Here is a 50,975-nt window from a genome sequence, read left to right on the forward strand (position 1 = left end):
CTGTCGGCATCTTGCTGATCATGGTTTCCCTTCCATCCAGCGCTCAATGGCCGCGCGGTTGTAGACGATCACGTTCGCTGGGTCGTAGCGCCAGTGCTTGCCCTCAAGCCACAGACCTCGAGTGCGATATTTGCGAACTGCTTCGGTACTTAGGCCGAAGACTGGGTACAGCAGATCCTGGCGAAACCAGGCGCCTGGTGTGATGTGGAAGTCGAGCTTCTCTGCTGCGCTCATGCTGCCTCCGTCGCGCGGGACGCTGATGTGTGTTCCGGTAGTGACAATGGATCGTCACCCCCCCGGGCGATGCCTGCATTCAAATCAGCCTTTCTGCCTGCCAACATGCCGGCGATCTGGGCATCAAGGTCGAGTTCGATTTCCTGGGGTTTGCGTGCTTTCCCGATGGTGATGTTTGATAGGTATTCCGCTATTAACGCCTTGTCTTGGCTCTGCACTGCTATCAGTCCGAGCCCATCACTTATCGCGCGGGTTTCGTCATCGCCCTGTGGGACTAGTGCCAGAAGCTTTCCGTAGACCTCGGCAACCCATGCCAGGGCGAAATGATCACCTGCAGTTTCTGCGGAATACGAACTGCGGTACTTGCCTGATCGGACGCCGGCGGCGTATTGCTTGCGCGCTAATTTTAGCTTGGTGAGCAAGGCTTCATAGGCGTAGAGGGCGATGTGTTGAGAGGGTGTGACCCCGATGAAGGATGCCCGCTCCACGACTCGGTTTTTGGCCTTACACCACCCCTGAACGCGCAGTGAAGAGCAATTGAACGCTGCGGCGACGGACGCGCTGAGTTGTTGGTCCCAGGCTGGTCTGCGTTCGTTGCGAGAGAACTGCGACTCTACTTCGCCAACGTCGCTGAGCTTCACGTCCATTTCAGTCAGGCGGTATTCGCGCATCAGAGCCTGAGCTTGCCGCAAGGCGGTCGCAGCTTCATTCTCATTAGCGCTTTGCGATAGGGCCAGGCAGTGCTTTATTTTGCGGATCGCACGCTCAAGTTTCTTTTCATCAATGTGATCGCTGGTCATGCCGCGTGCCTCCGTCGATGGTTGCTCTGCATCAGGTCCATCAGTCGCGAGAAGAAAGCCGCTGACGCGTATTCCGCTGGCAGTGGGACGATGGCATCCGCCATTGGCTCTATGCCGCGCAGGCAATCCCACTCTCCAGGGTGCTCTGGCATTAAGTCGCGGCGCTCGGTCGCCAGTGCGACCATGTCGGCCTGTTTCACGCAGGTGGGCAGGTCAGGCTGGATGTCGAAGCGCTCGCAGACCGCAAGCCAGATCTGATGCTCAACGTAGTGATACTCAGGCAGCACAGCCTTGAGCGGGCGCGTCATGTCGCCGATGTAGGCTTCGGTCGCGTCGTGCAGCAGCGCCACCAGCTGGTACTCGACGGGTACCAGACTTGCAACGATCAGGCTGTGCTGCGCCACGCTGTAGTGCGCTCGGGTGTGCCCGTTGAATCGGCACAGACGCGACAGGGCGTGGGCGATATCCACCGGCTTGATCATGGCGGCGGTCGGGCGCAGCAGTTCGAACTGCTGGCCGCTTTGGGTGAGGATCCAAGTCATGCTGCATCCTCCGTCACTGATTGAGTTGGATAGCCTGAGACCCATATCTTCGCGGCGAAAGCGACGAGGTCTCGCTGCTGGTGGGTTACCTTGGCGACTAATGTTTCGGTCCCAGGGAATGCTTGCCATGTTTCCACTGCGAGACGCAGCGTCGCGCTGACGTTGGTCAGCAGCGCATGGTCTGCGAGAGTGCAGGGCGGTTCGGATCGAGCTTGCTCCGCATTTCGGAGTTCGATCTGGTGTTGGAGGTCTTGCCTCAAGCCCTCGACCTCTTGGCTGTGGAGTTCATTCAGGCCGTTCAGACCCTTCGAAAGCCCGCGGGCGTATGCTTTCTGAGTGGCCTTGATCAGGTAGAACGCAGTTGCGATCCAGCCGATTAACAAGCCAATAACGATGATGGTGGTTTCGGTTTGCATGTGCTGTATGCCTCGTTAGAGCCCGCCGCCGGACAGTTTTGGTGAGAGGACGGCGACGGGGTGTTGCAGGGAGTTAGTTAGAACGTGGCTTCATAGAGCGGCACGTCGGTGATGTCGCCTTCGATCTTGGCGCGCACGGCGTTGTAGGCTTCTTCGAGCACCTTGTCGGCTCGGACCAGTTCGTACCACATGACCAGGCGGCCTTCCTGAATGCGGTAGCGGAAGCGGGCGGGCACGCAGAAGGTGTCGCCGCCGAGGAACGGCTTGAGCGCAATGAAGAACTCTTCGGGGATACGCAGCTGACCAGCTTCGCCTGCGCGCCCGTCGATCTCTTCGTTGTAGGTCAGTTGCACCTGGCCGTTGTCGAGGCGGGTGCCCTGGCGGAACGTGATGTTCTTCTTCGCTTCTAGAGTGCGGCTGATTTCGAGCATATCCGCAGCGCTTGGGGTGTTCTCATGCTCGGGGTGGTGGGTGATGTCCTTCACGTTGTCTTCGATGAATTCGGCGAAGGTGGCCTGGTCCATCCGCTTGCGGTCCTTTTCCTTCCAGTTGCCCCATTCGACTGTGGTCGGGCAGCGGTACGTTGCGACATGATCGCGCCAGGCGGGTGCGGCCGGATCGTGGTAGTCGATGACTGCCGTGAAAGTGCGGCCTTCGGGGCCGTTGCAAAACACTGCCGTAGCCTGGGTGGAAAAGCGATTCACGTAGCTGATGAACGACTCGGCATCGAGCACGGTGAGCTTCTGCTTGATGCGTGAAGGTGCGGGCAGCAGGTGTTCCAGGCTTTCGATGCTCACCCCGTTCGGTACGAGTGCCAGCGGCGCAGGGATGCCCTCGACCGCGATGGGCTTGCCGAGGGATTGGGCGAGGGTGACCAGGTGCTGTAGGGCTTGTTGCATTGGATGTGCTCCAGTGTGTGACGATTTGGTGAGAGGTTGGTGGGGCGGTTGTTACTGGCTGACCTGGCGCAAAGCTCCAGGCCCGGGTTCATCCTCGACACTGCGCAGCGGGATTTCCTGCTGGCGTGGGTCGCGGCGGGTGATGTTGCCTTCGGGCGTGAGGAAGAACAGCGACGTTCCGCGCGCCAGTACAGGCTCTTTGGTCTTTACGTCGGCCTTCACTGTCATCTGGCCGCCGCCATCAGGCTTGTAGGTAAGCTTGATGGTCAGATCGCCGCCCTTGCCGGTCATGCGGATGGCGTCGATCAGGCTGTGCTGGGCCTCGGTGAGTTCGTCCAGCAGGCCACCGGCCTCGATGTCGCGCAGGGTGTCCATAAAGGGACGTGCTTTGGTGTTCATGTGCTGTGCCTCATTGGCTGTGTCACCCCTGGTCGGCAGGGGCTACCGTTTGAATCAGGCCGCTTGCTTCGTCGCTTGGGCGTCGAGATAGTTGGCCAGGTCGTGGAGGTAAACGACGGGCTTGGCACGGGCCGAGCAGTGCAGCCGCTTGACCACCAGCGCGATACGACCTGCCTTGATTTCGCTCAGCAGGTAGCGGTCGGTGCGTATGTGCGTGAAGTACTGTTCACGCACTGCGGTTAGCGTTGGGCACGGCGTGGCGAACTGGCGCCGGAGTTGTTCCAGGGTGGTGGTCACGCGGATTCCTCCCCATACCCCTCCTTTCGGGGCACCAGCTTGAGGCGGATAAGTTCGGCTAGACCTTCTTTGCTCTTGCCCTTGGCAGCGGCTAGGACGTTGCCCTTGGCATCCGCGACAACGGCGCCATATGGGTATTCCGGGCACTTGACCGGGGTTACGTAGGCGATTTGGCCCTCGGAGATCACGGCGTCAACGCACCGGAACACTTCGGCCAGCTCGACCGACACGCAAGGCAGCGCTTCCAGCAGCTCGACGGCTTCCGCCGAAGCGCCAATCAGAGTGGCGCGGCTGATCACTGTCGGGTGATTAAGGAACATAGGCACCAGTTTTAAGGCGCCTACAGCGGAGTTGATGGCGTTCGGCTTCATGCTGCGGCGTCCTTTTTGGTGATGGCGATGTCTAGCTTTTTTGCGATCCACTCAACGCCCGACTCTTTCACCATCACCACTGCGTAGTGGGTGTAGTTGCCAAGCGTTGGATTCCAGCGGCTGCGGGCGTCTGAAAAGAGGTGGCCACGGTCGCGATGCGCGCTGGCCAAGTCGCCGGATGAGTTGAGTACGCCGAGTTCCCGCAACCTGGTGCGGAAGGCGCGGGGCTTGAGTCCGAGCAAAGCTGCTGTTTGATCCAGGGTGCGGTTCATGACGGCGGCCTCAGGCAGAGATATGTTCGGACTGTTGCTGCAGGCGACGAATCGTCAGGAACACCTCGTCCAGCGAGCGTAGGAATGCCTCGACCGTGCCGTAGTTGGGCAGCGTCAAATCGGCGGGATTAGCCGCGATACCGGCCTCGCTGATATGTGGGTTCACCGTGAGGGCATTGGGCCGGATGATATGGATGACCGTCCCGCCCCTGCGGCGGATCAGTTCTGCTTCGTTTTCGAAGCGTACGTCGCTGACAACAAATCCGAGAACGGCCCCCAATGCATTACTCATATAGTCGAGGTTCTGCTCAGCGAGCTTCACCCACACATCCGGGTGCACAGTGTTGCGTGCCCACTCGGTGCCCATCGACTGCATAAGTTGGCGGGGCGAGCGGTCCAGCCAGCCGAGCGGCAGCTCTTTGCGGTCGCCTTCAAAGTCGGTCGGATCGAGGTTGAAGATCGCCATCAGGCCATCACGGAGCGGGTCGGCGAAGGCGTATTGCTCCAGTAGGTAAGTACGCGCCAAGTGTTCGGCGGCAGTGGTCTTGCCAGAGCGAGCGCGGCCGGTGAGGCCAATCAGGATCGGTCTCATGCTGCATCACCTCCCCATGGACTCCGGTCATCGGTAGCGATTGCTACCGGGGCGGGCGCCATGGTGGCGCGTCCCAGATTGACGATGACCAATAGGCCGGTGCTGCGCTGAATACGCTCTACCGCGCCCGGGCTGGTCGCCGCAGCCGGGTGGAGGTAGACAGGGCAGCGGGTGGTGCTGTGCTGTGTTGTTTGCATGGCTCGTACTCTTTGGTGAGAGGTTGATACGAGTGCAAAATTAGTATTACTGATTTAATAAGTCAACAGTAACACTTATAAAATGGCGCAAATAAAATTAGTAGGCGAAAAAAAAGACCTCTAAGGGCCTTTTCGATTTGCGGGAGCGTCAGAGCATTACGGAGTACCAGAACACTTTGCCAATCACGCGAATGTGCTGCTCCACGTAGTCGCCATCGTAACGCTCGTCAGGATGCTCATCAGTGTTATAGCTGCGAAGGCGTAGGCCGGAGCCTGGCAGGCGGTAGAGCAGTTTCACGCGCAGTTGGCCGTCATGGTCGATTGCATACATCTTGCCGTCCTGGATGGTCGTATTCGCGGTATCGACCCCGACTGTACTGCCATCCGGTAGCACGGGCTCCATGCTGTTCCCGGTTACAGGCACGCAGCCAGCAGCGGCCGGATCAATACTCTTTCGTTTCAGGGTTCGTTTGCCGAATCGCAGCTTGCGCCCGTTTGTTTCAAGCATCACCTCAGATCCCTTGCCGGCAGACAATTCCACTTCTTTAAAAAATGGCAGCTCGACCTCGTCTGGGCCGAGGGGCGTGTCGTCATCCCATACTTCAATCGGGTGCATTTCCCAGTCAGTGCTTGCTGATGTTTTTTGGTGTTCTTGCGAATTCCGCAGGCGGGGCATCTCCGCTATAGCAGCCAATCGCGGGCTTACTTCGTCGAGCGAAAAGCCCAAAACGCTCGCGAATTTTATGAGGGCGCTGATGTTGAGGGGGATGCGCCCATTCAAGTACTGGCTAACGACACTTTGTCCAGACCATTCGCAGAGATCGGCGATTTTGTCTTGGGTGAGGGTCGGGTCGTTCCGCTTGCGATCCTGAAAAATAGCTTTAAGGCGCATAGCCTCGGCTTTTCGGGTCTCGTCATCGGCGGCTAAAGGTATTGAGATAGTCATGTCACCCAATTTATAAGGAAGACTTATATTATCAAAACAGTGTTGCGACTTTTTCTCTTGCTGTTTAAAAGAAGTAACACTAATATCCATGCCGAAACGCCCATTCGAGGAAACGTGGATGGCTAATGAAATAGGTATTCCCTTGGAAGATTTCGCTGAGGGGAAGACTCAACCAGAGCTGGCTTTACTCATCGGGGTTTCGCAAAGCGCGGTGTCTCAAATGCTGAACTCGGCACGGGATATCCGAGTGCGAGTTGATGAGAAAGGGGCGTGTTTTGCGGTGGAGATTCGACCAATCGGATCGCGCCGCAAGCCCAGAGCTGCATAAAAAAGGGTGCCGGACTGGGGCCTCTCACCAAAGATCCCCCAGTCCGGCTACGACGACATACAGCACATGCACATCGGTCGTGGTCGTAGGATAGGGCGTGCCCCTTTCTATGGCTAGACCGTAAAAGGGGTATTTACGGTTATGAGTCGAACAGATAAATCGCCGGCCGCTGGGCCGGTTCTTTCGCTCCGCAAAGCGATCTATCGCGCGGCACATGATTACCGGGGCGGCGTGACTGCCTTGGCACTTGATATGGTGCTCGATTACGACAGCCTGCAGAAGAAGGTCAAGCACGACGAAGAGCGTCGCTGGCTGGACCCTGATGAGCTGGAAGAGGTGATCAGGTTGACCGGCGATCCTTGCCTGCTGGATGCCTTGGTCAGGCCAGCGGGTGCCGTTTGGTACAAGCCAATTCCGGTACCGGCAACTGCGGATGCGTTGAAGGCCGTCGGCAAGATGCTCGAGGAGTCGGGCCAGTTCGTGGCCTGTATGCACGACGGTGCTGCAGACAATATCTGGGAGCCCCACGAAGTACTACGACTGGAGCAGCGCGGCATGGATGTTATTCGTGAGGTGCTTGGCATCATGGCAGGTGCCCGCAAGGCGATGGAGGGCGCTGACAATGTCTGATGATGTCGATATCGCCAACGAGGCCGCCGAACAGTTTCGCCTGCGTGCACTCGCAAATCGCCCACGCCCGACATGCTCCGTCAGCGCGCAATTCTGCGAGGATTGCGACGAACCTATCCCGTTACTTCGTCAACAGGCCGTGCTGGGTTGTGCTACCTGCGCCAGTTGCCAGGGGTTGCGGGAGCGGCGGCGATGAGTGAGCAATCCACCAGCACCGCGATATCGTCCTGGGCTCGCCGCTACATCGAAACCTTCAATCTCGCCCTGGTCCCAATTGACCCGGGCGAAAAGGGTCCGAAGGGCAAGGGTTGGAACAAGCCGGGCGGCTACATAACCGACCCGGTCGCCGCCGAAGCATTTTGGCAACGCAATCCCAATCACAACCTGGGCGTAGTGCTCGGGCCAAGCCGTGTTTGCTCGTTGGACGTTGACGATGTGCAGTGGACGCGGTTTGTATTGTTTGATCAGATGGGCCTTGATCTGGATGCCATGGCAGTGGTCTATCCGACCATCGTTGGCAACCCGCTGCGGTTCCGTGTGCTGTTCAAGATGCCCGACGACATTGAGCTGACGCGCCACTCGCTTTCGTGGCCCAATGAAAAAGACCCCGATGGCTCGATTCACAAGGCGTTGATGGCTCGGGCCAAGGCGGCGAAAGAGCTGGGTGATGCTGTTGATGAGGCCGCAGCGCAAACCGAGGCCGAGGAATACAAGCGCTTCACGGTGTTTGAATTGCGAGCAGGCCTGGTGCAGGACGTTTTCCCGCCATCGATCCATCCAGGCACTGGAAAGCCCTACGCCTGGCGCACGCCGCCGAACGCAGCGGAAGGCCTGCCGGTTCTCACCAATGAGCTGCTGAACATTTGGCAGAATTGGGACGTCTTCAAGCGCAACGCCGAGGCCGCGTGCCCATGGGCGCCAAAGCCCAAGAAGCCTGCCGCGAAGCCCGTCAAGCGTGCGGCGCCAGCTGGTGACAAGCCGTCGGTGATCGACGAGTTCAATCGTTGCCACGATGTTGAGGAACTGTTGCGCGCCCACGGCTACATCAAGCGGGGTAACAAGTGGTTGTATCCCCAGAGCAGCACCGGGCTACCAGGTGTGACGGTCACCGAAGGCAAGGTCTACTCCCATCACGGCGCCGATCCGTTGGCCAACGGTCACCAGAATGATGCTTTTGAAGTCTTCTGCCTGCTGGATCACGATGGCGATCAGTCGAAAGCCGTGAAGGATGCCGCCCGTATGCTGGGCATGCAGCATTCCTCACGCCCGAACCCTCAGGAACTTCCCCCGACCCCATCGGCGGATGCCAGCGAGCAGGACTCCAGCGCCCCAGTTAGTGAGGCCGCTCCTACTGCTGACGGGGGGGCGGGGGAGGCGTTGACCTATGAGCAGGTGCTGCGCAGGTACGTGCTAGTCGAGGGCACCACGCAAGTGTGGGATCTCGACAAGGCACGGACGATGAAGAAAACCGCGTTTGAGGCCCGTGTCGGGAAGCCCCTGGCGAAACAGTGGATGGATGACACCCAGAAAAAGCTGATCTCGGACGATAAGGTCAAAGAGATCGAGCAGGCCCGCAAGATGGCGGGCAAGAAGGGTGGGGCGCTGAACCTTGAGCCGATTGAGCGCTATGTCTATATCGACGGTACCAAGGATGTTTGGGACCGAGAGAAGAAGCGCCGTGTGCCGGAGGGCGCCGTCAAGATGGCCCTCGGCGATATGTATGGCATGTGGTTGAACAGCCCGGATCGCCGCGTGGTTGACGTGGAGAACATCGTCTTCGACCCGACGATGACCAAAGACCCGAACGTCTATATCAACACCTTCGACGGACTGCCCATGGAACCGAACCGCGATGACGCGGCGTGCGAGAACCTACGCTGGTTGATCTCTTTCCTGTGCAACCACGACAAGTCGTCGAGCGATTGGTTGGTACGGTGGTTGGCGTACCCGTTGCAGCACCTGGGCGCGAAAATGGACACCGCAGTGTTAGCTCACTCGACCATGGAGGGCTCGGGGAAAAGTCTGCTGTTCGCTGACGCATTCGGGCTGCTATACGGGCAATACGCGGCTACGGTCGGGCAGACACAGCTGGAAAGCAACTTCAACGCCTGGCAAAGCCGCAAGTTGTGGGCCGTGTTCGAAGAGGTGGTGAGCCGTGATCAGCGTTACAACCAGGTGGGCAAGATCAAGCACCTGGTGACCGGCAAGACGGTGCGTATGGAGTCGAAGTTCATCAACGGTTGGGAGGAAGCCAACCACATGAACGCCGCGTTCCTCAGCAACGAGATTATGCCCTGGCCGATCTCGCCCAGTGATCGGAGAATGTTGGTACTGTGGCCGATGGAGACGCTACCGGTGGAGCGCCAAAAGGCCGTGGGCAGGGAACTGGAGAATGGTGGTGTCGCGGCGCTGTATGCGTGGTTGTTGTCTGTTGACCTGGGCGGCTTTGACCAGCGCACCAGGCCGCCCAGTACTGATGCGCGGGAGCGGTTGGTGGCACTGAGTCGGGCCAGTTGGCAAACTTTTCTGTTCCTCTGGCAATACGGCGAGCTGGGGCGCGATATGTGGGGAGCCTGTTTGTCGAGCGATCTGTACGCGATGTTCCTGGAGTGGTGCCACCGAAACAAAGAGCATGTGATGAGCCAGACGAAGTTCTCTTTGTTCATTAGCTCTGAGGTGGACAAGACCCGCGCCATCCCCTGGACCGACGGCAGCAATCGCAAGTTCGGGGCGTTCTTTTTCCCTCGGGGTGAAGGCGCTTCCCAGCCCCCATCAGTCAGTTCGGCCGATCTGGGCAAGGCGGTGGTTGCCTGGCGGGCGGCGGCGCGCCTGGCGGGCTGGAACGTCGACAACTGGGACCATATCAAGGCGGCTGCAGCATGAGTCCGACTAAATGTGTGTTGGGTGTGTTGGGTGTGTGTTGGGTTGGTTTTCGATACCCCACACAATATCGAGCCTTCTATTTCGAGGCTTTGCGCCTGCTGTGTTGGGTGTGTTGGGTTTGTCGTCGCGCACGCGCATGGGCGACGTTATTTGAATCCCTGGAAGCTAGATTTTTTTCTTATGCGAGAACCGTTAAACCCAACACACCCAACACACTCAACACATTTGATTTAAAGCTATTGAATTTAAAGGGTTTTAGTTGTGTTGGGTTTGTGTTGGGTATGGCGTTTTTTGTGTCGGGTGTGATTTTGGATGGGGGAGCAGGGCGATGATCGAGGAAGTCGAAGAACTCATGCAGCATTGGGGTAACCAGTTCAACCAGGTTGGTGATGGTGGTGGGTTGGGTAGCCCGATGGCGACGATTATGGAGTGGGGCGGCTCTGCCCCTCGCAGCACACCGGGATCTCGAGATCTTATGATGGCCTCCGGCGGTGGTATGGATCACGCTGCAATGGAAGTCGCCGCAGCCCTTGCGCAGTTGGAGCGGCAGTCTGATAAAGGTGCGTTGCTGGCGAAGCTCGCACGGAATCGGTATCTGCCGAGGCCTGCGTGGTCGGTTCGATCTCAGTTGCCATTTCTCGGCCTGGGTGATGACGCCGACCGCACCTATCGGAATTGGGTCCATACGTTGCATCAACAGGTGCTGGTGATCCTGACCGTGCGCAGCGCGCCAGGTCGCGCGCGGAACATGCGCGTAAAGTCACCAGCGACCAATCTAACGCGGGCGTCCAGCGTGCCGCGCGTCAGAACTTTCTGACTGCCGTTCGTCTGGAGGAATTGCCTCAAAGCTGCGTCAAAGTGCGTCAAAAGTGCGCCGAGAGGATCAACCGAAAAACACCCCTTTTCGGTTTTTCCGGAGAGGGGTAAAAAGTCCCCACGATATGGAATTTGCGCCTCGGCGCTGACCTCGCACGTGCTGTGCAGCTTCACCCGGCTTCCCTAGGCCGGTCACCTGACCCCGCTTCGGCGGGGTTTTTAATTTCTGCCCAATGGGTGTCTGCAATGGAGTATCAGCATGGGCGAGCCAGCAAGCACGGCTGCAACAGTTGTCGTGGCCGGTGGAGCCGGTGCTGCTGTAACGGGGTTGCTCACTGGCATTGATGGGCTTGCCGTGATCGGCGCTCTCGCTGGTGCCCTGGTGTTCTTTACCACCACCGAGGAGTTGCCAGTGTGGAAGCGGGTTGTCTTCCTGCTGGTCTCCTTTGTGATGGGTTACCTGTTTGCCCCGGGTATGGCTGAGTTAGAACTGTGGGGCATTCGCCCGTTCAAGTACTCCGGCCCGGCGGCGTTCGGTGCCTCGGTGCTGGTGGTGACGGTTGCGCTCGCCATTATCAAACGTCGTGGTCTCGATGCTGAACAGCAGGGGAGGCAGGATGGATAGTCACCTGATGCAGGAAGTGCTCACCCAGATCACGTTCTGGTTGTGTGTAGCGCTCTTCGTTCGCCTGTTTACCTTCCGCCGCCGTGGTGCGCGGTTCCGCCGTGATATGAGTTGCCTTGCCTGGTTGGTGATGGTGGCGTCCGGTGCGGTGATCGTCTACATCGGCAAGGGCCAGTTGATTATGCCGCGCAACTCTTGGCCGCTGGTGCTGCTGCTGGCGGTGTTCGTCGGGTCGGTGTGCCAGAGTTCGGGCAACCTGGCCAGGGTGTGGAAAGTTGGTTGATGTCTTGGGTCCAGGTGAATGAGTTTTCAGCTGATGCACAGGGGCTTTCCCCTTCAGACTTCAGAAAGTGGATCTGTAGCGTCATGCATCAAAATGGTGCGCCCAAAAGTTGCCGGGGACCCTGGCGGCATTTGAGGGGTACGGGGCATGAAACCCGCGGGAAAGCGTTAGCGGGTGGGCTGCCAGCTTACTGAAATTCAATCCATTGAAATTGAAAGGTTTCCATTGAAAAGCCGTTGAAAAGGAGGGCTTATGACGGATTCACTCTTCCTGTCTAAAAGCGCTTTCGCGGCTCGCATCGGCAGGACGCCGAGCTACATCACTTGGCTCAAAGGCAACAACCGCCTGGTGCTGTCGCCTGACGGCAAGATGGTGGACGTGCTGGCAACCGAAGCGCTGATCCTCGAAACCGCCGACCCCAGCAAGGCCGCCGTCGCTGCTCGACACCAGCAGGACCGGATCCAGCGTGACGTTTACAGTCAACTGTCCCCCCAGGTCGAGCCGACTAACACGGCTGCGCCGCAGCAGCCTATTGCTGTCGGCGCCAGAGGCCACGACTTCCAGAAAGCTCGCGCCATGCGCGAATACAACTTGGCACAGCTGGCCGAGATCGAGCTGCACAAGGCGCAGGGCTCCCTGGTCGCCAGGGATGCCGTCGAGCTGGGCGCCTACAACGCCGGGCGCCATCTGCGGGATCAGTTGTTCGGCCTACTGCCCCAGCTGTCCCACAAGTTGGCAGTGATGACCGACCCTTGGGACATCGAAAAACACCTGACGGCGACACTCCGTAAATCACTGGAAGAGGCTGAGCGCATGTCCTCCTCCGACCTCGAACGAGCAATGACGACGAGCTGACTTATGACCACGGAATTTCCTGACGGTGACCGTGCGTACCGTGAGGCGTATTTCCGTGGTTTGCGTCCTGATCCAGATCTCTGGATCGACGAGTGGGCCGACGAGTACATGCGCATCCCGCGAGACACGGGCGCGCCTGAGCCCGGCCAGTACCGCACCGAGCGCACGCCGTACGCTCGCGAGCCCATGCGCTGCCTGTCGCCGGCTCACCCGTGCCGGCGAGTGATCACGATGGTGGCCTCGCAGCTGATGAAAACGCAGATCGCCTTGAACTGGATGGGCGGCCTGATTCACATGGCGCCGTCTAACATCCTGGCGCTGCTGCCTAGCCTTAGCCTGTCCAAGCGAGTGTCCGGACGGATAAGCAAGACGATCAAGGCAACCCCGGAGCTGGCAAAGCGGGTAGCGGCCAGCCGCTCGCGGGATGCCCGCAATACCATGGACACCAAGGAGTTCGAGGGCGGGGCCTTGTACGTCACGACGGCGGGCTCTGCGGCCAACCTGTCCGAACTGTCGGCGCGCTACATCTACGGCGACGAGGTTGACCGCTGGGAAAACGACGTCGGCCAGGAAGGTGACCCCATCGTGCTGGCGGAAACGCGTGCTACCAACTTTGGCCGCAACGCCAAGATCTACTTCTCCAGCTCGCCGACGATCAAGGGCGCCTCGCGGATCTCGGACTTGTTCGAGTCCAGCGACCAGCGTTACTACTACGTGCCATGCCCCACCTGTGGGCATATGCAGGTGCTGGAGTGGGAGCGGTTGCTCTACAGCAAGGACTACAGCACGGTTCACTACCAGTGCGCCGCGCCTGAATGTGATGTGCTGATCGAGGAGCATCACAAGACCGACATGCTCGCTCGTGGTGAGTGGCGTGCCCACGGCAGCGGCGATGGCAAGACGGTGGGGTTCCACCTGAACGCGCTCTATTCGCCGATTGGTTGGAAGGACTGGCCGTCGCTTGCCGAGGAGTTCGAAGACGCCAAGAAGGCCCAGGCCAAGGGTGACATGGGCTTGATGCAGGTGTTCTACAACACCCGTCTCGCCAAGGTATGGGACAGCGCGCAAGAGCAGACTAAGGCTGAGGTGTTGGTCGCTCGCGCACGGCTGGAGACCTACACCCTCGGCAGCATGCCGGTGGGCGTGCTGATGCTGACCGGCGCCGTCGACGTTCAGGCCAACCGCCTGGAACTGATGGTAATGGGCTTCGGCGTCGGCATGGAACGTTGGGTGGTCGACCACCAGGTAATCTGGGGCGACCCTGCCGATGAGCGCACCTGGGCGGTGTTGGACGAAAAGCTCAAGGTTCGATACCGGCATCCATGCGGTGTCGGCTTGGCGATCCTAGCGACGGGCGTCGACTCCGGCGGTCACCACACCGACGAGGTGTACCAGTTCTGCCGTGTGCGGCGCTGGCGCAACATCTTCGCCATTAAGGGCGCGAGCAAGCCCGGCAAGCCGGTGATTGCTCAACGACCGTCTATGGTCGACGTGACCTGGAAGGGCCAGACCGAGCGCGGTGGCGCCGAGCTGTGGTTCGTCGGTACCGACACCGCGAAGGACTGGATCTACAACCGCTACGCCTTCGAGGACGGCCCCGGTTCGTTGCACTTTGCCAACGACCTGCCGGATGATTTTTTCGCCCAGTGCGTTGCCGAGCGCAAGGTCGCCCGATACGTCAAAGGCTACAAGCGTATCGAGTGGGTCAAGGGCAAGGCTGAGCGCAACGAGGCGCTCGACCTGATGGTGTATTGCCTGGCGATGGCGCATTACCTCGGCATCAACCGGTACCAGGAACACGACTGGGAGCGGGTGCGACAGGCGCTGGCTCAGTCCGGTTTGTTCGACGATGTGTTGGGCGTCAAGCCCGTGCAGGGCGAGCGCGTCGACGCTGACGAAACACCGGCACCGGCACCAGTTGCGGCGCGTCAGTCGCTACCCGCACCTCCACCTGCTGCACCTGTCGCCCAACCGCGACCCGCTGCACCCCCACAACGCCGCAGCTCCACCAGCGGTTACCTGAAGAGACGCTGATATGTCGTTTACCCCGAAGCACCTCGAAGCCATCGAGCGCGCCATTGCACGCGGTGAAAAGACCGTGCGCTACAGCGACCGCACGGTGGAGTACCGCTCCATCGACGAACTGCTCAAGGCTCGTGACGAGATCCGCACTTCGCTGAGTCAAGCCGCCGGGCCGCGCTCTCGCGTGATCCGGCTTACCCACGGAGGCAAGGGAATCTAATGGCCCGACATTATCCGACGCTGACCCGTAACGGATTCTTGCTGCCGTCGAACATCAAGGCCAGTTACGAAGGCGCCGGTGAGGGCCGACGTTCGGCCAGTTGGGAAGCCACCGACAACGGGATCAACAGCATCAACACCCCGGCCCTGCGCAATCTGCGGGCACGTTCGCGGGCGGCGGTGCGCAATGATCCGTACGCGTTCAACGTCATCGACAAGCGTGTTAGCAACCTGATCGGCACCGGCATCACGCCCAGGCCGACTACTGAAGATGCAGAGTTGCGCAAACTCCAGCAGCAGCTGTGGGATGACTGGGTCGATGAAGCGGATGCCGATCAACTGACCGACTTCTACGGTATGCAGGCCCTGGTAGCGCGCACGGTGGAAACGGCGGGCGAGTGCTTTGTGCGGTTACGGCCGCGCAGCCTGAGCGAGGGTTTGGCGGTGCCACTGCAGCTGCAGGCGCTGGCGCCTGAATTCGTCCCGCACGACAAGTTCGAGACGGCCAAAAACGGCAATGTGATTCGCGCCGGGATCGAGTTCAACCCAGCCGGCAAGCGTGTGGCGTACTGGATGTACTTGTCGCACCCACGCGATTCATCGTCGCTGAACACCGGTTACAACCAATTGGTGCGTGTGCCGGCGGCGCAGGTGTTGCACATCTTTGAACCGATGGAGCCTGGGCAGTTGCGTGGCGTGCCGCGTCTGGCGCCAGTGTTGAAGCGCCTGCGCAGTCTCGACAACTACGACGACGCGGTGCTGTTCCGGCAGGAGGTGGCGAACCTGTTCGCGGGCTTCATCAAGCGCCCGGCACCGGAGGCAACGCAGCAGCCTCGCGATCCCGTTACGGGCATGCCATTGAACGTTGACCGCGACGGTTTTACACCGATGGTGGCCCTGGAGCCCGGCACGATGCAGGAGCTGGGGCCAGGTGAAGAGGTGGAGTTCTCCAAGCCACCGGACGCGGGCAACAACTATCCGGACTTCATGCGGCAGCAACTGATGGCTGCAGCGGCGGGTTCTGGTACGCCTTACGAGATCCTCACTGGCGACATGCGCGAGGTCAACGACCGGGCGCTGCGGGTGGTGCTCAACGAGTTCCGGCGGCGCCTGGAGCAACTGCAATTCGGCGTGTATGTGCATCAGCTGTGTCGACCGGTACGTGCGGCCTGGATGGACATGGCGGTGCTGTCCGGCGCCCTGGTGCTGGATGACTACGTGCAACGTCGCCGTGAATATCTGCGCACGCGTTGGGTGCCACAAGGCTGGGCCTATATCCAGCCGGTGCAGGACGTACAGGCGCGGCGGATGGAAGTGCAGGCGGGCTTTGGTTCTCGCAGCGAGATGTGTCTGCGCAACGGCTACGACGCCGAAACCATCGACGCTGAAAACGCCGCCGACCTCGCCAGGTCCACGGACCTCGGCCTCAACTACACCACGCTTGATGCCATCGAGCCGATTGATGACAAGGAACAACCATGAGTAAAAAAGCCAAGCCCCGCGTTTACGACAAGGCGGGCAAGCAGGTAAAGGTCGCCGATAAAAGCTGGTACACCCTCCAGGCCAGTGGCGAAGCCGAGCAACGCAACATCGAAATCTTCGTGTATGGCGAGATCGGCGCCTGGGGCGTCACCGCCAATCAGTTCGTGCAGGATCTGCGCGCCATGGATGACGGCGCGTCCCCCGTGATTGTCGCGTTCAATAGCATCGGCGGTGATCTGTTCGACGGCCTGGCGATTCACAACGCGCTGTCGCGATTGGGCGAGCGCTGCACCGGTCGCATTGATGCTCTGGCGGCCAGCGCGGCCAGTGTCGCGGTTTGTGGCGCTCACCGAGTAGTGATCGCGGCCAACGCCATGTTGATGATTCACAACCCTTACACCTTTACCGGTGGTGATGCCGAAGACTTCCGCCGCGTCGCTGACGTGCTGGACCAGACCCTGGAGGCGATTATCGCGGCCTACAAAGCCAAGGCGCCGGACATTGACGAAGCCGAGCTGCGGCGCATGGTCAACGCTGAAACCTGGCTCACGGCCAACGAGGCGGTGGCGCTGGGCCTGGCCGATGAAGTCGGCGACGGCCTCAAAGTCAGCGCTTGTCTCGGCCAGGGCAGCGTGTTGCAGCGTTTCCAGCATGCCCCTCCTGAGCTGCTCGCCCAACTGGACGAAGAGCCGGAGGTCGATCCGCCGGAACCAGATCCAGCCCCCGTGTTGGACGCGTCCAAGCTGGCGCTGATGGTCACACAGGGTTGTGCAGCAGCGGGGATCAGCAACCTGGTGGAACCGCTGCTCGCCGCAACCAAGCTCGAAAGCGAAGCGGTGATCCAGGCTGCACTGACCAATGCGAAAACGTTGCACGGTCTCTGTGTAGCAGCACGGCTGCCAGAGTTGACCGGTGAATTCATCACGGCCGGCCTCGACGAAGCCGCAGTCCGTGCACGGCTGTTCGACAAGCTTGTAGGCAGCGGCGGCGGTTTTGAAATTAACAACAGCCTGCCGCTGGACGATGATCCAGCCTCAACGGTCAAGGCCAAGCAGGTCGACACTCACTCAATCTGGGCCACCCGTCAGGCGGCGCAGAACGGTAACTCGAAAGGAGCAAGAGCATGAAAATTGAATCGATGCACGCAGGCGAGTTCCTGCTGTCTGAGGGCGCCGGCAATATTTCCCGCGAAGCGATCAATGTAGCCGCCGGTGCCGCTCTGGAACCGGGTCAGATCCTGGGGCTGGTCACCCTCACCAGCGAGTTTGCCCCGTATCAGCCGACCGCCGAGGACGGCACCGAAAATGCCATCGCGATCCTCTACGGGCCACTGGGCGAATCGGATGTAGTCCGGCGCGGTCGTGCCATCGTGCGCATGGCCGAGGTGAGCGAAGCCCATTTGACTGGCCTCGACCCCGCCGCCGAAAAGGCCCTGGCTACCCATTTCGTGATCGTCCGCTAAGACGCTCACCCTTTTTATCCATCCCGCTGCGTGCGGGATTTTTCGTTTCTGGAGAGTACCCCATGGCCGATATCGCCATTTTTGAAGACGATGCGTTCAGCGTTTCCTCGTTGACCGCTGCAATCAATGACCAGGAATACCTGCCGGGCCGCATCAGCAGCCTCGGCCTGTTCCGCGAAGAAGGCATCAGCACCCTGACCGTGCAGATCGAGAAGGACGGTGACACCCTGGCCTTGGTACCGGCGGGTGAACGCGGTACTTCGGGCCTGGTGGTCGGCGGGACCAAGCGTCAGATGATTCCCTTCAACACTGTGCACTTGCCTGAACGCTTCACCATCAAGGCCGATGAGATCCAGGGCATCCGAGCTTTTGGCTCGCGCACTGAGCTGCAGTCCGTGCAGGACGTCGTCAACAAGCGCTTGGCGAAGGCCCGCCGCCAGTTGGATGCCACTCACGAATTCCAGCGCATGGGCGCCCTGAATGGGCAAATTCTGGACGCTGACGGCAAGACTTCGCTGCTGGACATCTACAAGACGTTCGGCGTGGTTCGCAAGAAGCTGCCGATGGGCTTGGGCAACCCGGACACTGAGCTGCGTGTCCGTGCCGGTGAAGCGCTCGATATGCAAGAGGAAGCCCTGGGCAGCATCACCAGCACCGGCTCCCGAGCCTTCTGCGGCAAGAACTTCTGGAACAAGCTGATCGTTCACAAGTCGGTGAAAGAGACCTACCTCAACACCATGCAGGCCGCTTCCCTGCGTGGCGATGCCCGTGAAAGCTTCGAGTTTGGCGGGATCGTCTGGGAGCGCTATCGCGGCAAGGTGGCGGGTGTTTCGTTCGTCCACGACGACAAGGCCCTGCTGATCCCTGAAGGCGTTCCGGATCTGTACATCTCGTCCTTCGCACCTGCCGACTACATGGAAACGGTCAACACCCAGGGCATCCCGTACTACAGCAAGATCGAACCGCTGCCGTTCAACAAGGGCGTGGCCGGTGAAGCTCAGTCCAACCCGTTGCACCTGTGCACGCGGCCGCTGGCGCAAATCCTGCTGGAACTCTGACCGTGAGCTTTCGCGACCTGGTCGCCGAAGTCGACGCGGTGGTGTTCGAAACACTGGGCGATACCGCACGGATCGAGGGTCGCGAACAACCAGTGCTCGGCATGTTCGCTGCACCCTGGTTACAGCCGAAGCTCGGCAAGCTGAACACTGGCTTGCGCGAGCCTCGGTTTGAGATCCGCGTCTCTGATTCGGAGGGTCTTGTACGAGGGCTGTTGGTCAGCGTCGACTTGCCTGCTTTGGATGGCGGCGGCGATTACGACCTGCTGCAGTTGGAGCCGAGCGGTGACGGTCTTGTGGCCCTGATCTTGAGGTTACGCCCATGAGTGTCGGTAGCTACTACAAGCCCTCCGCTGGCGGCGGGATGATCTCTATCCAGTCCTCGGCCGCAGATCTCCAGGCGTTTCAGGACTTCGCCAAGTTGGTGCCCAAGGCAGCAGCTACGGCGCAACGTCGAGCGATCAACAAGACTCTGGGGTGGTTGCGCACGCACATCGCGCGGGCAGTCAGTCGCCAGGAGCGCATTGCTGTTGCGGCGGTGCGTCAGCGGTTGCGCAGTTATCCGGTGTCCGGCGGAGCTGCGAGCGGCAAGCTGTGGTTTGGTTTGAACGCCATTGAGTCCAGTCGAATCGGACGAGCGCGGCAGACCGGCAGCGGTGTTTCAGTTGCCGGGCGGCGGTACCAGGGCGCGTTCCTGAAAAAGGTCTACGGCAACAAAGCAGACATCTGGATTCGTACTGCGAGCAAGCATTTCAACGCAGACGATTATCCCGACAGCACGGTGTCACCCGGTCGAGGGCCAAGTTCAGGGTGGGTTGCGGAAAACGGCAGCCGCTTCCCGCTGGCTAAGGCCAAAGTGTCTCTGGAGCAGGCCCGTCCGCACTTTGAAAGCTGGGTACAAAAGGCCGATGAACGCTTACTGGAGATCCTAAAACAGGAACTTAACTTTGAGCTGCAGAAGTACCTCAAGAGGATCGGGTAATGGCTGACGAACCTTTCAGCTTGGATCAGCTATACCAAGCGGTCGAGCAACACCTAGTGCTGCATCTGCAAGGCGTTCAGACAGTAAGGGCCTGGCCGAACATCCAGGACCGCATTGCCCTGCCGGCGGTGTTTTTGGAGCTGGCCGAGATTGAACCAGGTACCGACATCGGCACGGGTGAAACCACGTTGGTGTGTAAGTTCGAGGCGCGGATTATTGTTGACCCGATCCATCCCCAACATCAGCAACAGGCGGTGCAGTTGGTCACTCAGCTTGCTGTTTTACTGAGGGCTCAGACCTGGGGGCTTGAAGTCGAGCCGGCAGAGTTCGTTCAGGCACTACAGGATTGGACCCAGCCAGCGTTGGATGGTTATACCGTCTGGCTGGTGGAATGGGCGCAGCAGGTGTACCTCGGCCCTGAAGAGTGGCTTTGGCCCGATCAGCCTCCCGGCATGCTGTTGTTTGGTTTCAATAACGATGTCAAAGAGGACTTTGTTTCTGCGGAGGATTTGTGAGCAGCTACGTTGCTGCCCAGCACGACCGCATGCTTGCCGGGGTGGTCAAAGATTGCTTTGTGGTTGCGGTCGATCTGGCTGCCTCCCCGCCGGTTTGTCGGGTTTCGGATGGCGAATGGACTAGTGCCTGGGTACGTTGGCACAGTATCGCTGCCGGCAAGGCCAGGCACTGGCGGGCGCCGTCTATGGGCGAGCAGGGGACACTGGTTAGTGCCAGCGGTGACGTGTCACAGGGCACGTTCATACCGGGTTTGTATGGTAATGCCGGCCCCCCGCCGGACAACCGCGATCATGTGGAAGTCTGGCGGTTTGATGACGGCGGTTCGCTGATCTACGACTGGCAAGCCAAGAGCTACAGCATCACTCTGCCCAGCGGCACGGTGACGATCAAAGTCGCCAGTACTGAGGCGGTTATCACGGACAGCGCCGTGAATGTGACCACCGGCAACATCAATCTGAAGGCGGCGGTGACCATCGACGGCGCGTTACACGTCACGAAGGGAATCACCAGTGCCGGCGCGATCATTGACGCTGGTGGTAACAGCAATCACCACACCCATTAATTTCAACCCACAAACAGCCCGCCCAGCGCGGGCTTTTTCATATCTGGAGTCTGCCTTATGAGTAAGTCTAGAACTGATGGCGATTCTGCCGAGACCATTGTGGTTTCGGGAGTGAAGCCTGCGCCGCTGGGGTTTTCCGTTACTGCTAGCGCGGTTGAGTCCATCGGGCCAGCGCGTGTTTTTCGCGACAAGGTTTTCACCTCGCGGACATTGATCCTACCCGGCGGCGGGACACTTGCTGTTGTTGAAGGTCGCGTTACCGCATGTGGCGATGATCAATTTGCGTTCTTGAAAGCGCATCCAGATCTGGAGCAATTGCTGGAGTAATCAAATGATCGGAATGGACCGCCATACAGGCCTGCCCATTTCCGGCGTCGCGCACTTACGCCAGTCCGTTACAGACATCTTGGGCACGCCGTTGGGCAGTCGTCGGCACCGTATGGATTACGGCAGCAAGCTGCGCCGGTTTGTTGACTTGCCCGTTAACGAGGGCTGGAAAAGCGCTGTGCAGGCTGAAATAGCGCGAGCCCTTGGGCGCTGGGAGCCTCGCTTAAAACTGGACCAGGTGCGTGTCATTTCCGTTATCGGCGGGCAAATCAACCTGAAGATCGTCGGGCAGTACCTGGGCGACGGCGTCACGCTAGAGGTGGCTGTATGAGTATCGTTGACCTGTCGTCGTTGCCGGCACCTACCGTGTTGGAGCCTCTGGACTTCGAAGAGGTTTATCAGGAGGGGCTGGGGGTTTTTCGCGGGTACATGGGCAGCAACTGGACTGCCGCACTTGAAAGCGATCCTGTGGTTAAGGTGTTGGAGGCTGGTGCTTACATCAAGGTCGGCAACCGCGCTCGAGTCAATGACGCCGGCAAAGCGGTATTGCTGGCGCACGCCATACGCGGCGACCTCGATCACTTGGGTGCCAACGTCAATCTAAAGCGCCTGGTTATTCAAGCCGAGGATCTGCTGGCGGTGCCACCGGTGCCGGAGGTCAAGGAGGAGGATGACCCGTTTCGTGAGCGCATCCAGTTGGCCTATGAGGGCTTGACCACGGCCGGCCCGCGTAACAGCTACATCCTGCACGCCCGTAACGCCTCGGGCCTGGTAGCGGATGCCACGGCCGAAAGCCCGGCGCCCTGTCACGTTACGGTAACGGTGTTGGGTTTGGACGGGGAAGGCGAGGCCTCCCCGGAACTGCTTGCTACGGTAGCCGCCGCGCTGAATGACGACGACGTGCGGCCGGTAGGGGATCGTGTGACGGTGCAGAGCGCGCAAGTGATCCGCTACCGAATCGATGCCGTGTTGCACATGATCAGTGCGGGGCCTGAAGCGGACGCCAGTTTGGCCGAGGCTAAAAGTCGGTTGGCCGCCTGGATCAACCCGCGCAAACGGCTGGGTATTGAGGTGGCCCGCTCCGGCGTAGATGCTCAGTTGCACGTTGCCGGTGTTTCCCGGGTTGAACTGATCGGCTGGCAGGACTTGGCCCCGACCAAGGCTCAGGCGGCGTTCTGTTCGGGCTATACCGTGACGCTGGCGGGCTGACATGAAGAGCCTACTACCGATCAATAGCACGCAACTGGAGCGCGCCATGGAGGCGGCGTTCTTCGAGAAAACGATTGTCCCGCTGCGCGACCTCTATAACGCTGACACCTGCCCGGTGCATTTGCTGCCACATCTCGCGTGGGCGTGGTCGGTGGATCGCTGGGACTACCGGTGGACCGAGGCGACTAAGCGCGCCGCCATTAAGGCCTCCTATTACATCCATGCCCACAAGGGGACTATTGGCGCGTTGCGGCGCGTAGTCGAGCCCCTGGGCTACCTGATCGAGATTATCGAGTGGTTCAACACGGTGCCGGAGGGCGTGCCGGGGACCTTCGCGCTGAAAGTCGGAGTGTTGGACACCGGCATTACCGAGGAGATGTACCAAGAACTGGAGCGGCTGATTGATGACGCCAAGCCCGTCAGCCGGCATTTGACGGGGCTGGCCATCAGTCTCGAAACCACTGGCGCTATCAACATCTTCGCAAGCGCGTATGACGGTGACGAAATTGATGTTTATCCGCCGGTACTTCGGGACATCGAGGCGACCGGCGTTATCGGTGGCGGCGGTCGCGAACACACAATTGATGACCTTGAAGTTTATCCCCTGACGCCTGCCTTTATCTCGGTTGATTGTTATGTCGGCGTGCCGGGCCGTGAACATTCCATAGACCTTTTGGATGTATACCCATGATTGATGCCAATTCGCAGTTTTTCGCCATCCTTACGGCCGTGGGGGAGGCCAAGCAAGTTAAAGCCGATGCTGGCTTGATGACTTGGAAGTTAACCCACATGGCCGTGGGCGACGCCAATAACACCGATCCAATACCTGATCGTTTGCAGAAGGTGTTGATCAACGAGCGACGCCGTGCGCCTCTGAACATGCTGGGCCCCGATCCGGCTAACCCCGGCATCCTTGTGGCTGAGCAAATCATCCCGTCCGATGAAGGCGGTTTCTGGATTCGTGAGTTGGGGTTGTTCGACTCGGACGGGGATCTGGTGGCGGTGGCCAACTGCGCGCCGAGCTTCAAGCCGAAGCTTTCCCAGGGCGCCGGCCGAACGCAGACCGTCCGCATGAATTTCATCGTAAAGAGTTCCACTAACGTGGTGCTGAATATCGACCCTTCTGTGGTGACGGCAACGCGCCGGTATGTGGACGAATCCATTGCCGGCGCCATTAACAAAATGGATTTTAAACAGTCGGTATTGGTCGCAACCACGGGGCCTGTGGTCCTGGCTGGCGTTCAAGCCATCGACGGTTTCGCGGTGCCAGTTGGTTCGCGGGTGCTGGTAAAAGATCAGGCGCAGGCGAAAGACAATGGCTTGTACGTGGTTGGGGCTGATAGCTGGGTGCGTTCGGTCGACGCGGACACCAGCGACAAGGTAACGCCGGGCCTGATGGTCACAGTGGAGCGCGGCACGGTAAACGCCGATACCGTCTGGCAGCTTGTCAGTGACGGCCCGCTGGTGCTTGGCACGTCTTCTCTGGCCTTCCAATGGCAGGGCGGGCAGAACGCGCCTACGCCACCTGTGGATGACCGCTCTAAGCGGGTAGCCAATACCGAATCAGTCATGGCTCAGATTGAAAGCCAAAACCAGGTTTTTCCTGCTCATGTCTTTCGTAAAAACCGTCTGATCAATGGCAACTTCGATATCTGGCAACGCGGCACGTCCGGCCAGGTAGGCAATGCGTCTGGGCCGCCCCAGGCGGTTTATGGTCCTGATCGTTGGATCGTGTATATGCCCACCAATTCGTCCGCAACTTGGGACCGGATAGCTTTTGAGCTTGGAGGTGGGTTTGATGAGGGCCGTTATGCGTTGCGAGTTACGCGAAGCGGAACTAGCGCCGGCTTAAACATCAGTCAAAAAATAGAAGGGGTTGAGTCGTGCGCTGGCAAGGCCGTTACTATCTCTTTTTATATGCGTTCATCCGTTAATCACAAGTGCGGAGTTATTTTAAGGCATAACTTTGGCGCTGGTGGTTCAGACGGTGGTGCGGGTGTGGGGGAGCAGATTAATGTTACTACGGAGTTTAAAAAGTTTGTAGTCAACCTAACCGTTCCCTCTATCAAAGGTAAGCAGAAGGGTAGTGCCGGCGATTACTTAGAGCTGGTGTTCGGTAGCACTGGCGAGGGTAGCTATAACGTCGACTTGGCGAGAGTTCAGCTGGAGCAAGGCTTCGTTTCAACAGAGTTCGAACTTAGACCGCTGGGCGCGGAGTTGGAGTTGTGCCAGCGATATTTTGAAAAAACGTTCTCGCAAGGAGTTGCGCCTAAAGACGGGGTGGATGTTAACGGCGCGTTGATTTCTGTGGTCTACGTGGGGCAGGGCGGGTCTTCAAGTCAGCCTGTGTCGCATTGGGCATTCAAGGTTGAGAAAAGAACAGTGCCAAGTATTCGCCTCTATCGGGCGATGGGCGGAGGGGCCGACGGTCAATGGCGGTCGGGTAGTGATGTGGTATCAAGCCAAAATGCACGTTCTTTGATTGTGGGTACCCGCCAGGCATCTGTTGATAACAGTGACGTCGGTATTGCTGCGCAAACTTACTACATTCATGCAACCGCTGACGCTGAGCTATAGGAGTCGTCATGAGTTATCGGCTTACTGAAAGTCCAGACATCGTTATTCAGTTATCAGATGGCGCTACGGTTCCTCGCGGTCATAGATTCTGGGTTGAATACGAAAAGTGGATAGAGGCGGGAGGTGTGCCGACGCCGGCGTTTACTATTGATCCGGCCATAGAAGAAAGATCGTGGCGCGACGCTGAAATTGAAAGCGTCAAGTGGTTGCGGGAGCGTCATCGGGACGAGGTGGATTCTGCACGCCCAACAAGCCTGACCCCGGAGCAGTCCGGCGAACTGCTGGATTATGTACAGGCGCTAAGAGATTGGCCTCAATCAGCGAAGTTTCCAGCTCAAAAATACCGCCCTAAAAAGCCCGGTTGGATCGACCAGCAGACCCAGTAACGCGCTGCCTTTTCGGGGCGCTTTTTATTCCATTACGCGTAACACGAACACCCCTCTCAGCCTCGCCGTCGCGGGGCTTTTTCGTTTCTGGAGATTGAACGTTATGAGTTTCTTTCACGGCGTCACCACGACTTCGGTTGATACCGGCGCACGCACCATTTCGCTGCCGTCGTCTTCCATTATCGGGCTGTGCGACACCTTCACCCCGGGCGAGCTGGGCGGCGGCACTGCCAAAGCCGGCGAGTTGAAGTTGATCACCACCGAGCGCGAAGCCATCGCCGCGTTCGGTGCTAATTCGGCGATCACTAAGGCTTGTAAAGCGATTTATACCAAGGCCAAGGCGGTAATCGTCGCTATCGGCGTGCCGAAGCTGGAAGACGCGGCGCTGCAAACCTCAGCGATTATCGGCGGTGTTTTGGCATCGGGTCAGCGCACCGGACTGCAAGCGTTGCTTGACGGCAAAAGCCTGTTCAACGCACAGCCGCGGTTGTTGATCGCGCCGGGTCACACGGCTACTCAGGCGGTGGCCACCGCGCTCGATGGCCTGGCGCAGAAGCTGCGAGCTATCGGCATTCTCGATGGGCCTCGCACCACGGACGAAGCTGCCATGCTTTACGCCGATAACTTCGGCAGTCGCAACCTGTTCATGGTTGACCCCGGTGTTCAGTACTGGGACACCGAACTCAGCAAGACCGTGGACGCCCCGGGTTCAGCCTGGGCTGCTGGCTTGTTTGCCTGGACAGATGCGGAGTACGGCTTCTGGGCCTCGCCGTCGAACAAGGAACTTACCGGTATCACTGGCACGACCCGGGCTGTGGAATATCTGGACGGTGACGCGACGTGCCGGGCCAACCTGCTGAACAACGCCAATATCGCAACGATCATTCGCGATGACGGCTATCGCCTGTGGGGTAACCGCACCCTGTCGAGTGATCCGAAGTGGGCCTTCGTTACCCGCGTTCGTACGCTGTTCATCCTCATGGATGCGGTGCAAGCCGGCCACAAGTGGGCGGTAGACCGCTCGATCACCAAGACCTACGTCAAGGATGTGACGGACGGCCTGGAAGCGTTCATGCGCGACCTGAAAGCTCAGGGCGCAATTATCAACTTCGAAGTGTTCCCGGACACCGAACTGAACACGGCCAGCCAAATTGCCCAGGGCAAGGTTTATTGGCGCATCCGTTTCACCGACGTGCCGCCGGCCGAAAACCCGAATTTCCTTTTCGAAGTCACCGATCAGTGGATGACCGAAGTTCTTGAAGCAGCCTAAGGGGCACCGTCAATGATTCCTCAAACTTTGTTTAACACCAATCTGTTTGTCGACGGCGTGAACTTCGCCGGCGACGTGCCTAGCCTGACGCTGCCAAAGCTGACCACCAAGACCGATGAATATCGCGCTGGCGGCATGGCCGGTGCCATTGAGATGGATCAAGGCCTGGAAAAAATGGAGGCGTCCTTTGTTACCAAGGGCGTGCGCCGTGAGTCGCTGAAGTACTTCGGCCTGGCCGATGGCACCGCTTTTAACGCGACGTTCCGGGGCGCCTTCAAGGGGCAGAAAGGGGCTGTGACGGCCGTTGTCGCCACCTTGCGCGGTCGTCTCAAAGAGGTCGACCTGGGCGACTGGAAAGCCGGTGATCCGGCCGAGATTAAATACGCCATCGCGGTCGCTTACTACAAGCTCGAAATCGACGGGCGCCTCATGTACGAAATCGACATGGTCGCCGGCGTGCAGGTGATCGACGGCAAAGACCAACTCCTCGAAGTGCGCAATGCGCTCGGCCTGTAAGGAATAGATCCAGATGAATCAAGCAACTGCTAAGAAAGTACCGGCCTGGCTGTCGCTCAGCGCGTTCACGGCCGTCGTTACGCTCACGCGGCCAAGCAATGCCAACGGCGTGCTGGTCGAGACATTTACCTTGCGTGCCCCGGCCGTGCGCGAAGTGCGGGCAGCCGATAAGGCGTCGAATGGCGACGAGGAGCAGCGTGAGCTGATGCTGTTCGCTGGCTTGGCCGATGTCGGCGTTAGGGACCTTGAAGGTCTCAAGCTTGCGGACTATCGCCGTGTTCAAGTCGCTTATTCGCACCTGGTGCCCGATACCGACTACACGGCGGTAATGCCATCGTGGTTGTCGGTCACCACCGATCAAGCCCTCGTTACGCTTTCCTGCCCTAGTGAAATCAACGGGGTGACGGTGGATAAATTGGCCCTGCGCTCCCCGACAGTGGGCGATGTGCGTGCGGCGAATCGTGATGCTGCTGGTGATGATGAGCAGCGCGAGCTGGTGTTGTTTGCCGCGCTGTCCGGTGCGCCGGTCGCGGATCTGGAGGGCCTAAAGCTGGTGGATTTTAACCGCCTGCAGGCCGGCTATTTTCGTATGGACCAAGACGACGGGCTTTGATCCTGGCGTTATAAAAATGGCCGCGAAACGTCTGGCGGCGGAAACAGGATTTTCCGCCGCCGAGATTCAGTCAATGCCGTTTGCTGAGATGGTGTGGTGGCTCACGGATTGAGCTGCCGTCGGTAAGGCTGCGCAAATGGGGGCCAAGACATGGCTAACAAACTCGCCCTCGGGCTAGTGATTGGCGGCGCCGTGAGTTCGACGGTCGGCGCTGCATTCAAGGACGTTACGGGGCGAATCAAGCGCCTTGAGGCGGAAGGCAAAAAATCGCGTGTTCTGCAAAGTGCTATCGGCGACACGATTCGCCTGCGCGATGAGTGGAAAAAAGCCCACGATAGCGGTTCAGCAGGGGCTTCAAAGCTGCTGGGCCGGTTGAACTCCAACCTCGACAGTTTGAAAAAGCAGGGGATCGAGGTTGGCCGTTTGGAGAAGGCCTATCGGTCTATGGGGCAAGCGGCCAACAAAGCCGAGCTTAAAGCCAAGGGGCATCAGCAGCTTGATGCCGGTAAAACGGGCATGAAAAGCGCGGTCGGCGCCGCTGTCGTGGGTGTCGGCGTGCTGGCTGTTCCGACGAAGGTCAGCGCGGACTTTGGCGCCATTGTTCGTGACATCGCGATCAAGGCCGGCATTGCCAATAAGCCGCAAGAACAGCAGATGTCGCGCAAGATCATCGACACTTCGCGTGACACCGGCATGGCGCGCAACGACGTCGCCGACGTGGTCAACCAGTTGGTTGGCGCCGGTATGGAGTTGAGCAAGGCCCTGGAATATGCACCGGTCGCGGCCAAGTTTGTCGTGGGCCAAGGGTCGAACGGTGTCGATACGGCGAAGATGATCAATGCCTTGGGGCAAAACGCCAAGATCACCGACCCCAAGCAGATGCAGCAGGCGTTGGAGGCAATTGCCTATCAAGGGCAGGCGGGCAGCTTTGAAGCGGCTGACATGGCTAAATGGTTCCCTGAGCTGTTGGCCAACATGGGCAGCCTGGGCATCACTGGCATGGATGCGGTGACGCAGCTGGGTGCCATGCTGCAAGTGCAGATGAAGTCTGCCGGCGGCGCCGATGAGGCAGCCAACAACCTCAAAAACTGGATGAGCAAAATCGGTTCCGGTGAAACCGTCAAGGCGTATTCGAAGGCCGGTATCGACTACAAAGGCTCGATGCAGACCGGTTTGCAGAATGGTATGTCCACGCTGGAAACCAGCATGGCGTTGGCTCAGAAGTACATCCAAGCCACCGATCCGAAGCGCGCGGCGGCAATGGCCGAGGCGACGGCCAAAATCAGCAAGGAATCCGACCCGGAGAAAGCCAAGGCCATGATGGCCTCGCTGGAGGAGTCCTTGCGCACCGGCGACCTGTTCGCTGACATGCAGGTCAAGGCCGCGCTGTCTGCCTACATGCAAAACAAGGCGCTGTACAGCCAGCTCAAAAACGATTCGCGCGATGCCACCGGTATCCTCGACAAAAACCTCAGCGAGCGGCGTGAGGCGTCGTCGCAGAAGTGGGCCGAGATGGCTCAGTCGATGGATGACGCCATGCGCAGCGTGGGGGATGCCCTGCGCCCGGTCACGGATACCGTGGCGGAAACGCTGACCCGAGTCACCAAGGGCATTACTTCGCTGTCTGACAGCGCGCCAGGAGTGGTGACAGGTATCGCGGCGGTTGGTGGCGGGTTGATTGCGCTCAAAGGCTTGTTTAGCTCGTTCAAAATCGCCAAAGGATTGCTAAACGTCGCGCGGGGCTCGTTGGGCGGCAAGTCCGGCGAAGTGCAAAAAGTCTTTGTGACCAATGCCGAGGACGGCAAGGGTGGCGGCGATGATGCCGAGCCCAAAGGCAAGGCCGGCAAAGCGCTGTCGTTGGTCGAGACCGGGCTCAAGGCGGTAGCGGCCTTTAAGGGCCAGCCTGTCGATGGCGACGACGAAGCGGACGGCGATGGCGACAAGAAGCCTGGAAAATTCGATCTTATCGCGACTGGCCTTAAGGTGGTTTCGCTAGCTAAAGACGCTGTGTCTGGCGACGACGACGGCGGTGCGAGTGGTGACTCGGGGGCCGGTGAAGACGGCGTTAAGAAGGTTTTCGTCGTTAACGCGAGTGCAATGGGTGGGGGCTCAGGAGGGCCAGGCGAAGCACGCCGGCGCGGTCGCGGTTCAAGGCGTAATCCCTCACGGCGTCGGCCGCCAGTGCCACGGCCACCGGTGCTGGGTCCACGTCCGCCGGTACCACGTCCGCCGGTACCGGGTCCACGTCCGCCAGTGCCACGACCGCCGGTACCGGGTCCACGTCCGCCAGTGCCACGACCGCCGGTACCGGGTCCACGTCCGCCAGTGCCACGACCACCAGTGCCGGTCCCGCGTCCACCAGTACCACGGCCACCGGTGCCGGTTCCGCGTCCACCAGTGCCAATCCCGCGCCCGCCGATTCCGCCGGTACCGGTGCCTAGCGGTGCGCTGGCACGGCTGGGTGGGGTAGTGCAAGCGGTCGGTAAGATCGGCAAAGCCGCCAAGATGATCCCCGGGGGCTCGCTGATGGAGGCGGGCGCCATGGCCTTCGACACCTACGAAAACGCCAAAACTAAGGACGAGCAGGCCGAGGGTTATGGTGCGGCCGCTGGCAACCTTGCTGGCACTATGGCGGGCGCTGCGGCAGGGGCCGCTATTGGCTCAGTGGTGCCGATCATCGGTACCGCTATTGGCGGGCTGGTGGGCGCTTACTTGGGCAGCATGGGTGGTTCTGCCCTGGGCGGCGCTGCGGGTAAGTCGTGGTTTGGCGGGGATGACGAAAAGCCCGACCCACCGGTAACGCCATTGCTGATGGCCCCCCGGACGGGGCCAGCTATTCCAAGTCTGGCCACCATGGGCAAGTCATTTGATGGCGCGAGCGGTACGGGGGCGCTGCTGATGGCGCCGGCAACTCAGGTGCCCGCGCCGGGGGATGCAGCGCGCTCCCTGGCAGTGTCTGCGCCGGCCAAATCGGCGGCCGTGGCAATTCAGCCCAAAGAGCGTGAGAAGCCTGTTCCGGCGAATGTGGATCAAAAGTTTGAGTACTCGCTGAGCATGCCGGTAACGGTGCAAGGGGATGTGAAAGATCCACAACGCTTGGCGCAGGACCTCATGCCGCATATGCGGCTAATGATGGCGGATGCAGCGAAACAAAACGCCGCGAAGCTTTACGACGAACCCCATCTGTAAGGAGGCCCCATGGCGTACATGGAACAAATGCAGTCAGGCCTAAAGTACCTGGTCGAAGCCGGGGAGACTGGGCGGCGCAGTGCTGACGGCATGCTGGGGCCGGTGAATGGCGCCATTCGAGAGTTAACCGGCGCCGCATCCGAGTTGGAAAACATCCCGTTCGTGGGGCCGGCAGTCGGCGCCAAACTACAGCGGGTAATGCGTGGCGTGGACGCAGCACAGGCCAAGGTCGGCCAGGTAGTAGCCGTGTACGGCCGTGCGACACGGGCAGCCGTCGAGGTGCAGGAACGTATGGGCGTGCTGAAGGAACAGGCGGGCAAGGCTGCGACGGCGATCAATAACATCGCCGGAAAGGTGAGTCCGTCGCTGGCCAACATCGTGCCCACCAGTGCGTTTGCCACGGATGCCACTCCGGCGCCGGAAGCGGTGAAGCCGTTCCCTCACTTGCTTATCATCCAACCCCGTGACCCCAAGGAGCAGCCCTATTACTTCAATCTGGACACTGCGGCCTTTGACGAGCTGAGCCGCTCTGCTGAATTCCGCTGGGCCTCACAGGAGCGCCTGTCGCGCCGCCCTGCGCAGCAGGCCGTAGGCATGGGCGATGAAAAGTTAACGCTCAAAGGTACGATCTACCCGGACTTCAAGGGTGGGCTCAAGCAGCTCGACACGTTGCGCAGCATTGGGGCGAGGCTTCAGCCGTTGAGCCTGACCACGGGCTATGGCGATGTGATCGGCACCTGGTGTCTGAAAAGCATCAACGAGGAACAGGGCGCGCTATTGCACGGCGGAATTCCGCGTAAACAAGGGTTCACTCTGGAGTTTGTGCGCTATGGCGACGACATGCAGAACGTCTGACGGGGACATGCTCGATGTCATTTGCAATAACGTTTATGGCCATCTGAACGGCAGCACCGAGGCGGTGCTGGACGCTAATCAGGGGCTGGCCGACGAGCCCCAGCCCTACCGCGCCGGGGTGGTGATCTATTTGCCGGATCTGCCCAGCCCAACGGGGGAGGGCATCAGCTTGTGGGATTGACCTCGACCGTTGCCAGCGACGCGTTGCGTTACACGTAACGGCCATTTGTTTTTTGACCCGCCAGGTGCGGGTTTTTTTTGGACAAAATCCATGACCCCTATGTTTCGAATCGTGGCTGATGGCGCCGATGTGACGGCCAAAATCAATGATCGGTTGTTGTTGCTGCGCACCTCTGACAAGCCCGGTATGGAGTCCGACGAGTTTGAGTTGCGCATTGATGACCGGGACGGCCAGGTGGTGCTGCCTCGGCGCGGCAGCTCTATCGAGATCTACCTGGGCTATGCCGAAACGTCCTTAGTGCGCTTGGGGCGTTACGCGGTGGATACGGTCGAAGTGTCGGGGCCGCCGGATACGATAGTGATTAAGGGCAAGGCCAGCGACATGCGCGGCAGTGGCAAGACCATCCGTAGCGGAAGCTGGGAGGATGTGCCGCTGTCGAAGATCGTGGCCGATATCGCGGCTCGCAATGGTTGGCAAGCGGTGTGCCCGGTGGCTACCAAAGTCGCCCGGGTGGACCAGCTCAACGAGTCCGATTTTAATTTCATCACGCGCCTGGCCAAGCAATACGACTGCACGGCTAAGGTGGCCGACGGCAAACTGTTGGTGATGCCGCGTCAGGCTGGCCAGACAGCCAGCGGCAAGGCGTTCGGCGCGATTACTCTGACCCGTAGCGACCTCAGCCGATGGCAATTCAGCCTTGGGGATCGCAACTCGCACAAGGCCGTGGCGACCAAGCATCAGAATAAGAAGGACGGCAAGTTGGCAGTCGTCACCGTTGATAACGACGACGCGCCGGATGGATTGCCGGCGGTGCATACCGACCGGCATATCTACCCGAACAAGACCGCCGCCGAGGCTGCCGCAAAAGCTCGGTTAGCGGCGTTCAATCGCTCGACCGCCGACGTGCGTTTCGAGATGCCTGGCCGGACAGATATTTTTGCCGAACGCCTGATCAACGCCCAGGGCTTCAAGATCGGCCTTGATGGTGAGTATTTGGCGGACTCGGTGGAGCAGGTGTTCACCCAATCCGGCTGGTCGACCACCGTTGAGTGCAATGCCGGCAAGAAGGGCAAATCCAAGGGCAAGGCAAAGAAAGATAAACCCCCGCTCAAAGTCGTGAACGTGAACGCGCCTTAAAGCATACATCGCCGCCTCAGGGCGGTTTTTTTATATCTGGAGTTTGTATGTCCGTCACCGAACAACAGCTGCAACGCATCATGCCGAACGCCCGCCGCCAAGCGGGCGTTTTTGTATCTGCTCTGAACACAGCAATGACAAATCGACAGATCAACACACCGAAGCGTCAGGCCGCGTTCCTGGCCCAGGTCGGTCATGAGTCGGGTCAACTGCAGTACGTCCGCGAGCTGGGGGGTGATCAGTACCTGAGCAAATACGACACCGGCAACCTGGCTACGAAGCTCGGTAACACCCCGGAAGCCGACGGTGATGGTCAGCGCTACCGTGGCCGTGGACTGATCCAGATCACCGGCCACGACAACTATCTGCGCTGCAGCCTGGCACTGTTCGGCGATGAGCGATTGCTGCGCACACCCGAGCTGCTCGAGCAGCCGCAATGGGCAGCAGAGTCGGCGGCGTGGTTCTGGTCCGTGAATGGGCTGAATGCGCTCGCGGATCAGGACCAGTTCAACACCATCACCCGCCGGATCAATGGGGGCCTCAATGGCCTGGAGGATCGGCTGCTGCTGTGGGCCAGGGCGAGGGCGGTGTTATGCGTTTCTTCGATCTGATCCCCGCGCAGTTCCGTTTCGCCGCCGTCGGCGTGCTGTTGTTGATGGTGATTGCCGGATCTGCTGCGTTGGCCTGGACAGCCCAGGACTGGCGTTATGGCCGCGAGCTGGAGCGCCAGGCCCGGCTGCAGGCGGACACCCTTAACGAGTTATCCCAAGCGTCTGCCGCCGTACAGCGTACCGAGCAGGACAAGCGCCTGGCTCTGGAGCAGCGTCTGCAGAACAAAGACGAAACCCACTACAAGGAATTGACCGATGAGCAAGCCAAGCAGGCTCGTCTGCGTGATCGCCTGGCTACTGCTGATCTGCGGCTGTCAGTCGTACTCGCCGCCACCGAAACCACCGGCAGCTGTTCAATGTCAGCTACCACCGCCACCGGCCGCGTGGTTCATGGCACCACTAGAGCCCAACTTGACCCAGCGCATGCTCAACGAATTATCGGAATCACCGGTACCGGCGACCAAGGATTGATCGCCCTGCGGGCCTGTCAGGCCTACGCGAAAGAAGTCTCTACACCGAAGTAAAAGGAGCGGCCGGGCAGGATGCGTCAACATCCAACCCGGCCACCTTCCCCGCAGAACGTCCCTGCAAGTCCAGCCAAGGCTCCTGCTTCGTGCACAAAGCGGAGCGAGCCTAGCACTGTTTATCCATACAGCAAAGGTCTTGCTTTTATATGTCCACACCCATCATTCCTTGGATGGGCGGCAAACGCCGCCTGGCCGACCGCCTTATTCCGCTCTTCCCACCTCACGAATGCTACGTCGAAGTCTTTGCCGGCGGTGCCGCGCTCTACTTCATGCGTCCGCAGGCCGCGCCTGTTGAAGTCCTCAACGACATCAACGGCGACCTGGTGACGCTTTACCGCGTCGTGCAGAACCACCTGGAAGAATTCGTGCGCCAGTTCAAATGGGCGCTCAGTTCCCGCCAGGTGTTCGAGTGGCAGAAGATGACCCGCCCTGAAACCCTCACCGACATCCAACGCGCCGCACGATTTTTCTACCTGCAGCACCATGCCTTCGCCGGCAAGGTGACGGGGCAGACGTTTGGTACTGCGACTACTGGCCCGGCCATCAACTTGCTGCGGATTGAGGAGAATCTGTCTGCAGCGTGGCAGCGGTTGTCTGGCACCTACGTTGAAAACCTGCCCTGGTTGGACTGCGCCGAACGCTACGACCGTGCCCATACCTTCCACTACATGGATCCGCCTTATTGGCAGACGGCCGGTTACGGTGTGGACTTTCCCTTTGAGAATTACGAGCGCATGGCTGACTTCATGCGCCGCTGCAAAGGCAAGGTCATGGTGAGTATCAACGACCACCCTGATATCCGGCGGGTATTTGAAGGGTTTCACTTTGAAACGCTGGACATCCGCTACAGCAGCACCAATCAGCGGCAAGGGAAAACTGAGATCAGTCAAGAACTGGTGATCATGAATTGGGATCCGGTATCCTCTGGAGGATTATTTTAGAAGGCGTAACCAGAATGGTAGGGCAAGCACCGTGCGTGACCGGCAACCAGTGAATACGGTGACTGCCGGCTAATCGCGTTCGCAAAGAAGATCGGTATCCGGTAGTGTTAGAGAAGCATTGCATACCATCGGAGTCGTATTGGATGCATCAAATTCGATGGAAACGCTGTGTGGCGGCTCGATACATAAGCCAGCCAAAGCTATTTTTTAATTCTAGCTAATTCAAAGGAATGTCTATGAGCAGCTCGGCTCAAAACGGTAATGCAAACTTAAATAATGGTACTAGTCAGAATGAACTTAGGCGAACATTTATTGCAATGTTGTTTGCCCTGGTCGCAGCGACTATAGCTCAGCAAATAGCTGAGCTATTATTTGTAATCACCGGTGGTTGGGATTTGGCCTCCAGTCCACCGAAGATGTGGGAAAATTTACTTTCCGGCAATGGGCTGCTGTTTGCATCGCTTGCGCATTCTTTTCTGGCATTACTTATGGTATCGATGAGCTGGGTTATGTGGTCTAAGTCTCAAGCTGCCGGCCATAAGACTGAGATTGCAAATATTTTTTCGAAGGAGTTTGTGCTCTTATTAATCGAAGTGTTCCTTGTCGTCCTGTATTTTGCTATTGCCAAAACAATGGAGCAAAATTTTACGGAGTATATGAAGGATAAGCAAATCTCTACATATGTTGGAGTGGCATCTGCGCGTCCCGAAGCACTCCAAATGATGTGGGTGTTTTCCGTCTTCTTTGTCTGGGACGTGATTGTAGATGTTATCTATAGTCCACGTACGCCCCATCCCGTTCTTATTCGGGAAAGGTTTTACTCTTTCATTCAAGGGCTTTTGACATACTGCTCTATCTCATTGCTCTGTGTTTTCGCTGCTTGGATGGTTAGCCGAGCAGCGCCATCTGCCGGTACTCCATACGAAGCTCTATGGGGCGATATATCGCTAATTGCTCTTCTTTTGTTTTTTGCATTGGGTAAACAACTCGAATACTTCGCGATCAAGCTTTTTCCAGGCGAAGATAGCCGCAAAAATACTAAGCGTGACCGACCGCCTTCAACTAAGGCGGCGGTAATGATGGTTTTCCTATCTGCTGTTTATACTTATTCGATGATGGTGTTGATATGGCCGCCGAGCTTCCTAAAATAATTGGCTTAGTAGGGCCTATTAGAGCCGGTAAAACTACGGTTACAAAATATTTGGTTGAGAAGTACGGATATATTACCGCTTCCAACTCTGACGTGCTTAGGGAAATACTAGACGGCATGGGAATACCTTCTAGTCGGGAAAATTTGGGAAGGCTGGGTAATTCGATTTTTAAAGTTCTGGGAAATGACATTATCGCCAAGTACCGCCTCGATAACCTTAACTTGGGGCGGATAGTTGTCGACGGTATTCGTTATCCAGAGGAGATAAAACGCTACTCTGAAGTTGAGAGTTTTAAACTTTTGGCTGTCACAGCAGGTGCGGATGTGCGTTTTGACAGAACGCTCAGAGACCGGACAGAATTGAAGGATGTGGGTATTTCTCGTGAAGCGTTTGATGATTTAGTATTGTCGAGAAGTGAGCTGGACGTTCCTCAGCTTGTGTCAAGAGCGGATGAGGTAATTATAAATGAAAGAAGTTTTGAGAGTCTAAAACAAAGGATTGATCAGACTCTGAAAAAATGGAGTTTTGACTCCTAAGTGAGGCCTAGAAGTTGTTTTAAAGTTTTTGCGCAGGACTCCATCTGCGCTTCAACTTTACCAAGTATCCAGTACTCATGATTTAGACATAAATCACTTGAATCATGGATTCTGAGTATCTTGAAACCGCAGTCTTGTATGTCTGAAGCGAGTTTTTCTCTGGCAGCGATGCTGCGCCGATATACGTTGGCGACAATGACTCCCGTTGCTTTTAAAGTCCTGCTCAGTTCGGTTAGTTGAGCTTTGTAAAATGGGAAGTGCAGTACAAATACGGCAATTACCATTTCGAAATAGCCTTCTTCATAAGGAAGACTGCATGCAGTGTCAGAGAAGATATAGCAGTCAAGTTCGTTGCTAGAGTGGAATTTGACTACTATCTCATCCGCATCCGATAGGACGTAATGCATTCCCAGCGCAGCATTGACTTTAAATACGGGGTTTTTGCCTGCGCCGATTTCTAGAAGGCTGGAGGGAGCGATTTTAATAGCTAGCGATTCAAATAGAGAGCGGACTTTACCATTCGCGGGGCTTATTAATTCAGGGAATTGGGCGCGAGCGCGGCAGAGGTTACTGACTTCTATCGGCTTCAGCTCGTCGAGGTGCTCAGTATGAGTGTAGAAGTAATCCATGAACCTGAAATATTTTGTGCCTTGAAATGTTGTCTCGCTTGGTCCTTTCTCAATTTTTTTATATTTGAGAACACCAGGTTCGATCATTTCAAAATCTTCTTCGTTCATAATCCAGTCCCTCGGATCCTAATTTTTTATAAATATAAGAATATCTTCGCATTTGACTTTTGCCATTAAACGCCTGCGACTTATTTTTATGTTTCTTTCTTTCCTTAGCGCTAGAGTGAATCCCTGATTGATTGCCGAAAATATTAACTCGTCAGTAGTTGAGGCTCTTGCCTGCGATTCACCCACGACTAATGCCATAGATGAGCCATTTTTAAGTATGCGAAAACTCTGTTTGAAAAAGCTAGCCATGAAGCTCATATATAATTCATGACTGTTTTTTCTAGAGCGATTTGATCTGGCCCCTGACTCGGCAGAGCGAAGCTTCTCGAAGTCTCTAAAGCCCAGCCGTTCAGCAGCAAGCTCGTCTTTATCGAACCACAGGTAACTGAGCCGTTGTGACTTTACATAATCGGCTACACCGTAATAAGGCGGGGAGGTCATGATGAAGTCAATGTGATCGTTCGGAATAGACTCCATGTTCGCGACACAATCACCGGCAAGCAGTTTGTAACGAGATCGAGTCTGTGTTCTCGTTTCCTTGTCTACGTGAACTTGAACCGCTTTGTGAGAAAGCTGAGTTAACTTAAGATATTCATTGGTAGCATTGCGGAACGTTAATAGTGCATCTTTTGGAACTATTTCGGACGGTTTTGGTTTTACGTTATCGCAAACCCATCCCCAATGACGACCCTGTGAAGACGTGTTTTTCAGTATTCCGGAAAAAATTGCAAGCAAACATTTTTTTAGTTGTAGGCTTTTAGTTTCGAGTATTGAAGATAATAAGCGATTTAATATGAATAGTGTGTCCGGGTGATACCAAGCACGCAGTTCCTCCTCGTGAGGATGAGGTTCTGCTAGTTTTGTCCCAAAAAGATTTTCCGATTCGTTGATAGTAATATCAATTTGCTTTCGAAGACTTTTTGGATCGGGAAAGTAAAGCTTTGCTTCACTCATAAGTAATGCAATTGGGTTTGTATCCATCCCAATAAAGTTTCTACCTAGCCTGACTGCCTCTACCCCCGTTGTTCCGGATCCGTTAAAAGGATCTAAAACAATATCTCCTTTTTTCGTAAAAGCAGGAATTAGTGTGCCGGGAATCGCCGCAATATAGGTTGCTGGATACCAATGGAGTGAGTGGATTCCCGAATTGCTGAGATTTGGGAAAGACCAATCTATGTTTTCTAGATGCTCAGTTAAGTTCAAATGGGAATTCATCCGTTTCGGCGTAGAAGCTTCCTTTATATGTTTCCGGAAATTCAGCTTCAAAAATATCGACTTCAAAAAGGTCACAGAATGCCGTCGTGACCTTTTTTCTCCATTCGATTATATCTGGCAATAACATTTTAGGTTTGCCTGGTGTCTTCTTAATCAGCGAAATCATACAGCTAGTAGAGTTTTCGCCGAGAATTACTATCCCCTTGTAATTGTCAAAAAGTACCTTGATTTCACGACAAATTAGACCTTTTTCATTCCATACGAAATAGGTTGGATCATTGAATGGTACATCCACACGATGTAAAATGTACTCGGCGATCTCCGCGTTCTTAAGTTTTTTGGAGGTGTGAAAGTTTTTAAACCATACGTAATCAATAAGGTGATATTCGCATCCGGAAATGAGCTGCTGTGCCAACGTTGCTGTGCTCGGGTGTTTGCGAAGTTTCTCCTCAAACTCCGGCTCAGTCATGTGCCAATTTTCAAGTGTGATAACTTCATTTTCAACTGCTCGGCGAACTAAATCCGTTTGGAGCGCGTTGTATGGGATGCATTCAGGGTGTGCAATTATCATTGTATAGATGCGCTGCCTGAAATCTATCCATTTTCTTAGCGGCTCAATAGCTGCTTCGCTAAAGATAAGTCCAGATTTCTCGTTCAACTTCATGCATTTGCGCAGTTCAACTATATTTTCTCTAGCATTGTCCCATCCAAGCATCGCTGCCATTCGATGGACGTTGTCGATGTTATCGATATCAATGTCCGCGGATACAGCGCTGTGGAATCCAGGTTTTGGACAAACTAGATTAATCACCGCATCCTGGTTGACGTTGTGTTTGCGCAAAATCTTCTCAAGTTGCAACTGCTTGCCTGGGACAATTTCTAGATACGCATTATCTTTGTTGAGCGCTCCACTTATTAAAGCTGACAGCGTTTCCTCATGATTAAAGTTAGGGGCGACACGTTTGAGTTCGGATTCCACGAGATGGCCATACGGTGGAATGGCTGCATCATGTAAAATTGCCGCGGCGAGTAGTGCCTTTGTTGCATCTATACTTAAATTGCTTTTGTGTGCTAACTCTACAGCAAGATAAGTGACCCCAATCGAGTGTGGGAGGCGTCTGGATCTTCCGAGTTCTTGAATAAGAGGCACATCAAAATTCATTTGACGCATGTTTCGTAGCCGGTGAATCTCCGGGCTATCTATCAGATCTGCGAGTAACGAAGTTAGGCTTTCATCTGAAAACCTCATGAGCCCATGTAAGATGTCGTGGAATTCCATATGGCCCTTCATTTCAAACGTAGCGGGGCGTAAACCCAAATTGGTCAATTGTACACGCTAAAGGTGCGTATATCACAGGCCACTCAAGCGATCCCCCCATGCCGCCAGGGACGCTACACCCATGACTGACCGATTTGCACCCTTGATTTCGACATCTTTGGTCAGCACTGTCAGTGCCAGACCAAGCAAGGCCTGCCTGAGCAAGGGGTCATCTACAACCTTCCTGGATATCCAAGTGGCTTTTCCCCGGCAGCGGCAGACCGCATAAAGGCCGTACCTACGTAGGTGAGGCGTTGAACTCCATGCGCCCGAATGTCTACCCGGTCAAGATCACCGCGCAAGCTTGCAGGGTCGAGCGCCCTTGACCGCGACCTAGCTGCAGTAAATCGCCTAAACAAGATACGTTTTTCACCGGGATGCGTTGCGCTCATGTGAGGGAGTCACCACCAATGAGGGGGCCTTAGATACCACAAATGTTTTGTGGAAAGCAGAGTGGCTGGCTGATTTTTAGGGCAAATTTAGGGCAAATTGAAGACCGCTATAGGCCGTTGCTGGCCTTTCAAACGAGGCATTAGCCCCATCAATAATGGGCTGTAGCGGTCTGCGGTCTAGTCTGATCGGGTTCGAATCCCTATCTCTCCGCCATTACATAGAAAAAGCCCCGTAGCTGAATAAACTGCGGGGCTTTTTCGTTTTCAGCCTTTATTAACGGCTGCTTCAGGGAATTGTTGTAGTCCTGCCTAACGCTGAACAAGGCGCTCAGACGCTTTGCGATAAGCCTGATCTCGTTCACGTTTATCGACGGCGACCACGAACACCGTAACTTCCTGATCTATCACTTGATACACCAGCCTGTATCCGCTGCTATGCAGTTTGATCTTGTAGCAGTCAGGCAGCCCATGTAGGCGGTTAGCCTCAATACGTGGGTTGTTCAGGACTTCGACCAGCTTCTTCTTGAGTTGCTGACGGAGGGTGTCGCCGAGTTTCTGCCATTCCTTCAATGCACGCGCATCAAAATCAAGGCTATAGGTCATCCAAAGAAACCCTTACGCGTTGAGGCGATGCAAGACGCTCACGTACGGTCGCCATCAAGGCTTCATCCTCTTCAGTCATCAGCACAGGCTTAAATGGCAACTGGCCGCGTTCGGCAACATATTGCAACGCCTGACGTATCAGTTCAGAAGGTGTGACACCGAGTTTCTCCAGCTCTAGGTAGGCACGAGCTTTCAGGTCGTCATCGATACGGATGTTGATAGATGCCAAGAGATAGCTCCTTGTGTAATGACGTTGGTCATTACATTGGAGCAATCGGGTTTCATTGGCAAGTCTGTCTGGACATACGGCAGTCGCTCTCATCTGTTAATCCTACTTCTTGGCCGTCGGCTTTGCCGGGCGCTTTTTATCGGTTTCCTTCACCGTTTCCCTTGGTCTTCTCTTCGCCTCTTGCTCTGTTACGTATTCACCAGTGACCGCATCGCGATATCTCGTTGGCATATCAGCACCCTTGACAGTATGTCGCCACGGCGGCGACCTTTTGAGGCTAGCTTGCAGGCTTATGCACACAAGGTTCCTGGTGGGGTTCTGGTTACCAAGCTTTTCCGAAACAGGTGCTTACGTTGTGCAGGTTCGGCAGTTTTCGTGCAGGGTTGCGTTGGCTGGGGTTACATCATGAATAAGATCACCGCTGATTCTACCGAAGGGCACGCACGCAAAATCTTTTGCGTAGCCGATGATGTCGGCACCGAAGAAACCCTTATAAACGCCACCGAAACCCTCTCATCCGCCCTTCAATCCGCCTACCAATGCGCCGAAGATCCAGTCAGCACGCAGTCGCCCGTGATCATGGCCCTGGCTCAATTGATTGAGAACGCGCAAGCCTTGGTGGATGACGTCCTCGAGCATGACTTCCCCACGGCCAAATAAATACCTGCTCCCTGAAACGAAAAAAGCCTGCTGAACTCAACGCTCAGCAGGCTTTTTTGCGCCTACAACCCGGTCAGGCAGGCTGCGCCACCAGGCTATTACTCACCTTGCGCCCCAACACCAGCACGGTCGCAAACCCCAACCCCACCAACACAGTGGCCAGGCTCAACAACACCGAGCTGCCCATTTGGTCGACGATGCGCCCGCCAAAGAATGAACCCAGGGCGATGATCACCTGAAACAGCGCCACGAACAGCGGCATGCCTCGTTCCACATCCTTGGGCGCCACCACGAACATCCAGATGCTGGCGCAGGCCGGGAAAGCGCCAAAGGCAAAGCCCCAGAGCGCGATCAGCACCACGGCGCCTGTCATACCGGTGGCGAAGTAGGGGAACAGTGCAGTGCTGGTACCGATCATCAGCGCGACCAGCAGCAGGGTGTTGCGTACGCTGCGGTTGGCGGCGAAGCCGGCGAACACATTGCCCAGCACGCCCGCCACGCCATACAGCAGCAACAATGAGCCAATCGTTGGCCCGTCGAAGCCGGAGCTGTGTTTAAAGAACGGCGCGACATAGGTATACGCAGCAAAGTGCGCCAGGCCGATCAGCAGTACGGCGATCAACCCGACCCGCGCTTGTGGGTTGATAAACAAAGCTGGCAGGTCCCGGATCTGAATGGCTTTCTCAGGAGTGAGTCGCGGCAGCAGGAAGATTTGCGCCAACAGCACCGGAATGCCCACCAACGCCGTGACCAGGAAGGTCATCCGCCAGCCCATCAGGCCGCTGAGCCAGGTACCCACAGGCACGCCCAGAACGGTGGCCAGGGTCACGCCCATCATGATGATCGAGGTGGCCTTTGCTACGCCCACGCCCTTGGGCGCCAGCCGCCCGCTGAGGGCAATGGCCGTGGCCCAGAAGCCGCCGATGCTGATGCCGAGCAATACGCGGCCGAACAGCAGCAGGCTGAAATCATTAGCGAAGGCCACCACCAAGTTGGCGATGATCATTACCAATGTCAGGCCGATCAGCAAGTAACGACGGTCCATGGCGCCAATGCTGACCGACAGAAACGGCGCGGCGAGGGCAGCCATGATGCCGGGCAATGTCACCATCAATCCGGCGTGACCGGCACTGATGCCCAGATCGCTGGCGACGTCGTTGAGTACGCCCACCGGTAGGAATTCACTGGTCACCAGGGCAAAGGCACCCACGGCGACCGAAAGAATCGCCAACCACTGCTGTTTGACGCTTTGTTGATTATGTTCAGGATGCCCGCTAGGGGCCTGGCTCGCGCTTGGCATGGGATTGGGTTCCGGGAGGAATGTCGCCTGAAGCCAGGCGAGGAGGGAATGTGGGGCGATTATAGGAATCAGTGTCGGCAATCGTTCAGGCGCTCGTTTCGATAGTAATCATCAGTGCTATCGATGTGAGCAATCATTTTTCGGCCAACCGTTCCAGAAGGCACTCAATAAACACCCCCTCCGCCCGACTCAACTTCTGCTCCCGGTTCCACAACAGATGAATATCCACATCCGCAATCCCCTCATCCGGCGGCAACCGCCACAGCAGCCCGCGCTCCACATCGTCCGCCACCACATGAGTGGGTAAGCAGCCCAAGCCAAACCCGGCAATGACCAATCGCCGCACTTCTTCCAGGCTGGAGGATGACGCCACGATCCGCCCGCCAAACCCTTGCTGATCACGGAAAATAGTCAGCGGCGACAACATGCCGCCAATCTGGTCGCTGGTAAAACTCACGAAATTCTCCGATTGCAGATCCCCTTCGACTAACCCTGTGCGTCCGAACAATGGGTGGTGTTTTCCACAAAAGAACGCATAACGCTGACGCAGAAACAGATGCTGTTCCAGGCGCGGTTGTGGCCGGCGATTGAGGCTGAGCCCCAGGGTCGCGGTTTTTTCCAGCAGCGCGGCGACAATGTCTGAGCTGCGCATCACTTCGACTTCCAGATCGACCCGTGGATGTTCGCGATGAAAACCCGCGAGAAAGTCATCGAAAGTGTCGGAATTAATCCGGCTGATCATCAGCAAGCGCACTTTGCCGATCACTTCATCACCCGGCTTTTGCAGGGCGTTGCTCATCTGCGAGACCTGGCCGTACATCTCTCCGGCAATGGCGAAGATCTGCTCACCGGCTTCGGTGAGCACGAAGCGCGGGCCACGGCGCAGGATGAGCTGGCAATCCAGCTGTTCTTCCAGGCGCTTGAGCGCCTGGCTGATGGCCGGTTGCGTCAGATGCAGGCGGGCGGCGGCGCGGCTGATGCTCAGTTCCTGGCCGATCACGCGGAAGGTGCGCAGCAGGTTCCAGTCCAGGCGGTCATTGAGCAGAGGGTGAATATCGCGGCGGAATTCGGGCATGGCGGCGCTTGATAATAAGCAGTTCTTATAATCAAGATAATAAATAGAAAATTGACTAATCATAGCCCCTGGCCGAAAAATCGGGTTTAACGAGCGCCACCAGAGCGCACCGGTTTGACTTTCTCCTGCCAAAAAAATAAACAAAGGAGCCAGCCTCATGAAGCCTTCCGCTTCGCCGCAGCCTCGCCGTGCTGCGGCCGCCGCCTTTATCGGCACCATGATCGAGTGGTACGACTTTTACATCTATGCCACCGCTGCAGCGCTGGTGTTCGGTCAACTGTTCTTCCCCTCCGACGATAAATTGTTCAGCACCATGGCCGCGTTCGGCACCTTCGCCGTCGGCTTTTTTGCGCGGCCGTTGGGCGGCATCGTGTTCGGTCATATCGGCGACCGCATCGGCCGCAAGAAATCCCTGGTGATTACCCTCGTGATGATGGGCGTGGTCACGGTGTGCATCGGCCTGTTACCGACCTATGCCCAGATCGGCGCTGCCGCACCGGTGCTGTTGATCCTGTTGCGGGTGGTGCAGGGTATTGCGGTTGGCGGCGAGTGGGGTGGGGCGGTGTTGATGGCTGGCGAGCACGCGCCGAAAGGGCGGCGTAATTTCTTTGCATCCTTCGCGCAGTTGGGCAGCCCGGCCGGTTTGATTCTTTCCTTGCTAGCGTTCAGTGCCGTCACTCGTTTACCTGAAGAGGACCTGCTCAGCTGGGGCTGGCGCCTGCCGTTCCTGGCCAGTGCCTTGCTGTTGATCGTCGGCCTCGCGATTCGCCTGGGTGTGAACGAGTCGCCGGAGTTCCTCGAAGACAAGGCTCTGGCGGAAAAAGCGCGAGCGATCAAGCAGGACCAAGCCCCCGTGCTGGAAGTGCTGAAGACCGCTTGGCGTCCACTGTTGTTGTGCATTGGCGCCAATACGTTGGGGATTGCCGGCGTGTATTTCACCAACACCTTCATGATTGCCTACAGCACTCAGCAACTTAATCTGCCGCGCTCGTTGATTCTGGAATGCCTGTTCTTCGTCGCCATTATTCAGTTCTGCGTCCAGCCGCTAGCCGCCTGGGTGGCGGAGAAGGTCGGCGCTACCCGGTTTCTGTGCGCCATGTGCGTGCTGGCAATGGCCTCGCCGTACCCGATGTTCGTCCTGGTCAGCAGCGCTCAGGCACCGTTGATCATCCTCGGCATTGCCCTGGCGGTGGTGTGCATGGCGTCGTTCTACGCCGTCATCGCAGGTTTTGTCAGCGGCCTGTTTGAAACCCGTGTGCGCTACACCGCGATCTCCCTGGCTTACCAGGTATGCGGCGCGCTGGCCGGCGGCCTGACACCGTTGATCGGCACCTGGCTGGCCCATCAATACCTGGGCCAATGGTGGCCGATGGCAGTGTTTTACAGCGTGATCGCGGCGGTTTCGTTGGTGTGCGTACTGGCCTTGTCCCGCCGCCATGCCACGGCCCACCGCCTGGAAATGGCACACAGTTGAGGGAGTCAGCAATGTTGAAGATTAATGGCGAGCGCCTGTGGCGTAGCCTGATGGACATGGCCGAGATCGGCGCGACCGCACGCGGTGGCAGCTGCCGCCTGGCGTTGAGCGCTGAAGACAAGGCCGGTCGTGAGCTGTTCAGCCACTGGTGTAAAGCAGCCGGCCTGACGTTGAGCGTGGATGCCATCGGCAACCTGTTCGCCCGCCGCGCGGGCACCGACAATGACGCCGCCCCGGTGATGATGGGCAGCCACCTGGATACCCAGCCCGAAGGCGGACGCTTCGATGGGGTGTACGGCGTGTTGGCTGGCCTGGAGGTCATCCGCAGCCTCGACGACCACGGCATCCAGACGCGCAAGCCGTTGGAAATTGCAGTGTGGACCAACGAGGAGGGCGCCCGTTTCACCCCGGCGATGCTGGGCTCGGCGGTATTCACCGGCACGCTCGCCCTGGACAAGGCACTGGCCACCGCCGATGTCGACGGTATCAGCGTGGCCGAGGCATTGCGCGCCACCGGCTACAACGGTGAGCGCCCGTTGGGTGGCGCGGTGGATGCGTATTTCGAAGCGCATATCGAGCAAGGCCCGATCCTGGAGGACAACGCCAACAGCATCGGCGTAGTCACCGGTGGTCAAGCGATTCGCTGGCTCGATGTACGGGTCGAAGGCATGGCCGCGCACGCTGGCACCACGCCGATGCCGTTGCGTAAAGATGCGCTGTACGGCGCGGCAAAAATGATCCAGGCCCTGGAAAACCTCGCTGCCGATTTTGCCCCACAGGGCCTTACCACTGTGGGTGAACTGAGCATCGCCAAGTCGTCGCGCAACACCATCCCCGGCTTGCTCAACTTTACCGTCGACCTGCGCCATCACCGCGACGCCGACATCGACGCCATGGAGCAGCAAGTGCGTGCACGCCTGCAGGCTATCGCGGACAACCGTGGCCTGAGCGTCACCATCACGCCTCACTGGATCAGCCCGGCTACGCCGTTCGACGCTGAGTGCGTGGCTTGCGTGCAGGCTGCGGTGGACGGCTTGGGCTACAGCCAGCAGACCATCGTCAGCGGCGCCGGCCACGATGCGATTCACCTGGCGCGCTATTGCCCCACCGCGATGATCTTCATCCCCTGCGTCGGCGGCCTCAGCCACAACGAAGCCGAGGATGTCTTGCCCGACGATGTGCGCCAGGGTACCGATGTCTTGCTCAACGCCGTCTTGAAACGCGCCGGGCATGTTCATTTCTAAAGGCCGACGCCGCACCCCTGTGGGAGCTGGCTTGCCTGCGATTGCGCACTGTCAGAGAGCAATGTACTGCCTGATTCACCGCCATCGCAGGCAAGCCAGCTCCCACAGGTTCTGTGTTTATCCAGGAGCAACTCATGAAGACGTTTTTTCACCCCGAACAACTCCTGCATCACCCGCGTAGCTACTATTCCCGCGGCCAGATGCGCACGCCCCAGGAGGTTCCCGAGCGAGCGCGCAACCTGCTGTTGGCTGCGCAAACCCTGGGCTTCGATATCCAGCAACCGACCGATTGCGGTATGGATCCTTTGCTCGCGGTGCACGGCGGCGACTACCTGGCTTTTCTTCAAGAAGCTCACCAGCGCTGGAAAGAAATTCCCGAAGACTGGGGCGACGAAGTCATGTCCAACATCTTCGTGCGTGAACCCAATGCCTTGCGCGGCATCCTGGCTCAGGCGGCACGCTACCTGGCCGATGGCAGTTGCCCCATCGGTGAATTGACCTGGCGCTCGGCTTATTGGTCAGCCCAAAGCGCCATCGCCGCAGCGGGAGACATCCTCGATGGCGCCCCTGCCGCCTACGCCTTGTGCCGGCCGCCGGGCCATCACGCCCGCTTCGACGCGGCCGGTGGCTTCTGTTACATCAACAATGCGGCCGTGGCTGCGCAAGCGCTGCGCCAGGGTTTCCAGCGTGTCGCGGTGCTCGATACCGATATGCATCACGGCCAGGGCATCCAGGAAATTTTCTACGACCGCGACGACGTGCTGTATGTGTCGATCCACGGCGACCCGACCAACTTCTATCCTGGCGTGGCAGGCTTTGCCGAGGAAAAAGGCAACGGCACCGGCGAGGGGTACAACCTCAACCTGCCGATGCCCCATGGTGCCAGCGAAGCGGTGTTCTTTGAAAAACTGGAGCAGGCCCTGGCAGCGGTGAATGACTTCTCGGCGGATGTGCTGGTGTTGTCACTGGGCTTCGATATCTATGAGCTGGACCCACAAAGCAAAGTCGCGGTGACGCGGGAAGGCTTTGCGCGGTTGGGAGCCCGCATCCGTGCGCTGGGGTTGCCCTGCGTGATCGTGCAGGAAGGCGGGTATCACTTGGAAACGTTGGACAGTAATGCCCAGGCGTTTTTCGGTGCACCAGCGGCTTGGAACGCGCTATCAGACCCTTTATTAAAGGGTGTTTGAACGCTAAAAGCCTGCTGATCAGTTTTCAGCAGGCTTTTCAGCCCTTGTCGGGTGCTCGTTCTGATCTGCGTGCAACAACGCCGTGTAATCTTGCCCGCCGTAAAACACCCCCACTATTGATACCGTTTTGAAGTCAGGCTTCACCCTGAAAGCAATAATGGTGCTGCGACGATAGTGAGTGATGCGCAAGTCTTTCAGCAGGTCGTCACGGCGCATGCCACGCAAGGGAAACAGGGCAAGGCTTTCACAGTAGCTGACAAGATTGTCGATAAAACGCGCCGCTTCAGGAGGGGAGCCGACATCGCTGATGTAGTCTTCAAGGGCATCGAGTTGCGCCAAGACCTCGGGCGAAAAAACTACCGAGTAGCTCACGCTTCCCCTGTGCCTTTGCGCTGACGTCTGGCGGCCATATGTTCGCGGACCTGTTCTGGCGATAACCCAAGCTCAGGCTTCGCCTCAAGGGCGGTCGCTGCGGGGATGACTTCGGCTCTGAGCCAATCCTCCATGGCGCGATCACGCGCCAGCAACGCCCGCAGGCCGTCGCGAATCACTTCACTTTCGCTGGCATATTCGCCAGCAGCCACCTTGGCTTTGACCAGAGCCGCCATTTCAAGGGGCAAGGTGATGCTCATTTGCTGGGTTGAGCGCATGGGTGTATCCGCCTGAGGTGAGTGGGATTCAATCCTACTCGACCATTGGCGCGATGCAAGAAGCAACTGATCGATGCCGATGCCCGGCGCCTCGTCGTCCATCCAGAAGGGGTAGGTTTCCATGAGTTGCTACGTCTCCAGTTGTGTAGGTCAGGCCGAAAGTATTGACCCGTTTTGGCGATCGCGTTGCCGTAGGTGGCTGATAACCTGCTGATATGTATGACTTCATATGTGTAACAGGATGATCTCGGCAAACCATCTAGGCACACATGGCGTCCCACCGGCTCCCATACGATAATGCTCGTCACCTCGACCACCTTTGGCCTGCCTCCCGTGATCATCAACTTCGACCTCAACGACCTCCAAGCTTTCCGCGCCGTGGTGGACAAGGGCAGTTTTCGTGGCGCTGCCGAGGCCATCCGTATCTCGCAACCGGCCCTCAGTCGGCGTATCGAAAAGCTCGAATCCGCGCTGGATGTAAAGCTGTTCGAACGCACCACGCGACGGGTCAGCCTGACCATGGTCGGGCGTGCATTTTTACCCCAGGTCGAGCGCATGCTCGACGATCTCGACATCGCGCTGATGGGTATCAGCAACGTCGCCTCGACGCGCATGGGTAATGTCACCATCGCCTGCGTGCCGTCTACCGCGTACTACTTCATGCCCCACGTAATCTCCGAGTTCCACAAGCTGTATCCGAAGATTCGCCTGCGGGTGCTGGATGCCAGTGCCGGCGAGGTGTGCAATGCGGTGGCCAGCGGCGAGGCGGACTTTGGCGTGAGTTTCAGCGGTAGCCTGGCCGATGAGGTGGAATTCGAGTTGCTGCTGCAGGAGCGCTACGTGCTGGCCTGCCGGCGTGATCACCCTCTGGCTGGGCGTGACAGCGTGAGCTGGACCGAGGCCTATGAGCATGACTACATCGAGGTGGACAAGACGTCGGGCAACCGCTTCCTGCTCGACCAGGCCTTGCGTGGGGTGCGGGTGAAAAAGCCGAGTATCTGCGAGACGCACCACGTGACCACCATGATCGGGCTGGTGGAGGCGGGGCTGGGAGTGGCGATGGTGCCGTCGATTGCGATGCCGGCGCACACTCACCCGATTCTGGTCAGTGTGCCGCTGGTGGAGCCTCAGGTGCTGCGCAATGTGGGCTTGATCAAGCGCCGCGGGCGGACGTTGCCACCGGCGGCGCTGGAGTTGGAGCGACTGGTACGGGAGATGCCGTTCCGGTCAGCGTGACACCGAGTCCAGGCCGGTGGATTGCACCTCCTGCTGGGCCTCGGGCGATGCCATGAACTGCAACAGTGCCTTGGCCTGCTCAGGGTGTTTGGCGTTCACTGGAATACCGGCGGCGAAACGGGTAACGGACTGCACGTCTTCCGGGATCTTGCCTACGAACGTCACGCCCTTGACTGGCAACAATTCCGCCACTTGTTGCAAGCCGACCTCGTAATCACCCTTGGCCACCTGTTCGCCCACCGGCACGCGTTGGATCATGGTGCCCTTGGCCGGCATGCCGAGCTTCTTGAACAATTCCTTCTCGACATAAACGCCGCTTGCGCTATCCGAATAGGCCACCGATTTGGCTTTGCTCAGCACGGCCTTCAACTCGGCGTCTGTATTGATCACAGGTTTGGCCGCACCTTCCTTCACCACCAGGCCAATCCGCGAGTCGGCCAGCTCCACGCGGGACGCGGGATCGACTTTGCCTTGTTTGATCAACTCATCCAGGGCATAGCCGACCATGATCACCACATCGGCCTGTTCGCCACGGGCCAGGCGGTTGGGAATCGCTTCCGGCGCCTTGCCCATGGACGGGCCAAGGATGGTGTCGAGGGTGTCACCGCTTTGCTCGGCGTATTGCGGGCCGAGCAATTTATACGCGGCGGTGAAGCCGCCCGAGGTCATGACCTTGAGTTGTTCGGCCTGGGCTGATAGCGCCAGGGTGCCGAGGACGACAGCAGCGAGGGTCTTGAGCAGCGGCTTCATTGCGCAGCCTCCTGCATGACTTGGCCGCGGGTATTGGCGCGGCGATACAACGCCAGGGTCGAACACAATGCACACAGCGCGGCGAATATCATCCAATACGCAGGTGAAGCCTTGTCTTCGGTGATGTGAATGAACCAGGTGGAGATCGCTGGCGTGAAGCCACCGAACACTGCTGTCGCCAGGCTGGAGGCCAG

64 protein-coding genes and 2 pseudogenes (1 of these 66 only partly in view) are annotated in these 50,975 nt (G+C 57.9%); 42 read left to right on the plus strand and 24 right to left on the minus strand.

Going from position 1 to position 50,975, the window contains the following annotated elements; all coding sequences use genetic code 11:
* The 13 genes from APH41_RS04255 to APH41_RS04310 form a co-directional block, all read right to left on the minus strand.
* Positions 1-22, minus strand: the start of a protein-coding gene (locus APH41_RS04255; RefSeq protein ID WP_054917642.1) for an Arm DNA-binding domain-containing protein. 1,196 nt of this gene lie to the left of the window's left edge; only the first 22 of its 1,218 coding nucleotides appear in the window; the start codon lies at positions 20-22; the stop codon falls past the left edge of the window.
* Positions 19-234, minus strand: coding sequence for an excisionase family protein (gene xisR, locus APH41_RS04260; protein WP_008036021.1), 216 nt, complete (start codon positions 232-234; stop codon positions 19-21). Before xisR ends, APH41_RS04255 begins: the two co-directional genes overlap by 4 nt.
* Entirely contained in the window at positions 231-1,034 is an 804-nt protein-coding gene (locus APH41_RS04265) for a DUF2786 domain-containing protein (protein ID WP_054917643.1), read from the minus strand. Before APH41_RS04265 ends, xisR begins: the two co-directional genes overlap by 4 nt.
* Positions 1,031-1,576 (minus strand): hypothetical protein, encoded by a 546-nt coding sequence (locus APH41_RS04270; RefSeq protein ID WP_054917645.1) that lies wholly within the window; start codon positions 1,574-1,576, stop codon positions 1,031-1,033. The genes APH41_RS04265 and APH41_RS04270 overlap by 4 nt, the downstream gene beginning before the upstream one ends.
* Positions 1,573-1,992, minus strand: a complete 420-nt coding sequence (locus APH41_RS04275; RefSeq protein ID WP_054917647.1) for a hypothetical protein — start codon at positions 1,990-1,992, stop codon at positions 1,573-1,575. The genes APH41_RS04270 and APH41_RS04275 overlap by 4 nt, the downstream gene beginning before the upstream one ends.
* Before the next feature lie 77 nt (positions 1,993-2,069).
* A complete protein-coding gene (locus APH41_RS04280) occupies positions 2,070-2,891 on the minus strand; it encodes a YfdQ family protein (RefSeq protein WP_054917650.1) in 822 nt (273 codons plus the stop codon).
* A gap of 51 nt (positions 2,892-2,942) precedes the next feature.
* Positions 2,943-3,290: a hypothetical protein gene (locus tag APH41_RS04285; protein WP_047541804.1), complete on the minus strand. Its 348-nt coding sequence runs from the start codon at positions 3,288-3,290 to the stop codon at positions 2,943-2,945.
* Between the two features lie 54 nt (positions 3,291-3,344).
* A complete protein-coding gene (locus APH41_RS04290; RefSeq protein ID WP_054917652.1) occupies positions 3,345-3,587 on the minus strand; it encodes a pyocin activator PrtN family protein in 243 nt (80 codons plus the stop codon).
* Positions 3,584-3,958 (minus strand): hypothetical protein, encoded by a 375-nt coding sequence (locus tag APH41_RS04295; protein ID WP_054917657.1) that lies wholly within the window; start codon positions 3,956-3,958, stop codon positions 3,584-3,586. The genes APH41_RS04290 and APH41_RS04295 overlap by 4 nt, the downstream gene beginning before the upstream one ends.
* The gene (locus tag APH41_RS04300; RefSeq protein WP_054917659.1) at positions 3,955-4,230 is read right to left on the minus strand and encodes a hypothetical protein; all 276 of its coding nucleotides are present in this window, start codon (positions 4,228-4,230) and stop codon (positions 3,955-3,957) included. Before APH41_RS04300 ends, APH41_RS04295 begins: the two co-directional genes overlap by 4 nt.
* 10 nt (positions 4,231-4,240) lie before the next feature.
* Positions 4,241-4,822 carry a hypothetical protein gene (locus tag APH41_RS04305; RefSeq protein ID WP_054917662.1) on the minus strand — a complete coding sequence of 194 codons (582 nt, stop codon included), beginning with the start codon at positions 4,820-4,822 and terminating at the stop codon, positions 4,241-4,243.
* Positions 4,819-5,019 carry a hypothetical protein gene (locus tag APH41_RS27865; RefSeq protein WP_082430415.1) on the minus strand — a complete coding sequence of 67 codons (201 nt, stop codon included), beginning with the start codon at positions 5,017-5,019 and terminating at the stop codon, positions 4,819-4,821. The genes APH41_RS04305 and APH41_RS27865 overlap by 4 nt, the downstream gene beginning before the upstream one ends.
* A 148-nt stretch (positions 5,020-5,167) precedes the next feature.
* Positions 5,168-5,965, minus strand: a complete 798-nt coding sequence (locus tag APH41_RS04310) for a helix-turn-helix transcriptional regulator (RefSeq protein WP_054917743.1) — start codon at positions 5,963-5,965, stop codon at positions 5,168-5,170.
* Positions 5,966-6,083: 118 nt separating this feature from the next.
* Here APH41_RS04310 and APH41_RS29600 point away from each other — a divergent pair, with 118 nt between their 5' ends.
* From APH41_RS29600 to APH41_RS04490, 37 genes and pseudogenes are all read left to right on the plus strand, one after another.
* A complete protein-coding gene (locus APH41_RS29600; RefSeq protein ID WP_032892964.1) occupies positions 6,084-6,293 on the plus strand; it encodes a Cro/CI family transcriptional regulator in 210 nt (69 codons plus the stop codon).
* A 141-nt stretch (positions 6,294-6,434) separates the two neighbouring features.
* On the plus strand, positions 6,435-6,923 hold the full coding sequence (locus APH41_RS04320; RefSeq protein ID WP_054917664.1) for a phage regulatory CII family protein: 489 nt from the start codon (positions 6,435-6,437) through the stop codon (positions 6,921-6,923).
* Positions 6,916-7,119: a TraR/DksA C4-type zinc finger protein gene (locus APH41_RS27870; RefSeq protein ID WP_082430416.1), complete on the plus strand. Its 204-nt coding sequence runs from the start codon at positions 6,916-6,918 to the stop codon at positions 7,117-7,119. Before APH41_RS04320 ends, APH41_RS27870 begins: the two co-directional genes overlap by 8 nt.
* The gene (locus APH41_RS04325; RefSeq protein WP_054917667.1) at positions 7,116-9,806 is read left to right on the plus strand and encodes a bifunctional DNA primase/polymerase; all 2,691 of its coding nucleotides are present in this window, start codon (positions 7,116-7,118) and stop codon (positions 9,804-9,806) included. Before APH41_RS27870 ends, APH41_RS04325 begins: the two co-directional genes overlap by 4 nt.
* A 328-nt stretch (positions 9,807-10,134) precedes the next feature.
* A complete protein-coding gene (locus tag APH41_RS04330) occupies positions 10,135-10,623 on the plus strand; it encodes a hypothetical protein (protein WP_054917669.1) in 489 nt (162 codons plus the stop codon).
* 258 nt (positions 10,624-10,881) lie between these two features.
* Complete coding sequence (locus APH41_RS04335) at positions 10,882-11,247, plus strand: putative holin (RefSeq protein WP_054917671.1); 366 nt, start codon at positions 10,882-10,884, stop codon at positions 11,245-11,247.
* Entirely contained in the window at positions 11,240-11,530 is a 291-nt protein-coding gene (locus APH41_RS04340) for a phage holin family protein (RefSeq protein ID WP_054917674.1), read from the plus strand. The genes APH41_RS04335 and APH41_RS04340 overlap by 8 nt, the downstream gene beginning before the upstream one ends.
* 252 nt (positions 11,531-11,782) lie before the next feature.
* The gene (locus APH41_RS04345) at positions 11,783-12,385 is read left to right on the plus strand and encodes a hypothetical protein (protein ID WP_054917680.1); all 603 of its coding nucleotides are present in this window, start codon (positions 11,783-11,785) and stop codon (positions 12,383-12,385) included.
* 3 nt (positions 12,386-12,388) lie between these two features.
* Positions 12,389-14,419, plus strand: coding sequence for a phage terminase large subunit family protein (locus tag APH41_RS04350; protein ID WP_054917683.1), 2,031 nt, complete (start codon positions 12,389-12,391; stop codon positions 14,417-14,419).
* A 1-nt stretch (position 14,420) separates the two neighbouring features.
* Entirely contained in the window at positions 14,421-14,627 is a 207-nt protein-coding gene (locus APH41_RS04355; RefSeq protein ID WP_032889620.1) for a phage head-tail joining protein, read from the plus strand.
* Positions 14,627-16,108: a phage portal protein gene (locus APH41_RS04360; protein WP_054917685.1), complete on the plus strand. Its 1,482-nt coding sequence runs from the start codon at positions 14,627-14,629 to the stop codon at positions 16,106-16,108. Before APH41_RS04355 ends, APH41_RS04360 begins: the two co-directional genes overlap by 1 nt.
* A complete protein-coding gene (locus tag APH41_RS04365) occupies positions 16,105-17,235 on the plus strand; it encodes a head maturation protease, ClpP-related (RefSeq protein WP_054917687.1) in 1,131 nt (376 codons plus the stop codon). The genes APH41_RS04360 and APH41_RS04365 overlap by 4 nt, the downstream gene beginning before the upstream one ends.
* Positions 17,232-17,570 (plus strand): head decoration protein, encoded by a 339-nt coding sequence (locus APH41_RS04370; RefSeq protein ID WP_054917690.1) that lies wholly within the window; start codon positions 17,232-17,234, stop codon positions 17,568-17,570. Before APH41_RS04365 ends, APH41_RS04370 begins: the two co-directional genes overlap by 4 nt.
* Before the next feature lie 62 nt (positions 17,571-17,632).
* A complete protein-coding gene (locus APH41_RS04375) occupies positions 17,633-18,628 on the plus strand; it encodes a major capsid protein (RefSeq protein WP_054917692.1) in 996 nt (331 codons plus the stop codon).
* 2 nt (positions 18,629-18,630) lie between these two features.
* A complete protein-coding gene (locus tag APH41_RS04380) occupies positions 18,631-18,951 on the plus strand; it encodes a hypothetical protein (protein ID WP_054917694.1) in 321 nt (106 codons plus the stop codon).
* A complete protein-coding gene (locus APH41_RS04385) occupies positions 18,948-19,607 on the plus strand; it encodes a hypothetical protein (protein ID WP_054917696.1) in 660 nt (219 codons plus the stop codon). The genes APH41_RS04380 and APH41_RS04385 overlap by 4 nt, the downstream gene beginning before the upstream one ends.
* Positions 19,607-20,122 carry a hypothetical protein gene (locus tag APH41_RS04390; RefSeq protein ID WP_054917699.1) on the plus strand — a complete coding sequence of 172 codons (516 nt, stop codon included), beginning with the start codon at positions 19,607-19,609 and terminating at the stop codon, positions 20,120-20,122. Before APH41_RS04385 ends, APH41_RS04390 begins: the two co-directional genes overlap by 1 nt.
* Positions 20,123-20,151: 29 nt before the next feature.
* Positions 20,152-20,685: a phage baseplate assembly protein V gene (locus APH41_RS04395; RefSeq protein WP_054917744.1), complete on the plus strand. Its 534-nt coding sequence runs from the start codon at positions 20,152-20,154 to the stop codon at positions 20,683-20,685.
* Positions 20,686-20,742: 57 nt separating this feature from the next.
* Positions 20,743-21,012 carry a hypothetical protein gene (locus APH41_RS04400; protein WP_054917701.1) on the plus strand — a complete coding sequence of 90 codons (270 nt, stop codon included), beginning with the start codon at positions 20,743-20,745 and terminating at the stop codon, positions 21,010-21,012.
* Between the two features lie 4 nt (positions 21,013-21,016).
* Positions 21,017-21,343 carry a GPW/gp25 family protein gene (locus tag APH41_RS04405; protein WP_054917702.1) on the plus strand — a complete coding sequence of 109 codons (327 nt, stop codon included), beginning with the start codon at positions 21,017-21,019 and terminating at the stop codon, positions 21,341-21,343.
* On the plus strand, positions 21,340-22,221 hold the full coding sequence (locus APH41_RS04410) for a baseplate J/gp47 family protein (RefSeq protein ID WP_054917703.1): 882 nt from the start codon (positions 21,340-21,342) through the stop codon (positions 22,219-22,221). The genes APH41_RS04405 and APH41_RS04410 overlap by 4 nt, the downstream gene beginning before the upstream one ends.
* 1 nt (position 22,222) lies before the next feature.
* On the plus strand, positions 22,223-22,912 hold the full coding sequence (locus APH41_RS04415; protein WP_054917704.1) for a phage tail protein I: 690 nt from the start codon (positions 22,223-22,225) through the stop codon (positions 22,910-22,912).
* Entirely contained in the window at positions 22,909-24,798 is a 1,890-nt protein-coding gene (locus APH41_RS04420) for a phage tail protein (RefSeq protein ID WP_054917705.1), read from the plus strand. Before APH41_RS04415 ends, APH41_RS04420 begins: the two co-directional genes overlap by 4 nt.
* 8 nt (positions 24,799-24,806) lie before the next feature.
* Positions 24,807-25,184: a phage tail assembly chaperone gene (locus APH41_RS04425; protein WP_054917706.1), complete on the plus strand. Its 378-nt coding sequence runs from the start codon at positions 24,807-24,809 to the stop codon at positions 25,182-25,184.
* A 103-nt stretch (positions 25,185-25,287) separates the two neighbouring features.
* On the plus strand, positions 25,288-26,454 hold the full coding sequence (locus APH41_RS04430; protein ID WP_054917708.1) for a phage tail sheath family protein: 1,167 nt from the start codon (positions 25,288-25,290) through the stop codon (positions 26,452-26,454).
* Positions 26,455-26,466: 12 nt separating this feature from the next.
* Positions 26,467-26,970, plus strand: a complete 504-nt coding sequence (locus tag APH41_RS04435) for a phage major tail tube protein (RefSeq protein WP_054917712.1) — start codon at positions 26,467-26,469, stop codon at positions 26,968-26,970.
* A gap of 13 nt (positions 26,971-26,983) precedes the next feature.
* Positions 26,984-27,259 (plus strand): annotated as a pseudogene (locus tag APH41_RS29290) (phage tail assembly protein); the annotation flags it as partial.
* Positions 27,260-27,298: 39 nt separating this feature from the next.
* Positions 27,299-27,583 carry a phage tail assembly protein gene (locus APH41_RS29295; protein ID WP_054917747.1) on the plus strand — a complete coding sequence of 95 codons (285 nt, stop codon included), beginning with the start codon at positions 27,299-27,301 and terminating at the stop codon, positions 27,581-27,583.
* Between the two features lie 150 nt (positions 27,584-27,733).
* A complete protein-coding gene (locus APH41_RS04450) occupies positions 27,734-30,772 on the plus strand; it encodes a phage tail tape measure protein (RefSeq protein ID WP_054917714.1) in 3,039 nt (1,012 codons plus the stop codon).
* 9 nt (positions 30,773-30,781) lie between these two features.
* On the plus strand, positions 30,782-31,627 hold the full coding sequence (locus tag APH41_RS04455) for a phage tail protein (protein ID WP_054917716.1): 846 nt from the start codon (positions 30,782-30,784) through the stop codon (positions 31,625-31,627).
* Positions 31,602-31,808: a tail protein X gene (locus APH41_RS04460; RefSeq protein ID WP_054917718.1), complete on the plus strand. Its 207-nt coding sequence runs from the start codon at positions 31,602-31,604 to the stop codon at positions 31,806-31,808. Before APH41_RS04455 ends, APH41_RS04460 begins: the two co-directional genes overlap by 26 nt.
* Before the next feature lie 90 nt (positions 31,809-31,898).
* A complete protein-coding gene (locus APH41_RS04465; protein ID WP_054917720.1) occupies positions 31,899-32,945 on the plus strand; it encodes a phage late control D family protein in 1,047 nt (348 codons plus the stop codon).
* Between the two features lie 47 nt (positions 32,946-32,992).
* Positions 32,993-33,556, plus strand: a complete 564-nt coding sequence (locus APH41_RS04470) for a glycoside hydrolase family 19 protein (RefSeq protein WP_054917723.1) — start codon at positions 32,993-32,995, stop codon at positions 33,554-33,556.
* Entirely contained in the window at positions 33,538-34,080 is a 543-nt protein-coding gene (locus APH41_RS04475; protein WP_054917725.1) for a lysis system i-spanin subunit Rz, read from the plus strand. The genes APH41_RS04470 and APH41_RS04475 overlap by 19 nt, the downstream gene beginning before the upstream one ends.
* 149 nt (positions 34,081-34,229) lie before the next feature.
* Positions 34,230-35,024, plus strand: a complete 795-nt coding sequence (locus APH41_RS04480; protein ID WP_054917728.1) for a DNA adenine methylase — start codon at positions 34,230-34,232, stop codon at positions 35,022-35,024.
* Positions 35,025-35,260: 236 nt separating this feature from the next.
* Positions 35,261-36,175, plus strand: coding sequence for a hypothetical protein (locus tag APH41_RS04485; RefSeq protein WP_156359025.1), 915 nt, complete (start codon positions 35,261-35,263; stop codon positions 36,173-36,175).
* Positions 36,151-36,711: an AAA family ATPase gene (locus tag APH41_RS04490; protein ID WP_054917732.1), complete on the plus strand. Its 561-nt coding sequence runs from the start codon at positions 36,151-36,153 to the stop codon at positions 36,709-36,711. Before APH41_RS04485 ends, APH41_RS04490 begins: the two co-directional genes overlap by 25 nt.
* On the opposite strand, the gene APH41_RS04495 is transcribed toward APH41_RS04490, so the two are convergent.
* The 5 genes from APH41_RS04495 to APH41_RS04515 all read right to left on the minus strand — a co-directional run bounded on the left by APH41_RS04495 (position 36,708) and on the right by APH41_RS04515 (position 41,205).
* The gene (locus tag APH41_RS04495) at positions 36,708-37,448 is read right to left on the minus strand and encodes a methyltransferase domain-containing protein (protein ID WP_054917734.1); all 741 of its coding nucleotides are present in this window, start codon (positions 37,446-37,448) and stop codon (positions 36,708-36,710) included. The two genes, APH41_RS04490 and APH41_RS04495, sit on opposite strands and share 4 nt — an antisense overlap.
* Positions 37,449-37,466: 18 nt before the next feature.
* A complete protein-coding gene (locus tag APH41_RS27880; protein ID WP_177333548.1) occupies positions 37,467-38,651 on the minus strand; it encodes a DNA methyltransferase in 1,185 nt (394 codons plus the stop codon).
* A complete protein-coding gene (locus tag APH41_RS04505) occupies positions 38,638-39,942 on the minus strand; it encodes an HD domain-containing protein (protein WP_054917738.1) in 1,305 nt (434 codons plus the stop codon). Before APH41_RS04505 ends, APH41_RS27880 begins: the two co-directional genes overlap by 14 nt.
* A gap of 740 nt (positions 39,943-40,682) precedes the next feature.
* Positions 40,683-40,976, minus strand: coding sequence for a type II toxin-antitoxin system RelE/ParE family toxin (locus APH41_RS04510; protein ID WP_034126587.1), 294 nt, complete (start codon positions 40,974-40,976; stop codon positions 40,683-40,685).
* On the minus strand, positions 40,966-41,205 hold the full coding sequence (locus APH41_RS04515) for a type II toxin-antitoxin system RelB/DinJ family antitoxin (RefSeq protein WP_014717442.1): 240 nt from the start codon (positions 41,203-41,205) through the stop codon (positions 40,966-40,968). The genes APH41_RS04510 and APH41_RS04515 overlap by 11 nt, the downstream gene beginning before the upstream one ends.
* Positions 41,206-41,610: 405 nt before the next feature.
* Between APH41_RS04515 and APH41_RS04520 the strand changes: the two genes are divergently transcribed.
* On the plus strand, positions 41,611-41,865 hold the full coding sequence (locus APH41_RS04520; protein ID WP_054917739.1) for a DUF6124 family protein: 255 nt from the start codon (positions 41,611-41,613) through the stop codon (positions 41,863-41,865).
* A 73-nt stretch (positions 41,866-41,938) separates the two neighbouring features.
* On the opposite strand, the gene APH41_RS04525 is transcribed toward APH41_RS04520, so the two are convergent.
* A complete protein-coding gene (locus tag APH41_RS04525) occupies positions 41,939-43,165 on the minus strand; it encodes an MFS transporter (RefSeq protein ID WP_054897603.1) in 1,227 nt (408 codons plus the stop codon).
* A gap of 133 nt (positions 43,166-43,298) precedes the next feature.
* Positions 43,299-44,240, minus strand: a complete 942-nt coding sequence (locus tag APH41_RS04530) for a LysR family transcriptional regulator (protein WP_034126590.1) — start codon at positions 44,238-44,240, stop codon at positions 43,299-43,301.
* Between the two features lie 157 nt (positions 44,241-44,397).
* Between APH41_RS04530 and APH41_RS04535 the strand changes: the two genes are divergently transcribed.
* The 3 genes from APH41_RS04535 (at position 44,398) to APH41_RS04545 (ending at position 48,145) form a co-directional block, all read left to right on the plus strand.
* Entirely contained in the window at positions 44,398-45,714 is a 1,317-nt protein-coding gene (locus APH41_RS04535) for an MFS transporter (RefSeq protein ID WP_054897601.1), read from the plus strand.
* An 11-nt stretch (positions 45,715-45,725) separates the two neighbouring features.
* Positions 45,726-46,958, plus strand: a complete 1,233-nt coding sequence (locus APH41_RS04540) for a Zn-dependent hydrolase (RefSeq protein ID WP_034126592.1) — start codon at positions 45,726-45,728, stop codon at positions 46,956-46,958.
* A gap of 134 nt (positions 46,959-47,092) precedes the next feature.
* Entirely contained in the window at positions 47,093-48,145 is a 1,053-nt protein-coding gene (locus APH41_RS04545; RefSeq protein ID WP_054917740.1) for a histone deacetylase family protein, read from the plus strand.
* Positions 48,146-48,163: 18 nt separating this feature from the next.
* Here APH41_RS04545 and APH41_RS04550 read toward each other — a convergent pair whose 3' ends face one another.
* Positions 48,164-48,517 (minus strand): type II toxin-antitoxin system RelE/ParE family toxin, encoded by a 354-nt coding sequence (locus APH41_RS04550; protein WP_054917741.1) that lies wholly within the window; start codon positions 48,515-48,517, stop codon positions 48,164-48,166.
* Positions 48,514-48,795: a type II toxin-antitoxin system ParD family antitoxin gene (locus APH41_RS04555; RefSeq protein WP_034127030.1), complete on the minus strand. Its 282-nt coding sequence runs from the start codon at positions 48,793-48,795 to the stop codon at positions 48,514-48,516. Before APH41_RS04555 ends, APH41_RS04550 begins: the two co-directional genes overlap by 4 nt.
* A 333-nt stretch (positions 48,796-49,128) precedes the next feature.
* Here APH41_RS04555 and APH41_RS04560 point away from each other — a divergent pair, with 333 nt between their 5' ends.
* Positions 49,129-50,031, plus strand: a complete 903-nt coding sequence (locus tag APH41_RS04560) for a LysR family transcriptional regulator (protein WP_034127031.1) — start codon at positions 49,129-49,131, stop codon at positions 50,029-50,031.
* On the opposite strand, the gene APH41_RS04565 is transcribed toward APH41_RS04560, so the two are convergent.
* Both APH41_RS04565 and APH41_RS04570 read right to left on the minus strand, forming a co-directional pair.
* Entirely contained in the window at positions 50,023-50,781 is a 759-nt protein-coding gene (locus APH41_RS04565) for a substrate-binding domain-containing protein (protein ID WP_054917742.1), read from the minus strand. The two genes, APH41_RS04560 and APH41_RS04565, sit on opposite strands and share 9 nt — an antisense overlap.
* A pseudogene (locus tag APH41_RS04570) lies at positions 50,778-50,975 on the minus strand (citrate-proton symporter); the annotation flags it as partial. The pseudogene APH41_RS04570 and the gene APH41_RS04565, both read right to left, overlap by 4 nt.

The sequence above is a fragment of the Pseudomonas sp. NBRC 111138 genome (genome assembly GCF_001320835.1).
In the GTDB taxonomy this organism is placed as follows: domain Bacteria; phylum Pseudomonadota; class Gammaproteobacteria; order Pseudomonadales; family Pseudomonadaceae; genus Aquipseudomonas; species Aquipseudomonas paracarnis.

Excerpts from the sequence above, each read along its gene's own strand:
- APH41_RS04470 (WP_054917723.1), top strand. The coding sequence starts at position 32,993 with ATGTCCGTCACCGAACAACAGCTGCAACGCATCATGCCGAACGCCCGC.
- APH41_RS04465 (WP_054917720.1), top strand. The coding sequence starts at position 31,899 with ATGACCCCTATGTTTCGAATCGTGGCTGATGGCGCCGATGTGACGGCC.
- APH41_RS04415 (WP_054917704.1), top strand. The coding sequence starts at position 22,223 with ATGAAGAGCCTACTACCGATCAATAGCACGCAACTGGAGCGCGCCATG.
- APH41_RS29295 (WP_054917747.1), top strand. The coding sequence starts at position 27,299 with ATGCCATCGTGGTTGTCGGTCACCACCGATCAAGCCCTCGTTACGCTT.
- APH41_RS04395 (WP_054917744.1), top strand. The coding sequence starts at position 20,152 with ATGCTTGCCGGGGTGGTCAAAGATTGCTTTGTGGTTGCGGTCGATCTG.
- APH41_RS04310 (WP_054917743.1), bottom strand. The coding sequence starts at position 5,965 with ATGACTATCTCAATACCTTTAGCCGCCGATGACGAGACCCGAAAAGCC.
- APH41_RS04390 (WP_054917699.1), top strand. The coding sequence starts at position 19,607 with ATGGCTGACGAACCTTTCAGCTTGGATCAGCTATACCAAGCGGTCGAG.
- APH41_RS04335 (WP_054917671.1), top strand. The coding sequence starts at position 10,882 with ATGGGCGAGCCAGCAAGCACGGCTGCAACAGTTGTCGTGGCCGGTGGA.
- APH41_RS04325 (WP_054917667.1), top strand. The coding sequence starts at position 7,116 with ATGAGTGAGCAATCCACCAGCACCGCGATATCGTCCTGGGCTCGCCGC.
- APH41_RS04540 (WP_034126592.1), top strand. The coding sequence starts at position 45,726 with ATGTTGAAGATTAATGGCGAGCGCCTGTGGCGTAGCCTGATGGACATG.
- APH41_RS04265 (WP_054917643.1), bottom strand. The coding sequence starts at position 1,034 with ATGACCAGCGATCACATTGATGAAAAGAAACTTGAGCGTGCGATCCGC.
- APH41_RS04530 (WP_034126590.1), bottom strand. The coding sequence starts at position 44,240 with ATGCCCGAATTCCGCCGCGATATTCACCCTCTGCTCAATGACCGCCTG.
- APH41_RS04420 (WP_054917705.1), top strand. The coding sequence starts at position 22,909 with ATGATTGATGCCAATTCGCAGTTTTTCGCCATCCTTACGGCCGTGGGG.
- APH41_RS04475 (WP_054917725.1), top strand. The coding sequence starts at position 33,538 with ATGCGTTTCTTCGATCTGATCCCCGCGCAGTTCCGTTTCGCCGCCGTC.
- APH41_RS04400 (WP_054917701.1), top strand. The coding sequence starts at position 20,743 with ATGAGTAAGTCTAGAACTGATGGCGATTCTGCCGAGACCATTGTGGTT.
- APH41_RS04295 (WP_054917657.1), bottom strand. The coding sequence starts at position 3,958 with ATGAAGCCGAACGCCATCAACTCCGCTGTAGGCGCCTTAAAACTGGTG.
- APH41_RS04320 (WP_054917664.1), top strand. The coding sequence starts at position 6,435 with ATGAGTCGAACAGATAAATCGCCGGCCGCTGGGCCGGTTCTTTCGCTC.
- APH41_RS04405 (WP_054917702.1), top strand. The coding sequence starts at position 21,017 with ATGATCGGAATGGACCGCCATACAGGCCTGCCCATTTCCGGCGTCGCG.
- APH41_RS04345 (WP_054917680.1), top strand. The coding sequence starts at position 11,783 with ATGACGGATTCACTCTTCCTGTCTAAAAGCGCTTTCGCGGCTCGCATC.
- APH41_RS04365 (WP_054917687.1), top strand. The coding sequence starts at position 16,105 with ATGAGTAAAAAAGCCAAGCCCCGCGTTTACGACAAGGCGGGCAAGCAG.
- APH41_RS04285 (WP_047541804.1), bottom strand. The coding sequence starts at position 3,290 with ATGAACACCAAAGCACGTCCCTTTATGGACACCCTGCGCGACATCGAG.
- APH41_RS04275 (WP_054917647.1), bottom strand. The coding sequence starts at position 1,992 with ATGCAAACCGAAACCACCATCATCGTTATTGGCTTGTTAATCGGCTGG.
- APH41_RS04525 (WP_054897603.1), bottom strand. The coding sequence starts at position 43,165 with ATGCCAAGCGCGAGCCAGGCCCCTAGCGGGCATCCTGAACATAATCAA.
- APH41_RS04300 (WP_054917659.1), bottom strand. The coding sequence starts at position 4,230 with ATGAACCGCACCCTGGATCAAACAGCAGCTTTGCTCGGACTCAAGCCC.
- APH41_RS04535 (WP_054897601.1), top strand. The coding sequence starts at position 44,398 with ATGAAGCCTTCCGCTTCGCCGCAGCCTCGCCGTGCTGCGGCCGCCGCC.
- APH41_RS04340 (WP_054917674.1), top strand. The coding sequence starts at position 11,240 with ATGGATAGTCACCTGATGCAGGAAGTGCTCACCCAGATCACGTTCTGG.
- APH41_RS04555 (WP_034127030.1), bottom strand. The coding sequence starts at position 48,795 with ATGCGCTCAACCCAGCAAATGAGCATCACCTTGCCCCTTGAAATGGCG.
- APH41_RS04495 (WP_054917734.1), bottom strand. The coding sequence starts at position 37,448 with ATGAACGAAGAAGATTTTGAAATGATCGAACCTGGTGTTCTCAAATAT.
- APH41_RS04425 (WP_054917706.1), top strand. The coding sequence starts at position 24,807 with ATGAGTTATCGGCTTACTGAAAGTCCAGACATCGTTATTCAGTTATCA.
- APH41_RS04565 (WP_054917742.1), bottom strand. The coding sequence starts at position 50,781 with ATGAAGCCGCTGCTCAAGACCCTCGCTGCTGTCGTCCTCGGCACCCTG.
- APH41_RS04505 (WP_054917738.1), bottom strand. The coding sequence starts at position 39,942 with ATGGAATTCCACGACATCTTACATGGGCTCATGAGGTTTTCAGATGAA.
- APH41_RS04460 (WP_054917718.1), top strand. The coding sequence starts at position 31,602 with ATGGCGACGACATGCAGAACGTCTGACGGGGACATGCTCGATGTCATT.
- APH41_RS04480 (WP_054917728.1), top strand. The coding sequence starts at position 34,230 with ATGTCCACACCCATCATTCCTTGGATGGGCGGCAAACGCCGCCTGGCC.
- APH41_RS27870 (WP_082430416.1), top strand. The coding sequence starts at position 6,916 with ATGTCTGATGATGTCGATATCGCCAACGAGGCCGCCGAACAGTTTCGC.
- APH41_RS27865 (WP_082430415.1), bottom strand. The coding sequence starts at position 5,019 with ATGCAAACAACACAGCACAGCACCACCCGCTGCCCTGTCTACCTCCAC.
- xisR (WP_008036021.1), bottom strand. The coding sequence starts at position 234 with ATGAGCGCAGCAGAGAAGCTCGACTTCCACATCACACCAGGCGCCTGG.
- APH41_RS04490 (WP_054917732.1), top strand. The coding sequence starts at position 36,151 with ATGGCCGCCGAGCTTCCTAAAATAATTGGCTTAGTAGGGCCTATTAGA.
- APH41_RS04280 (WP_054917650.1), bottom strand. The coding sequence starts at position 2,891 with ATGCAACAAGCCCTACAGCACCTGGTCACCCTCGCCCAATCCCTCGGC.
- APH41_RS04370 (WP_054917690.1), top strand. The coding sequence starts at position 17,232 with ATGAAAATTGAATCGATGCACGCAGGCGAGTTCCTGCTGTCTGAGGGC.
- APH41_RS04450 (WP_054917714.1), top strand. The coding sequence starts at position 27,734 with ATGGCTAACAAACTCGCCCTCGGGCTAGTGATTGGCGGCGCCGTGAGT.
- APH41_RS04430 (WP_054917708.1), top strand. The coding sequence starts at position 25,288 with ATGAGTTTCTTTCACGGCGTCACCACGACTTCGGTTGATACCGGCGCA.
- APH41_RS04485 (WP_156359025.1), top strand. The coding sequence starts at position 35,261 with ATGAGCAGCTCGGCTCAAAACGGTAATGCAAACTTAAATAATGGTACT.
- APH41_RS04545 (WP_054917740.1), top strand. The coding sequence starts at position 47,093 with ATGAAGACGTTTTTTCACCCCGAACAACTCCTGCATCACCCGCGTAGC.
- APH41_RS04330 (WP_054917669.1), top strand. The coding sequence starts at position 10,135 with ATGATCGAGGAAGTCGAAGAACTCATGCAGCATTGGGGTAACCAGTTC.
- APH41_RS04270 (WP_054917645.1), bottom strand. The coding sequence starts at position 1,576 with ATGACTTGGATCCTCACCCAAAGCGGCCAGCAGTTCGAACTGCTGCGC.
- APH41_RS04435 (WP_054917712.1), top strand. The coding sequence starts at position 26,467 with ATGATTCCTCAAACTTTGTTTAACACCAATCTGTTTGTCGACGGCGTG.
- APH41_RS04305 (WP_054917662.1), bottom strand. The coding sequence starts at position 4,822 with ATGAGACCGATCCTGATTGGCCTCACCGGCCGCGCTCGCTCTGGCAAG.
- APH41_RS04360 (WP_054917685.1), top strand. The coding sequence starts at position 14,627 with ATGGCCCGACATTATCCGACGCTGACCCGTAACGGATTCTTGCTGCCG.
- APH41_RS04510 (WP_034126587.1), bottom strand. The coding sequence starts at position 40,976 with ATGACCTATAGCCTTGATTTTGATGCGCGTGCATTGAAGGAATGGCAG.
- APH41_RS04455 (WP_054917716.1), top strand. The coding sequence starts at position 30,782 with ATGGCGTACATGGAACAAATGCAGTCAGGCCTAAAGTACCTGGTCGAA.
- APH41_RS04410 (WP_054917703.1), top strand. The coding sequence starts at position 21,340 with ATGAGTATCGTTGACCTGTCGTCGTTGCCGGCACCTACCGTGTTGGAG.
- APH41_RS04355 (WP_032889620.1), top strand. The coding sequence starts at position 14,421 with ATGTCGTTTACCCCGAAGCACCTCGAAGCCATCGAGCGCGCCATTGCA.
- APH41_RS04375 (WP_054917692.1), top strand. The coding sequence starts at position 17,633 with ATGGCCGATATCGCCATTTTTGAAGACGATGCGTTCAGCGTTTCCTCG.
- APH41_RS04350 (WP_054917683.1), top strand. The coding sequence starts at position 12,389 with ATGACCACGGAATTTCCTGACGGTGACCGTGCGTACCGTGAGGCGTAT.
- APH41_RS29600 (WP_032892964.1), top strand. The coding sequence starts at position 6,084 with ATGGCTAATGAAATAGGTATTCCCTTGGAAGATTTCGCTGAGGGGAAG.
- APH41_RS04520 (WP_054917739.1), top strand. The coding sequence starts at position 41,611 with ATGAATAAGATCACCGCTGATTCTACCGAAGGGCACGCACGCAAAATC.
- APH41_RS04385 (WP_054917696.1), top strand. The coding sequence starts at position 18,948 with ATGAGTGTCGGTAGCTACTACAAGCCCTCCGCTGGCGGCGGGATGATC.